Origin of the sequence: Fibrobacter sp. UWH1 (assembly GCF_002210365.1) — a bacterium.
Lineage (GTDB): Bacteria > Fibrobacterota > Fibrobacteria > Fibrobacterales > Fibrobacteraceae > Fibrobacter.
The window spans coordinates 1-55236 of record NZ_MWQG01000008.1; the positions used below are offsets into that span (position 1 = coordinate 1).

Genomic DNA, 55236 nt, shown 5'->3' on the forward strand with positions numbered 1-55236 from the left:
CTGGTACCATCCAGCTGCCGGAAGGTGTCGAAATGGTGACCCCGGGTGACACCGTGACCATCCACACCACTCTCATTGCCCCCGTTGCAATGGAAAAGCAGCTCCGCTTCGCAATCCGCGAAGGTGGCCGTACCGTTGGTGCTGGTTCTGTAACCGAAATCATCAAGTAAGGAATTTACAATGGCTGGTGAACGCATTCGTATTCGCTTGAAGAGCTTCGATCATCGCATGATCGACCGCTCTGCTCAGGACATCGTGAATACAGCTAAGAACACTGGTGCCCGCATTGCTGGCCCCATCCCTCTCCCGACGAAGATTCAGAAGTATACGGTGCTCCGCTCTCCGCATATTGACAAGACTTCTCGTGAACAGTTCGAATCCCGTACGCACAAGCGTCTTATCGACATCCTTGATGCTACTCCGCAGACTGTAGATTCCCTCATGAAACTTGACTTGCCCGCAGGCGTTGAAGTCGAAATTAAGGTTTAATAACAATGAACGGTATTCTCGCAAAGAAATTGGGAATGACCCAGGTATTCACGGAACAGGGCGAATGCGTTCCTGTTACGGTTCTCGAAGCCGGTCCGTGCGTGGTCGTTTCCCACAAGACAGAAGAGAAGGATGGCTATACTGCTGTCCAGATCGGCTTTGGTCTCAAGAAGGAACAGCGTGCCAATAAGGCAGAAATCGGCCATTTCAAGAAGGCTGACGTTGCTGTTCGTGAACACCTCGCTGAATTTGATGTCGCTGATCTCGAATCCTGGCCGGTTGGCAAGGAATTTGGTGCTGCTGATTTCGCTGACGTTAAGGTTGTCAACGTTTCCGGCATCTCTAAGGGTCACGGCTTCTCTGGTACCATCAAGCGCCACAACTTCCACAGCGGTCCTCGTTCCCACGGTACTCACAATATGCGTGAACCGGGTGGTACTTCCGCTCACTCCTATCCGGGCCGTGTTTTCCCGGGTAAGCGCATGGCTGGTCAGTTCGGTAACAAGAAGGTTACCGTTAAGCACCTCCAGGTCGTTAAGGTTGATGGCGACCGCAACCTGATCTTCGTCCGTGGCGCAGTCCCCGGTGCTAAGAACAGCATTATCGTGGTGAGGAAAGACTAATGGCTAATGCAAAGCTCTTCGCCGCTACTGGCGATTTTAAGAATGATATTCAGCTCCCGGCAATGTTCGACGTGGAAGTCAACAAGGTTTGCATGTACTTGCATATCAAGGCTATCCTGAACAACAACCGTCAGGGCACTGCTCAGACCAAGAACAAGTCCGCCGTTAGCGGTGGTGGTCAGAAGCCGTGGAAGCAGAAGGGTACCGGCCGCGCTCGTTCCGGTCAGAACACCTCTGCAGTTTGGGTTCGTGGTGCTAAGGCTCACGGTCCGAAGTCTCACGACTACTTCGAAAAGGTCAACAAGAAGGTTAAGAAGATCGCTTTCCACTCTGCTCTCTCTGCTAAGGCAGCTGAAGGCAAGGTGATGGTGTTCGAAGCTCTCAGCTTCGCAGCTCCCAAGACCAAGGATCTCCTCTCCGTTCTCGCTAAGGCTGGTCTGGAACAGCGTAACGCTCTCTTCCTGGTTAGCGAAAAGGATCAGAACCTTTACCTGTCCTCCAACAATATCCCTTGGTGCCGTTGCGCTCGCGTAGCCGACGTTAACACCTACGATATCGTTCGTGCCAACAACGTTGTTATCTCTCAGGCTGCACTCGCAGAACTTGAAGGAGGCCGCTAATGGCTGAAATTCACGAAATCCTCGTTGCTCCGCACATTACCGAAGACGCTGCCAAGGTTATGGCTGCATCCAAGGATGTGAAGAAGTACGTTTTCAAGGTTGCCAAGTCTGCCACCAAGACCGAAATCAAGGAAGCTATCGAAAAGCGTTTCAACGTTTCTGTTGACTCCGTCAACACCTTGATCAACCGTGGTAAGATGAAGCGTGTCCGTATGGGCATGGTTGCTGGCAAGAAGTCCAACTGGAAGAAGGCCTACATTACTTTGAAGGCCGGTCAGTCCATCGCTGAGTTCGAAGGAGTATAATCATGGGTTTGAAGTCTTATCGCCCGCTTACCCCGACGCTTCGTTACAAGCAGATTGGTGACCGCAAGGAAATCACTGCTGACAAGCCGTACAAGCCGCTTACCAAGGGTATCAAGCGTAGCTCTGGCCGTAACAACGCCGGTGAAATCACTTCCCGCCGTCGCGGTGGTGGTCACAAGAAACTGTATCGTCTCATCGATTTCAAGCGTCAGTTCGCAGGTGTCTCCTGCGTCGTCGAAACTATCGAATACGATCCGAACCGCACTGCTCGCATCGCTCTCGTCAAGTACGAAAACGGCAAGCGCTGCTACATCATCGCACCTGCAGACGTTAAGGTCGGTGACGTTCTGAATTCTGGCGAAGGTGCCGAATTCCGCGTTGGTAATGCTCTTCCCATCCGCGAAATTCCGCTGAACACCATTATCCACAACATCGAAATGAAGCCGGGCAAGGGTGCCCAGATTGCTCGTTCCGCTGGTGCCGGTGCAGAACTGGTTGCTAAGGATGGCAAGCTGTGCCAGGTCCGTCTGCCGAGTGGCGAAGTTCGCTACATTCCGGAAGACTGCCTCGCTACCGTTGGTCAGGTTTCCAATATCGATCACATGAATGAATCCTCGGGTTCTGCAGGCCGCTCTCGCTGGCTCGGCATTCGCCCGTCTGTCCGCGGTGTCGTTATGAACCCGGTCGATCACCCCCTTGGTGGTGGTGAAGGTCGTACCTCTGGTGGTCGTCATCCCTGCTCTCCTTGGGGTAAGAACTCTAAGGGTGCAAAAACTCGTAACAATAAGCGTACCGATCGTTTCATCGTTCGTCGTCGTCAGAAGAGGGCCTAATTCATGTCTAGATCCCTTAAGAAAGGTGCGTTCGTGGATTCCCACGTTCTCGTCAAAGCTCAGGCCATGGCCGGTTCCGACAAGAAACAGGCTATCAAGACCTGGTCCCGTCGTTCTACCATCATCCCCGATATGGTCGGACTTACTTTCTCCGTGTACAACGGTAAGCAGTTCATTCCTGTCTATGTAACCGAAAACATGGTCGGTCACAAGCTGGGTGAATTCTCCCTGACCCGTACTTTCAAGGGTCACCGCAAGACTGAAACTGTCGGAGGCAAGAAATAATGCAAGCTGTAGCTAAAGTGAAAAACGTCCGTTACGGTGTCCGCAAGCTGCGTCGCGTTGTCGACCTGGTTCGTGGCAAGTCCGTTGCAGAAGCATTCGCAATGCTCTCTATCCTCCACACGCAGACCAAGGGCGCTCCCCTGGTTGAAAATGCACTGAAGTCCGCTGTTGCTAACTTCAAGCAGAAGTCCGCTTCCGCTGTTGCAGCAGAAGAACTGGTCATCAAGACCATCACTGCTGACGGTGCAACCATCATGAAGCGCATCCATCCGCGTTCCCAGGGCCGTGCTTTCCGTATCGAAAAGCCGCTCTCTCACATCACAGTCGTTGTGGCCAACAAGGAGTAATTAAAATGGGTCAGAAAACTCATCCGAATGGTCTTCGTCTTGGCGTCATCCGCGGCTGGGAATCCAAGTGGTATGCCGAAGACAAGTTTGCAGATCTTCTTTATGAAGATATCATGCTCCGTCGCTACTTGATGAAGCGCTTCGAACATGCTTCCCTGTCCAAGGTTGGCATCGAACGTACCGTCAAGAAGGTGAATGTTAACCTCTTTACTGCCCGTCCGGGTATCGTGATCGGCCGTAAGGGCGAAGAATTGGAGAAGCTGAAGGGCGAACTCCAGTTGATCACCGGTAAAGAAATCTATATTAACGTCCAGGAAATCAAGCGTCCGGAAACTGACGCTAAGCTGGTTGCCGAAAATATCGCTCGTCAGCTCGAAAAGCGTATTTCCTTCCGCCGCGCTATGAAGCGCGCCATCCAGTCCGCTATGCGTATGGGTGTGGAAGGTATCAAGGTGCAGTGCGGTGGCCGTCTCGGCGGTGCTGAAATTGCTCGCGTTGAAAAGTATGCTGAAGGTCGCGTGCCTCTGCACACTCTGCGCGCTGACATCGATTACGCAACTGCGATTGCCAAGACCGTTTATGGTGCCATCGGTATTAAGGTGTGGATCATGCACGGTGAAAAGATTGGTAAGGACGTCATGTCTGACAACAAGAGAGAGAAGTAATTATGCTGAGTCCTAAAAGAACATTACATCGTAAGCAGATGAAAGGCCGTATGAAGGGTATCGCTTCTCGCGGTAACTCCATCGCCTTCGGCGAATTCGGCATTCAGGCTCTCGAAAAGTGCTGGCTGACTGCTCGCCAAATCGAAGCTGCTCGTATCGCCATGACCCGTAAGATCAAGCGCGGTGGCCGCGTTTGGATCCGCGTCTTCCCCGACAAGCCGATCACCCGCCATCCTGCAGAAGCTCGTATGGGTAAGGGTAAGGGCGCTGTCGAATTCTGGGCAGCCGTGATCCTCCCGGGCCGCATCATTTTCGAAATGGGTGGCGTCGAACGCGAACTGGCACTGGAAGCTCTCCACGTGGCAGCTCAGAAGCTCCCCCTCAAGTGCAAAATCATCGAAGAATCGGAGATCTAATGAAGGCACGTGAATTAAAGGAACTGGGTGTTGACCAGCTCAAGGAAAAGCTCGCTCAGTTGAATCTCGATTTGTTCAACTACCGCATGGCTGCAAAGCTTGGTAGCTTGGAAAAACCCTCTTTGATTCAGGCAACCCGCAAGGATATTGCTCGAGTCAAGACCATCCTCACCGAAAAGGCCAAGGCTTAAGCCAGGCAGGAGCAGGAAATGGATAGAAACCTTCGTAAGGTTAAGCAGGGCGTTGTCTCTTCCGACAAGATGGATAAGACCATCACGGTTGTGGTTGAAAACCGCAAGCGTCACCCGATGTACAACAAGATCATGACCACTACCAAGAAGCTCAAGGCTCACGATGAAAACAACGAAGCCCAGGAAGGCGACTTGGTAGAAATCATGGAAACTCGTCCCCTCTCTGCAACTAAGCGCTGGCGCTTGGTTCGCATTGTGGAAAAGAAGAAATAATCTTTTTGGAGTAAGGCGAATATGATTCAAGAAGAAACCAGACTCGTCGTGGCCGATAACAGTGGTGCCAAGGAAGTCGCCTGCATCCGTGTTTTGGGTGGCACAAACCGTCGCTATGCTAGCATCGGTGATGTCATCAAGGTAGCCGTTAAGGACGCTATCCCCCAGAGCAAGGTGAAGAAGGGTTCCGTGGCAGACGCAGTAGTCGTCCGCACTCGTAAGGAAATCGCACGTCCGGATGGAACTTTGATCCGTTTCTCCGACAATGCAGTGGTTCTCATCAATAAGGAAGGTGAACCGCGTGGAACCCGTATTTTTGGACCGGTGGCTCGTGAGCTCCGCGACAAGAAATACATGAAGATCATCTCCCTCGCACCTGAGGTTCTCTAATGGCTAACATCAAGAAGAATGATACCGTCAAGGTGATTTCCGGTGCCAACAAGGGCAAGACCGGCACCGTGATTAGCGTCAAGGCAGGCAAGGTGACCGTTAGCGGCGTTAACGTTTGCAAGCGTCACGAAAAGCCGAGCCAGACCAACCAGACCGGTGGCATCATCGAAAAGGAACTGCCGATCGACATTTCCAACGTGATGCTTCTCGAAGGCAACACTCCGGTACGTACTCGCATCGTTCGCGAAGCTGGCAAGAAGGCTGTTCGCGTGAGCGTTAAGTCCGGTAAGGCTCTGTGAGGATTACAATGAACCAGATGAAGCAATTTTATCTCGAAAAAGTCGTCCCGGCCTTGCAGCAGAAGTTTGCCTACAAGAACGTGATGATGATTCCCCGCCTCGAAAAGATCGTGATCAACATGGGTGTTGGCGCTGCTTCCCAGAACCGTAAGGTTCTCGACGAAGCTGTGGATACCCTGACTGCAATCACTGGTCAGAAGGCTATCGTTACCAACGCTAAGAAGGCTGTTGCTAACTTCCACCTCCGTGAAGGCATCGGTATCGGCGCTAAGGTCACTCTCCATGGCGAAAACATGTGGGACTTCCTCTACCGCTTTATCAACGTGAACCTGCCTCGTGTTCGTGACTTCCGTGGTCTCGCACGTCGTGGTTTCGATGGTATGGGTAACTTTACCCTCGGTATCAAGGAACAGACCATCTTTGTTGAAATCGACATCGACAAGATCTCTCGTACCTTCGGTATGGACATCTCCTTCGTTACCTCTGCAAAGACTGACGACGAAGGCCGTGCTCTCCTCGAAGAACTTGGACTCCCCTTCCGTAAGTAAGGTAATACCATGGCTAGCACAAGAATGATTGAAAAATGCAAGCGTACTCCGAAGTATACCGTTCGTGGGTACAACCGTTGCAAGCGTTGCGGTAGGCCGCACGCCTTTATGCGCCGCTTTGGCCTTTGCCGTATTTGCTTCCGCGAAATGGCCCTGGCCGGCGAAATCCCCGGTATCACTAAGTCGTCTTGGTAAGGAGAGTATACTCATGGCAATGACAGATCCTATCGCCGATATGCTCACCCGTATCCGCAATGCCTCTACGGCAAAGCTCCCCGTGGTGGACATTCCTGCCAGCAACCTGAAGCGTGAAATCGCTCGCGTTCTGCAGGAAAAAGGTTTCATTAAGAAGTTCGTCGTAGTTGAAGACGGTAAGCAGGGCATCCTCAAGGTCCTCCTCCGCTACACTAACGGTGAATCCGCAATCCAGGGCATCCAGCGCGTGTCTACCCCGGGTCTTCGTCACTACGTTGACGCAGCCAAGCTTCCGCGCGTTCGCAATGGCCTCGGCTTTGCTATCATCTCCACCTCTAAAGGCGTCATGACTGACCACGAAGCTCGCAAGGAAAATGTGGGCGGCGAAGTCATCGCAAAGGTTTGGTAAAGATGTCCCGTATCGGTAAAGCTATTATCAACGTCCCGGCAAACGTTAAGGTTGCCATCAATGGTCAGAACATCAAGGTTGAAGGTCCCCTCGGCAAGCTCGAAGCTGACGTTCACGAACTGATTGCTATCAAGTTCGAAAACAACCAGCTGTCCTTCACCCGTCCTGACGACCAGAAGTTCACCCGTGCAATTCACGGCACCACTCGCGCTCTCGTTGCCAACATGGTTGAAGGCGTGACCAAGGGTTTCGAAAAGGTTCTCGAAATCGTTGGCGTTGGCTATCGTGTTGAACAGAAGGGCAAGGACTTGAACCTCGTTCTCGGTTTCTCTCATCCGGTTATCTTCCAGGCACCGGAAGGCGTGGAACTGAAGGCTGTTGATCCCCTGAAGATTTCCATCAAGGGTATCGACAAGCAGAAGGTTGGCCAGGCTGCTGCTGAAATTCGCAAGTACCGCCGTCCTGAACCGTATAAGGGCAAGGGCATTAAGTACGCTGGCGAAATTGTCCGTCGCAAGCAGGGTAAGAAGACAGGTAAATAAGGGTAAACTATGACTGCAATTGCTAAGAAAAGAATCCAGTCCAGAATCGCACGCCACGCTCGCGTACGTAAGTCTGTTGTCGGAACTGCAGAATGCCCTCGTTTGGCTGTTCGCCGTTCTTTGTCTCACATGGTCGCCCAGATTATCGATGACGCAAACAACAAGTCTATTGCTCAGCTCACCACTACTTCCAAGGATTTCCAGGGCAAGTTCGGTGAAATGACAAAGACTGAACAGAGCAAGCAGCTCGGTCTTTTGATTGCTGAAATCGCCAAGTCCAAGGGCATTGAATCCGTGGTCTTTGACCGCGGCGGTTACATCTATCATGGTCGCGTTCAGGCCCTTGCAGAAGGTGCTCGTGAAGGCGGCCTGAAGTTCTAATGAGGTACACTTTGGAACGCGAAGCTCAAGTTTCTGAATTTGAAGACAAGGTTGTACACATCAACCGTTGCGCCAAGACCGTTAAGGGCGGTCGTCGTATGTCTTTCTCCGCTCTCGTTGTCGTTGGCAACAAGAATGGTAAGATTGGTGTAGGCCTCGGCAAGGCTAAGGAAGTTTCCGAAGCTATCCGTAAGGGTACCGAAGCTGCTAACCGTAACATCGTCGAAGTCCAGCTCCTGGACGGCACCATCCCTCATGACATCGAAGTCAAGAGCGGTGCAACCCGCATCCTCCTGATGCCGGCTGCTCCGGGTACTGGTGTTATCGCCGGTGCTGCTGCCCGTGCAGTTCTCGAACTCGCTGGCGTGCGCAACATTCTCACTAAGATTCACGGTTCTTCCAACCCCAGCACCGTCGTTCGCGCTTGCGTCGAAGGCCTCCTGGCTCAGAAGAACAAACAGGACTGCGCTGCACTGCGCGGTGCTAACGCCTAAGGGGTAATACAATGAAGAAAGTTCGTATTACTTTGATCAAGGGTATCGTCCGTCGCCTCCCGATGCATCGTGCAAACGTTGCTGCTCTCGGTCTGCGCAAGATTGGACAGTCTGTTGAACACAATTTGACCCCCTCCATCCAGGGCATGATCAATGCTGTGGCTGACATGGTAAAGGTCGAGGAGATCTAAGATGGAACTCAATACTCTCAATCCTGGCAAGGCCAAGGTCGTAAAGCGCAAGCGTATCGGCCGTGGTCCGGGTTCCGGTTGGGGCACCACTGCTGGCCGTGGTCAGAAGGGTGCTGGTGCTCGTAAGAGTGCTAAGGCCGGTCGTGTCGCTTTTGAAGGCGGCCAGATGCCTATTCACCGTCGTATCCCGAAGCGCGGCTTCAAGCACGCTGGTGTCGAATACCAGATCGTGAACCTGAAGAAGCTTGCTTCCTGCAGCGTCGTCGACTTCGATGCACAGTCTCTGTTCGATCAGGGCTTCATCCGTAACGTCGAACTGCCGGTCAAGGTCCTCGCTTTTGGTGCCATCGATAAGGCTATCAACGTAAAGGTTAACGCTATCAGCGAAAAGGCTAAGGCCCTCATTGAAGCTGCTGGCGGCAAAGTCGAGATCATCTAATGGAAGCTCTCAAGAAAGCTATTGATGCGTTCGTCAATGCCTTCAAGATTGAAGACCTGCGTAAGAAGTTGCTTTTTACGCTTGGTCTTTTGATCGTTTATCGTATTGGCGCTCACATCACCATCCCCGGAGTGAATTCTGCCGTTCTGGCGGAGTTCTTCCGTAATTCAAACAACTTGTTCGGTCTGTATGACTCCTTCACTGGCGGTGCTTTCGCTAAGGCCACAGTGTTTGCGTTGGGCATCATGCCGTACATCAGTGCGAGCATTATCATTCAGTTGATGGGCTCTGTTATTCCCGCCATCCAGATGTTACAGAAGGAAGGTCAGGAAGGACGCGCTAAGCTGAACCAGTATACTCGCTACTTCACGGTAGCCTTGGCTGCTCTGCAGGGATGGGGCATTTCTGTATGGCTTTCCTCCCTGAAGGTGACTACCGCTACTGGTGCTGGCGTGTCGGTCCTTGCGGACGACTTCGCTTCTGGCGCCGGTAACGTCGGCTTCCGTTTACTCGCTACCCTGACCTTCACTGCTGGTACGATCTTTGTGATGTACCTTGGTGAACAAATCACCTCTCATGGTGTGGGTAACGGTATTTCTCTTATTATTTTCGCCGGTATCGTCGGCGGCCTCCCGAGGGCCGTTATGGCTGAAGCGGAAATGTTGAAGGAAGGCATTCATCCCCTGGCATTCGAAGTAATGATCCTTGCCATCGTGGTCCTGATTGTCGGCTTCATCGTCTTCGTAGAACAGGCGACCCGTCGAATTCCTCTACAAAGTCCTCGCCGTACTGTCGGTAGTAAGGTCGTAGGTGGTCAGTCTAGCTATCTGCCTTTCAAGGTGAATACCGCTAACGTGATCCCCGTGATCTTCGCCTCTTGCATCATGTTCATTCCGGCAATGATTGCATCTTGGTTCCCGAACGTTACAGCGATGCAGAGCTTTGCATCTATGTTTATCCCCGGCCACATTTCTTACAGTGTGGTGGATGCACTCCTGATTATCTTCTTCACCTTCTTCTACACAGCAATTCAGTACAACCCGAATGATATTGCTGAAAATCTGAAGAGGTCTGGCGGATTTATCCCTGGTGTACGTCCGGGTAAGCAGACTGCAGAGTATATTGACCACGTTTTAACTCGAATTTCTCTGCCTGGGGCACTTTATCTCGCTTTTATTAGCGTTGTTCCCCTGCATTTGAAAAACGAACTCAATATGACTTTCTATATTGGGGGTACCTCGGTACTTATCGTGGTTGGTGTTGCACTTGATACACTTCGTCAGCTCGAAGCTCAGTTGCATACCAAAAATTATGAAGGTTTCTTGAAAAATGGCCGCATCCGCGGCAGGATGGCTAACTAGTGGCTAAAGAAGAAGGAATTCAAGTAGAAGGCGTTGTGTTGGAAGCCCTTCCCAACGCTTTCTTCCGCGTTCAACTCGGAAATGGTCACGAAATTCTGGCCCATGTTTCAGGAAAAATGCGTCGGCATTTCATTAGAATTTTGCCTGACGACAAAGTGTTGGTAGAAATTTCTCCCTACGATTTAAATCGTGGAAGAATCACTTACCGTTACAAGTAATAGGTATTTTCAAAGAAGGTCAAACCTATGAAAATCAAAGCCTCCATCAAACCCAGATGTGAAAACTGCAAGATCATCCGTCGTAAGGGTGTATTGCGCATCATCTGTTCGAAGAACCCCCGTCACAAGCAGAAGCAGGGATAAGGAGATCGTATGGCACGTATCGCTGGTGTCGATTTACCGAAAAACAAGACTGTTGAATATGGTCTGACGGCAATTTATGGTGTCGGTCTGTTCACCGCTCGTAAGGTCTGTGCTCAGTTGGGCATTGACAAAGACAAGAAGTGTGATGACCTGACTGAAGAAGAACAAGGTAAGGTTCGTCATCTCCTGGAAGACGAATACTCTGTGGAAGGTCAGCTTCGCGCAGAAGTTACCCTGAACATTAAGCGTTTGCAGGATATTGGTTGCTACCGTGGTATCCGCCACCGCAAGGGCCTCCCGGTCCGCGGTCAGCGTTCCCGCACCAATGCCCGTACTCGTAAGGGCCCGAAGAAAACTGTGGCTAACAAGAAGAAGTAAGGAGTCTCATCGTGGCTGAAGAAGTAATTAATGAAACTGCCGCCGCTGTAGAAGCTCCGGCTGCTGCTGAAGAAGTCAAGGTTAAGAAGGGTAAGAAGCGTATTGACCTCCAGGGTATCGCCTGCGTGTTCGCTTCCTTCAACAATACAATCGTTTCTATCACCGACGCTCGCGGTAACGTTGTAGCTTGGGGCTCTCCCGGTAACTCCGGCTTCAAGGGCTCTCGTAAGAGCACTCCGTTCGCTGCTCAGCTGGCTGCTGAAGTTGCTGCTCACAAGGCATTCGACCTCGGTATGCGTAAGGTGGATGTCCGCGTCAAGGGCGCAGGTGGTGGTCGTGAATCCGCTGTCCGTGCTATCAAGAATGCGGGCCTCGAAGTTCTCTCTATTCGAGACGTGACGGGCGTTCCTCACAACGGTTGCCGTCCTAAAAAGAAGAGAAGAGTCTAATCTAAAGAGGTATCGCCAATGATGTGGAAATCACTTCAGATGCCGCGCAGCTTCCAGAAAGTGGAAACCGGCGAAGACGGCCGCTACGCTAAGTTTGTCGTAGAAGCCTTGGAACGTGGCTGGGGTATCACCCTCGGTAACGCTCTCCGTCGTACGCTCCTTTCCTCTCTGCAGGGTGCGGCTATTGTCTCCGTGAAAATCGAAGGCGTTGACAAGGAATTTTCGACGATTCCGGGTGTTAAGGAAGATGTCACTGACATTATCCTGAATCTTAAGAGCATCCGCGTTAAGCTCCTTTCCGACCACGACGAAACCCTTCGCCTGGATATGTCCGGCGACGGCGAAGTCACGGCTAAGGACTTCATGGACAATCCGAATGTCGCTATCCTGACTCCGGATGTTCATATCGCAACATTGAACGGTAACGCTTCGCTGTCTCTGGAAGTTAAGATTTCCAGCGGCCGTGGCTACGTCACTGCTGACGAATTGAAGGACAAGGACGCTCCGATCGGCGTAATCGCCATGGACGCCAACTTCAATCCGGTGCAGAAAGTAGCAATGCACATCAGCGATACCCGCGTTGGCCAGAAGACGGACTACAACCGTCTGGAACTTGAGATTACGACTGACGGTTCCATCGATCCGGAAGATGCTTTGGCTTATGCTGCAAAGCTCCTGGTCGATCACCTGGAAATCTTCATCAACTTCGAAGGCGATCTCGAATCTCCCGAAGAATTGGAGATGGACGAAGAACGTCAGCGTATCGCTCAGCTCCTGCGCACCCGCGTGGACGATCTGGAACTTTCCGTTCGCTCCAGCAACTGCCTCCGTATGGCAAACATCCATACCGTTGGCGAACTTGTGCGCAACAAGGAAAACGATATGCTCAAATACAAGAACTTCGGTCGTAAGTCCTTGGTTGAACTTAATGAAGTATTGACCTCCATGGGCCTCAGCTTTGGTATGGACGTCGATGACTACTTGAAGGATTAAAAATGAGACACGGTGTAAAAAACAAGAAACTCGGCGTTAACGCCCAGCACAAGCGTGCCATCCTCCGCGCTCTTACCACTTCCATTCTTGGAAAGGGTATGGAAGCCGAACAGGGCAACCGCTACGTGCGCACCACTCTCCACAAGGCTAAGCTCGTTCGTAGCTGCGTGGATCGCATGATCACTTATGCAAAGAAGGGTGACCTTTCTGCACGTCGTGAAGCTGCTCGCTTCGTGATGGACCCGAAGGTTCTCCAGGATTTGTTCAACACTATCGGCCCGCGCTATGCTTCCCGTAACGGTGGTTATACCCGTATCCTGAAGCTCGGCCCGAACCGTGCTGGTGACGCTGCTGAAATGGCTCTCGTCGGTCTCGTCGAAGACGAAATCGTCGTTAAGGCTAAGAAGTCTGCAGAACCTGCAAAGTCTGAAACCGTTAACATGGTTGAAGGCGAAGGCAAGTCCGTCTAATCGATCTTTTGTAATCGGTTTAAAGAGCCCAGTCCTATGACTGGGCTTTTTTATTTTTACCCATAACTCCGGCTGCTTTATTTTTGTATTTTTCGTTCAACATGCCGAAAATTATTTCACTTATTTTGCTTTGCATTCTTTCTGCTTTTGCAGAGACATCAATGCTTAGTTCTTCGTTGTCCACTTCTAGTAAGGGTGCGCCTTCCCGTAGCACAGTTTCTCTTCAGCCGGCCTTTGCCGAAGTTCAGGTGGATTCTGCTTATGTTCTTGGACCGGGTGATTTTTTGGACTTGATGCTTGAAGACAAGTATCTCACCGTTCAAATTTATCCGGATGGTTCCGTGGCTATCGAGGAATGCGGTTCGGTCAATATTGGTGGAAAAACCCTGTCCGAGGCCCAGACCTTGATTCTTGATCTTGTGGCTAAACGTTATAACCGCGAATATTGTTTTGTCCAGCTTTCCGCTCTCAAGAAGTTCCGTGTGAATGTGATGGGTGCCGTAACGACAATCGGTCAGCAGGTGGTTGAACCTCAGACCAGGTTGAGCTTTTTCATTAGACAGGTTGGCGGTGTTCTTCCCAATGCCAACAAGGAAGATATCTGGGTCCTGCGTGGTAACGATACCCTGCATGTGAACTATAATGCAATGTCTTCGTCGGGTGATTTCGAACAGGATGTCATGCTGGAACAGGGGGACAAGATTTATGTTCCCTTTGTCGCTATGGGCGATAACATTGCGCTGATTTTCCCGGGGTATCGTACTAGTGTGGCCTTCCAGGAAGGAAGGACTTTGCAGGATTACTTTGAGCTTGCCGGCGGTACCCGTATGCATAACCTAGGTTACAAGGCGGTCTGTGTCCGCGAACCTGGAAAGGCTCCCCGCTGGATTACCCTTTCTGAAATGAAGCTGACCCAGATTGCGCCCAATACCGAAGTGGAATTTTCTGTACAGGAAATGCTGGTCTATGTGGGTGGTGCCGTAAATGCCATTGGCCGTTATCCGTATAATCCCAGCTGGCATGCGCTGGATTATGCCGCCGCTGCCGGTATCAACACCATTGCCGGTTCCTGGAACCAGATTAGGGTGTGGCGTGGTAACAAGCCGACGGCCCTTACCCTGAGCGTCACTGAAGATCAGATTCTTCCGGGCGACTATATCGAAATTCCTAAAAGCCATTACGAATCTTTTAAGGATTTCACCTTGTTCCTGGCCTCGCTGCTATCGGTGGTTTCGTCTACATTTATCATATACATGAGTTACAAGTAGTATGGTTACTGAAAATCAGAAAGACATGACTTTATTGGAATGTGTGCTGAAGATGGTCAATAGCTGCCTTTCGCACAAGTTCCTGTTTATGGTTACGCTTTGGCTTCCTGTGTTGGTAGCTTTTGTATTGGTGATGTGGGTTATCAAGCCTGAATATTCTGCCGAGGCTGTCGTAACTCCGCCTAACGGTTCTGGAACTTCTGCCGGAAGCCTCAGCAAGTTGCTGGATGGTGCCGGTGGTCTGTCTTCTATGTCTTCCCTGCTGGGAGGGGGTGATGACGGCAAGAACATTGTCTGGACTTATTTTAATTCGTGGGAACTGCACAACAAGGTTATCGAGAAGTTCAACCTGGCAGACCATTACGAATTTGACGGGAACTTTCATGCAGACTTGCTGAAACTTTTCCGCAAGAAGTTTTCTCTGGAAGAAAACGACGAAGAAATGTTCCACGTGACTTTTGTCGACGAGGACCATAAGCTTGCCGCAGACATTTTGAGTTTCATGCTGGCCAACGTGGACTCCATGTACAATTCCTTCAAGACGACTCAGGCCCGCCAGTCTAGGCTGTATATGAACCAGCGTCTTGAAGAAGTGATGGTCAGGTTGGATTCCCTGGAAAGGGAATTTGTGAATTTCCAGCAGAAGAACCATGTGTATGATCCTGAAGTGCAAGTTGAAGGTACAATGAAGTATCTGGCTAGCCTGCAGACTGATTACAATGTGGTGTCTCTTGCGCTTGATAAGGAACGCGTAGAGCATGGCGAAAATACCAAGCTTTACCGCGAACTGAATGAACGTGTCAAGAAGGTGGAAAACACCAGAAACCAGGCCCTCGGTGGAAGGCAGAGCAATATCGGTGTGCTTTCTCTGAGCAAGGTTCCCGGGCTGGCTGCCGAATATACCAGAATGGAAAAGGAAATCAGGATGCAGGGGGCGATTTATACTTTCTTGAAGCAGGAAAGCGAACGTCTCTATATCGAAGAGAGCAACCTGATGTCTAACCTGATTGTGTTGTTGCCGCCTTGGGATAACGACAAGAAGATTCGACCGCTGCGTGGTGTTACCCTGGTGTTCGTATTCTCTCTCAGCTTTATCCTGGCTGTTTCCCTCTGCTGCTTTATTGAATATTGCCGCAGCGTGGATCCTGAATCTAGCCTGGGCAAGGAAATCAGCAAGTTCTCTCGCAAGATTAGATTTAAGTAGTCGCGAAACGGTTTTCTGGTGGAAGCTTATTACGTTTCAATCGCCTGTGCCTTATCGGCAATTCTCTGCATTGTGTATGTGGGGGCCCTGAAAAGGGATTTTTTCCACCCGACCGTTTTCTATGTCTTTTGCCAATGCGTCACGTTGGGAATCTCGTACCTGAAGATTTCCCCGTCCATGAGCGATTTCAAGATTGTTACCTGGTTTGCCTGGCTCGGTGCCATGGCTGCGTTTATCCTTGGTTCCATGGCCTATTACTTGATAAAGCCGGAAACGGTCGAGCTGGAAAAGAGCCGGACCATGGAAGTGGGGCGGGAATACAACTGGAAATTGCACTTTGTCTTCTCGCTGATTTTTGTGGCCATTTTTGCTGTGGGTGCGTTCCTTGTATCTCGAGCTATGGGCGGAATGTACCTTATGAGCGTGGGGCAGAAAACTTTAAGGAGTAGCGTTCAGGCGTCGGCCTTTGCCAATGTCAGCTTTGCCAGTTCCCCCTTTGTGGTGGTGACGCTGATGGTCGCCTCCTTCAAGTCTATCAATCCCTATAAGTGTATCAGGATTGCTTCATTCATTCTGGCGATTTGTGTCATTATATTATCTGTATGCGTGTACCCTGGACGTAATGCCCTATTCCTGTGCCTGGGCTCTTCCTTTATTCTTTTTCACTATCTAAAGAAACGCATACCGACCAAGGCGATTATCATGGTGATCGTCCTTGCCATCTCATCTTTCGTGGCGGTAGGTCTTGTCCGTTCGCAGTATGGAAGTTCCTCGCTGGAAGGGATGGGCTTGAAGTACGTGATGACCTTGCCCTATAATTACATTGCCAATAACTATTGGAATCTTGATTATGCGGCAAATCCCCCTAACGATAGGGAAATACATCCGTATACTTACGGCCTGGACATGGCGGGTGCCCTTGTGGAATATACGGGAGCGCCGGGTGGCTTTAGGTCGTCTTACGGGTGGGATGACGTCTTCAATGACCGCATCATGAAACAGCGCGGCTACAATACTGTTAGCTACTTGTGGGAAGTCTACAAGAACTTTGGAATTGCAGGCTGTATATTCTTCCCGTTTTTCGTTTCGTTCCTGATGTCGTTCCTTTATGAACGCATGAAGGTTTGCTGTCGCCCCCAGATGTTCGTACTGATGGCCCTGTCCATCTACCATGTGGGTTGGAGTTTCTTTGTAGGTGGCTTTAAGCTGGGCCATGTCTGGCTCTGGGTCTACCTTATCGCATTTATGCATTTCGCCTGCAAGAGAAGGCGCAGGCCGGCTGTTGCACAAACGGCTGAGCTAGATTCGCTTGAGCTTGCTAAGAATTAGGTTCTTGCAGGAATGGCGTTCGTCGGCGTTAAGGCCGAATATCCATGTGGCACCGATGACTGCTGTTGCCGATATGGCAGAAAGCACGACAAAGCGTACGACGCCCTGAACGGGGATTTCTGCGCTGGCGAGGGAGATGCCGCCTGCCACTGACGAAACCAGGATGATGGGCCAGATGACCTTACCCAGATATCGTTTGAGGGGCAGGTGGATTTTGTCTTGCATGTAGGCGGCGCGCCAGAAGAGTACCACGAGGTTGATGGCGAAGCGCACCACGAAAACGTAGACCGGCGAGTAGTTCAGGTAAAGGACCAGCACACAGAGGGGAATGTTCAGGAAGGTGATTGCTGTTTCGATGATGTAGTAGTTGCGGACCTTTCCTGTGGCGAGAATGGACATCCATTGGGGACCGGCGATGGAATCGGTCAAAACAAAGAGGATCATCCACTTGACGAAGGACGTGGCGTATTCGGGCACTTCTACAAGCCAGATGCTGAAGATGAAATCGATGTTCAGCAGCAGCGGTGCCGCGAAGATGAACATCAGGAAATAGGAAAATTTCGAGACCCGTATGACCAGGGTGGAAAGGGATTCGAATTCTCCGTTTGAGTACTGCTTGACAATTTGGGGATTGCTTGCTGTCTGGAAACTGGCGACCAGCTGGTTCGTTGCCTCGGCGACACGGTTGGCGATTCCCATGGCGGCATTCAGGGTAACGCCGTGGAAAATGTTCAGGATGAAGTTGATGCCCTGGGATTTGCAGATGGAGGTGACGCCGCCAAAGGTACACCACCCGGAGAAGGAGGCCATTTCCCTGAAGAGCCGCCTGTCGCGCTCAAAGCTGTATCTGCAATGCTGGCTGAAGTTTCGCTTGCAGTAGACGGCGTAGGATAATTGCACGATGACGCAGACGGCGAAGGCCAGCGCCGCATAGGCGAGGAGCTTGTCGGCGTTGATGATGACCAGCATGTAGACGATGACCAATCTTAGCAGGGCGTTGACGATGCTGATGCCTGCGATAAAGGACATTTTCTCGTTTGCGATGATCAGCGCGTTGTAGGGGATGAAGACAATGCCCAGAAGGGTGCTGCCGATGGAAAACTGGTAGACAATGTTTGCGATTCCGATTCGGCCTTCGGGAATGTTCAAGTTATGGTTCAAGAAGTAAAGGCCCACGGTTTCTGCCAAGATCAGCAGGACCAGCGAGATTCCCACATGGATGTTCATGGCTGCCGAGAAGACTTTTGAAACCCTTTCAAGGTCTTTTTGGCCCAGGGCGAAATTCAGGTAGCGCTGGGTGGCCAGGGTCATGGAGGCAATCAGGAACGAGAAGGCGGCGGCGATGCTTCCGACAATTTCAAAGATTCCGAAGTCCGATACGCCCAGGTACTTGAGTACGATTCTTGACGTATAGAGGGAGACGACCAGGGTGAACGCCATCCTTATGTAAAGGAAGAGGGTGTTCTTGGCGATGCGTCGGTTTACTTGTGACGGCATAGGATTCTTCTCTGGATGGACAGCTTAATTTTAAAAAGGTAAAGTACCGAGAACAGCCTTGCCTGACAGAGGCTGAGTTTAAGCAGGTCCTTCTTGCTGAAACATTCTCGGTTGAATCGCCTCAGTGCCTTTTGGCAGACATCCAGGTTGATAAATTCCAGGAAGTTCTTTCGGGTGGCGAAATAGGAATCCCGATTCTGCGGGTTGATGTAATACTGGATCAGGGAGGCCCATATGATTCTCGCGAAATCCGTGTAGACCCAGGATGTGTAAGTCTCGGTGGGGATGCCGTAGGCTTCGGCGATGGGGAGTTGCTGCAGGTACAGCTCACTGTTGGCGAGAATGGATCCGAAATCCTTTCGGACGGCCTGGGAAAGGGAACTTTCCGATTCGCGATAGTGGTAGAAGGGGCGTGCCAGGTAAGATATTCTTGGACGTTTGCAAAGGGCGTTCAGGAAGAACATCCTGTCTTCGCCAAGAGAGATTCCCGACCTGAATTTTAAATCATTTTTCTTTAAAAAATCAGCTCTGTAAAATTTGCAGCAAACACCAATAATGATTCCGCAGTGGAGCGGATTTGTCTGTACCGCATTTTTGATCAGTTCGACCAGGTTCTCGCCTTCGAAATGGCCGATGTCTTTGGGGAATGCCTTGAAGTTCTGTTCCGAAGTGGCCGTGTTTCGATAGTTTTCGAAGATGGTAATGTCGGAATTTTGGGCTACGGCGTAGTTGTATAAACTTTCCAGTGTGTCGGTATCGAACCAGTCGTCGGAATCGAGGAATACGATGTAGTCGCCGGTTGCGTTCTGGATGCCGAGATTGCGGGCTTCCGAGACGCCCTTGTGGTCTTGTTTTAGAAACTTGACGCGGGTGTCGGCGGCGTAGCTGTTGCAAAGCTGGATGCAGGGGGCGACAGTTTCGTCTTTTGATGTGGAGCCGTCATCGATGATGATCAGCTCGATGTCCCTTAGCGTCTGCCCTAACAGGCTCTCGATACACTGCTTGAAAAAATCGGGAGGCGTGTTGTAGGACGGCGTGATGATACTGACTTTGGGCATGATTTTTTTTATATTCGCTAGGGTTCTCAGTAATTTAAAAAATTAATCCACCAGAAGAATAACAGGCATGGCATCCAACGAAAGAAATTACGGAATTGATTCACTGCGCATTGTTTCGATGTTCATGATTGTCATGTTGCATGTGCTGGGGGCCGGGGGCATCCTGGCCAAATCCGCCTGGGGAACCGCCCACTATTTTGCCGCCTGGGGTGTGGAAAATCTGATCCTCTGCGCGGTAAACTGCTACGCCCTCATATCGGGATTTGTCGGGGTTTATTCGAAGTTCAAGCTGAAGAATATTGTGTCGCTCTGGTTCCAGGTGGAATTCTATTCGCTGGGAATCGCGGTTGCGCTTTACTTGCTTGCTCCGGGCGTTTTCGGGACTGGCGATCTGGTAAAGTCGGCGTTGCCGGTGCTTTTTGAACGTTACTGGTATTTTTCGGCCTATTTCTGCATGTTCTTCTTTATGCCGTTCATGAACCGTTTTGTGCTGGAGGCGCCTAAGGATCTGCAGAAGAAATTCCTGGCCCTGTGCTTTGTGTTGTTGGCAGTCTTGCCCACGATTGTCGATGAGGATGTGTTCCATTCCATGAACGGTTACAGTGCGCTGTGGCTTGCCGTGATGTATATCCTGGGGGCTTATATGCGCCATCATGGGGCTTGGCTTGGCAAGAGCAAGTTGTTCTGCGTGAGTGTCTTTGCGGTTGCCGTGGGCTGCAATCTGCTGGCGAAATATGGGCTGGCCTTTTTGTCGATTCGCCTGACGGGTTCCGAGAGCATTCACACCAATGTGCTGCTGGAATACACGTCCCCTACGATTATCGTGGCTTCGGTAATGCTTTTGATCCTGTTTTCCAGAATTAAATGGGGGGCCTGCGGGGCCGCTGTCGTAAAAGTTCTTGCGCCCCTGACTTTTGGGGTTTACCTGGTTCATATGCAGCCCATGGTTTGGCAGTATCTGGGCGAGGCTCCCTTTTCCTGGATTTTGGAACAGCCGGTATACAAAGCTACCCTTTTATTTATAGGTTTGGTTGTCGGCATCTATGTATCTTGTTCTGCAATTGAATTTATTCGTAGAACGTTCTTTAAAATTTTGAGGGTTTCTACCCTAGAAAATCTGGTTTCCGAAAAGATTTCCGCCCTGTGTCGCCGATTGCTCGCCTTTTTTTAGGTCAGACGCATTTTTTCGTAGACAAAAACTCCCTTTGTAACGATAAATTGGTTGTAAAGGGTTAAGTGGTTGTTTTGATTTTTTCTAACTTTGGGTGCAAAATTGCGAGAGTGGCGGAATTGGCAGACGCGCCAGACTTAGGATCTGGTACCTCGGTGTGTGGGTTCGACTCCCACCCCTCGCACGTCTTTAACATCTAACAACCGATAAGAAATCGATTTTCGGAGTTCATAATGACAGTTGAAATCAAAGAAACCAGCGCCACCAAGCGCACCCTCGAAATTACCATTCCGCAGGCCGACCTCAAGGCTCCCTTCGAAAAGAAGGTGAATCAGTACAAGAAGCAGGTTACCCTGAAGGGTTTCCGCCAGGGCCAGGTTCCCAAGGCTATGATCCTGAAGCAGTTCGGTGAATCCATCCGCCACGAAGTTGTGGATGAAACCATCAACAAGATCGTCCAGGATGAACTGAAGAAGGCAAACATCATTCCCGTTGGCCAGATGAAGGTTGTTGATTTCAAGGATGACAAGGAAAACGACATCGCACTTAAGGTGGAAGTCGAAATGGATCCGGTCATCGACATCAAGGGCTATGCTGACACCGGCATCACCGTTCCCGCCATTGCTGTAAGCCAGGAAGAAATCGACAACGAATACAACCGTCTCATGCAGATGTGGAGCAAGGACGAACACGTCGATCGCGAAGCAAAGTCTGGTGACGTTGTCGTTGGCAACTATGTTGAAGTCATCATCGACGGCGAAAAGCAGGATCTGCCGGAAAACAAGGAATTCCGTTCTCTCCTCGGCGAATCCGCTTCTCCGGGATTCGATGCAGGTCTCGTCGGTGCCAAGGCTGGCGAAGCTAAGGAAGTCAACTTCCAGTATCCGGAAGACCACAAGGACGAACGCTATCGCGGTAAGACCGCTCAGTTCAAGGTCGAAATTACCGACGTTCGCGAAATCGTTCCTCCCACCATGGACGAAGCCTTCTTTGAACAGGTTGGCGTCAAGGACGTTGAAGACCTGAAGAAGAACCTGGCCGAAGGTATCGAAAACCAGAAGAAGGACGCTGCCAAGAACAAGGCTATCAACGAAGCTATCGACAAGATTATCGAAGCTAACCCGTTCGAAGTTCCCGAAGCTCGCGTCTACGACCTGATCCGCTGGTCCATGAACCGTAACGCCCAGAGCGAAAAGGATGTTGTGGAACCCACCGAAGAACAGATCAAGGCTCTCTCTCCGGAAGCTGTCCGCGAAATCAAGAAGCACCGCATTCTGGACTTCGTCGCTACTGCTGAAAAGATCCGCCCGGCCCAGGCTGACGTCGACGCACGTCTCCAGGTCATGGCAAACGCATATCACGTGGACTTCGAATCCCTGAAGAACCACTTCCGTCAGTCCGGCCGCATCAACGGTCTCCGCGACGAACTCCGCGTCCAGATGGCCGCTGACTTCATCGTCGGTATCCGCCCCGTTGCCGAAGAAAACAAGTAAGAGGTAAACTCATAATGATCATTCCTACCGTCATCGAGACCACCGGACGCGGTGAACGCGCCTACGATATCTATTCCCGTCTTCTTAAGGAACGCATTATCTTTTTGGGAACTCCCATTAACGATGAAGTGGCCAACAATGTGATGGCCCAGCTGATCTTCCTTGAATACGAGAATCCGGAAAAGGATATCACGCTGTACATCAACAGCCCGGGTGGTTACGTGTCGGCAGGTTTGGCCATTTATGATACCATGCAGCATGTTCGTCCGAACATCGCTACAATCTGTATTGGTAGTTGCGCCTCTATGGCTGCTGTGCTGCTGGCTGCAGGAACCAAGGGCAAGCGTTATGCTCTCCCTCATTCCCGCATCATGCTGCATCAGCCTTCTGGCGCTGCCACCGGTCAGTCTACCGATATCCAGATCACTGCCAAGGAAATTGTCCGCACTAAGGATACTCTGGCAGAAATTGTCGCCAAGCATACTGGCAAGGCTATCGACGAAGTCCGCGAAAAGACCGACCGTGACTTCTACATGAGCCCTGAAGAAGCCAAGGCATTTGGCGTTATTGACGAAATTTTTGTGCCGCGTAAAGAGGGATTTTAATGTATCGTAGCGGGAAGAACCATCCGACGGTGAATTGCAGTTTTTGTGGCAAGCCGGCGGAACAAGTCGAGAAGATGATTACAGGCGCAGGCGTCCACATTTGTAGTGACTGCGTTTCCATGTGCCATCGTATTATCGAAGAGGATCGTACCCGCAGAGCGCAGGAAACCGCAACTGCTGAACTGACTGCAAAGCCTCTTCCGCATCCGTCCGAGATCAAGGCTCACCTGGATGAGTTTGTTATTGGTCAGGACCAGGCCAAGATGGCTTTGTCTGTAGCGGTCTACAACCATTACAAGCGTTTGCGTTACAAGGCTACGAATACCGACAAGAACGCTGTAGAAGTTGAAAAGTCCAACTTGCTTCTGGTGGGCCCCACCGGTTCCGGTAAGACTTTGCTGGCCCAGACGCTGGCCCGCTTCCTGGATGTTCCCTTTACCATTGCCGACGCTACCGTGCTGACTGAAGCTGGTTACGTGGGCGAAGATGTGGAAAACATCATCGTTCGCCTTTTGCAGGCTGCCGAATATGACGTGGCCAAGGCCGAACGTGGCATTATCTTTGTGGACGAAATCGATAAGATCGCCCGCAAGTCTGCCAATCCGTCTATTACCCGCGACGTGAGCGGTGAAGGCGTGCAGCAGGGGCTTCTGAAGATTCTCGAAGGTACCGTGGCTGCTGTTCCTCCTAAAGGTGGACGTAAGCATCCCGAGCAGGCCCTGGTGCAGGTGAATACCCGCAATATCCTGTTCATTTGCGGTGGCGCCTTTGAATCTCTGGACAAGATTATCGCCCGTCGCGTAAACAAGGGTGGCATGGGTTTCGGTGCCGATATCCGCAGCTCCGAAGAAAATACCCTCAGCGAATTGTTCAAGGTGATGGAACCTGATGACTTGATCAAGTTCGGTTTGATTCCTGAAATCGTTGGACGTTTGCCCATCGCTGTCGCTCTTGAAGAACTTGATGAAGCCGCATTGCTGAACATTCTGACTGAACCCAAGAACGCCTTGGTAAAGCAGTACAAGAAGTTGTTCGCAATGGACGACATCGAGCTGGACTTTGAACCGGAAGCCCTGAAGGAAATTGTCCGCGAAACTATCGTTCGAAAGACTGGTGCCCGCGGCCTCCGTTCCGTTATGGAAAAGACCTTGCAGCGTTACATGTTTACCATGCCGGGTTCTGGCGAGAGCAAGCTTGTAGTGACTGCCGAAATGGTCCGTCAGGCTTTGGACAATGTGGTTCCTGCTGACGAAACTGCGGCGGCTCCCAAACGTACTCGTAAGAAGTCCGTATAACTCTTCGATTAATGGGTTGCACTTGATTGTGTGCGGCCCATACCCTGTGGGACTTACCCGCAAGCCTATTTTTTGGATGGTCCTTCTTCGGAATGCGACCTCCATTTTTTTATTTTTGGATGACTCAGGATTTTCGTTTCGAATTCCTGCACTGGAGATTTTAATTTGGCCACTGATTTTTCTAGAACCTATCCGCTGCTCCCCCTTAGAGATGCTATCGTATTTCCGCTGACCACCCGCCGCATTTTGGTAGGCCGCGACATTTCGCTGAAGGCCCTGGAATACGCCGAGGCTCATGACAATGTGATTATCCTGGCCGCCCAGAAAAATATCGAGCTGGAAGAACTGGAAAATCCCATGCTGGACCTTTACTCGGTGGGCGTCATGGCCCGCGTGAGCAACGTGACTCCGTTCCCCAACGGTTGCGTGAAGGTGGTGCTGGAAGGCGAAGCTGTGGTGGACCTCCGTTCCATGAACATGGAACTTGGCTTTTTGCAGGTTACGGTTTCGGCCCATACTCCGGCGGTTCTGCTGACTGACAAGAGCTCCCGTTTCGAGAACGTTCTGGTGCAGTTCCGCGAATACGCCATGCATCGCAACATTACCGAAGGCATGGTGGACGCCCTGTTTACCATGGATAGCCATCTGAACGCCTTCTACGGTATGATTCCCTTCTTGCAGGTTTCCCTGTCTGAACGTCAGCGCCTTTTGGAAGTAGGTTCCATCGACGAGTTGGCCGACAACCTGATCGAGATTATGCAGGCTTCTGCCGTCAACGACACCTTGATGGTGAAGGTGCAGCAGAATGTGCGTCAGAAGATGGCCCAGCAGCAGAAGGAATGGTTTATTTCTGAACAGATCCGCCAGTTGCAAGATGAACTGGATGGCGAAAATGGCCAGTCCGAACCGGATCAGCTGCTGAAGAAGATTAAGGAAAAGAAGTTTGCGGAACCGATCCGCGAAAAGCTGGAAGAGGAAATCGGCCGCATGAAGCTGATGCAGCCCACTTCCCCGGAATATGCCGTCAGCCGCAATTACCTGGACTGGTTCCTGACCCTTCCGTACAACGTGTACACGGAAACCAGCCTGAACATGAAGAAGGTGAAGGCCGAACTGGATTCCAAGCATTTTGGTCTGGACAAGGTGAAGGACCGTATCATGGAATACATCGCGGTCCTGAAGCTTACCGGCACCGAACGCCGCGCCCCCATCCTCTGCCTTGTTGGCCCTCCGGGTGTCGGCAAGACCACCTTGGTGGAATCTATCGCCAAGGCCATGCAGCGCAATTTCGTCCGCATCACTTTGGGTGGCGTCCGTGACGAAGCTGAAATCCGCGGTCACCGTCGCACTTACATTGGCGCCATGCCGGGTCGATTCATTCAGGCCCTGAAGCGCGCCAAGTGCATGAACCCCATTATCCTTCTGGACGAAATCGACAAGATGGCCAGCGACTTCCGCGGTGACCCCGCCAGCGCTATGCTTGAAGTTCTGGATCCGGAACAGAATCACGACTTTACCGACCACTTCATGGAAGTGGGCCTGGATCTTTCCCGCGTGCTGTTTATCGCCACCGCCAACAACGAAGGCGAAATTCCCGAACCCCTCCGCGACCGTATGGAAGTGGTGCGCCTGCCGGGTTACTTCCCCCACGAAAAGGAAAAGATTGCGGCCAACTACCTGGTGCCCCGCATCTGCGAACGCACCGGCGTTACCCTGGACAAGGACATCGCCTTTAACGAAGACGTGATCCGCCACGCCATTCGCGGCTGGACCCGTGAAGCCGGTGTCCGTGAACTGGAACGTGTGCTGGAACGCATCGTTCGCCATCGTGCCAAGGACATGGTGACGGGCAAGAAGTTCAAGGCCGAACTTTCCGAAAAGACTTTGCAGGAGTATCTGGGAGCCGCCCGCTTCCTGGATAGCCAGCTCCCCGAATCCGGTCGCCCGGGCGTTATTACCGGCCTGGCCTGGACAAGCGTGGGTGGCGAAATCCTGCCTATCGAATGTACCTTGCTGCAGGGCAAGGGCGGCCTGCTGCTGACGGGTAAGCTGGGCGACGTGATGAAGGAATCTGCTCAGATTGCCCTCTCCCTGGTTCGCGAACGTCTGCAGAATTTCGGCATCGATCCTGACGTGGTGAAGAATACCGACATCCACATTCACGTGCCCGAAGGTGCCGTTCCCAAGGATGGCCCCTCTGCCGGTATTGCACTCACCTTGTGCCTGCTTTCTGCATTTACCCGCCACCCCGTGCCCACCGACATCGCCTTTACCGGCGAAGTGAGCCTCACTGGCGCCTGCCTCCCCATTGGCGGACTCAACGAAAAAGCCCTTGCCGCTCTGCAGGCTGGCGTAAAGACCTTGCGCCTCCCGGAACAGAACAAGAAGGACGTTGACGAACTTCCCGCTCCGGCAAAGAAGGGCCTGAAGATCTTTACCCACAAGCACATTGACGAAATTATCAAGATCCTCTTCAAGGGTGTCGATAAGAGCAAGTGCTTTAAGGTGGTGACGAAGGAAGGTTCCGCAGACGGTAAAAAGAACTAAGGGTCGGTTTCGTCCCTAGACTCTGGAAATTTCCGCACTGGACTTTAGACGGTCTGGTGCGGATTTTCTATTTCCCTTTTATAGTTAGCAATTCTATTTTGCGGACTTACATATATTACTTTGTTTAAAAGAGCCGGTTGCATAATGAACGGCTGAAAGGCCGCTCCCTTGTTTCGGTATAGTGGCAAGTGTATATTTGGGCCATGAAGAATTTGAATCTCGTTGGCACGACCTGGATCGGGAACAGTTCCCTTTTGGACGAAGAACTTGTGGGCGTCTTTGCTTCGGACCGGAGCGATATTCTGATGCCTCGCCGGCGTGACCATTGGGCGGCTGATGCAGGTTTGGAAGGTTGCAAGGTGGTTGGCTCCTTCCGCAATCTAAGCGAAAGGAATATCCTGGAAATTCTTTTAAGGTATGGGGGACACGCCGTATGGATTGTAGACCGCAAACTTCCCACCATTTACAGTAGCACCTGTTGCCAGGCGTTTGCAGAAGGCCGTCTTTTGGTGGTTTCCTGTTTTTGGAACGATGAGAGTCTGTTCAGTACAAGGCAATATTGTGCCGACTTTGTGCAGCGCCTTGCCTCCCGATTGATACTGTGGGCTCCTTCAAGCGGAGGTCTGATGCAACGGGTGGCTTCCTGCGCGTACCGCAATGGAAAACTGGTAGAAGTCCACTGAAGCAGTTCAGTGTAAAAAGCTATCTTTGCTCCCATGCCTATCTTATCAGCACAGAACATTCTTTTGCGTCTTGGCGGAACCGCTCCGCTGTTGGATAACGTTTCCTTTGATGTTGAACCTGGCGACCGCATTTGCTTGGTGGGCCGCAATGGCGAAGGAAAGTCTACGCTTCTGAAGGTTCTCACTGGCGAGATGGAGTATAACTCCGGCGATATCGTGAAGAAGACTGGCCTTCGGGTCAGCCGCATGATCCAGGAAATTCCCGCCCACATCGACGGTACCGTCCGCGACATTGTGATGGGGAAGGTGGCGGCAGGCAGTTCCGCCGGCTGGACGGGCGTAAAGGATGGTTCCAACGAAGATGGACATCACGATTCTGCAGCAGAGGCGATTCTTGGAAAGACGGGCATCGATGCGGACCTGCCTTACGATAGCTTGAGCGGTGGTCAGAAGCGTAGGGTGCTTTTTGCCCGCGCCGTGGCCGAGGATCCGGATTTGCTTTTGCTGGACGAACCTACCAATCATCTGGACATTCCCGCCATCCAGTGGCTTGAAGGCATCGTGACCCGCCTGAATTGCGCCGTGATGTTTGTTAGCCATGACCGAGCTTTTGTCCGCCGCGTGGCTACCCGAATTTTTGAACTGGACCGCGGTCGCGTCCGCAGCTGGAATTTCCCCTACGACAAGTTCGTGCAGTTCCGCGATCAGGCCCTGGCCGAAGAAGAAAAGGCCAACGCCCTTTTTGACAAGCGCCTGGCCGAAGAAGAAGTCTGGATCCGCAAGGGCATCCAGGCCCGCCGTACCCGCAACGAGGGCCGTGTCCGCGCCTTGATCAAGATGCGTCAGGAACGTGCCGAACGCCGCGTGCGCACGGGTAACGTGAATATGCAGATTACTGAAGCGGAACGTTCCGGCCGTATGGTGGCCCGCCTCACCGACATCAGTTATGCCTATGCTGACGAAACGACGGGCGGCGTCTCGCTTCCTCTCATCAAGAATTTTTCTACCGAAGTTTCCCGCGGTGACCGCATCGGCATTGTAGGCCCCAACGGTAGCGGCAAAACCACTCTCCTGAAGTTGATCCTGGGCGAGTTGCAGCCGGACCAGGGCGAAGTTCGCCTGGGCAGCAATCTTGAAATCGCCTACTTCGACCAGATGCGTACCCGCCTCCGCGAAGACAAGAGCCTTATCGAAAACATTGGCGATGGTCAGGCCTACATTACCTTGAACGGCGTCAAGCGCCATGTGCTCAGCTACCTGCAGGACTTCCTCTTTAGCGCGGATCGTGCCCGCGGTCCCATTAGCGCCTTGAGCGGTGGTGAACGTAATCGCTTGCTTTTGGCCTGCCTCTTTAGCCACCCCAGCAATGTGCTGGTTCTTGACGAACCTACCAACGACCTGGATATGGAAACCTTGGACTTGCTGGCGGAACTTCTGGCGGAGTACAAGGGAACTGTCCTTACCGTGAGCCATGACCGCGCCTTTTTGGATTCCGTGGCCACAGGCATTTTGGCCATCGAAGAAGACGGAAACATTTTCGAGGCCGTGGGCGGTTACAGCGATTACGAAGCTAACAAGAAAATCCGTGATAAGGAAGCCGCAGCGGCTGCCCGCGTCGCCGCCGAGAAGGAAGCTTCTCGCAGCTCCGCAGCCAGTAACGCAAACGGCGGGGAAGGCGTGAGCTCCGCTCCCGCCAAGAAGAAAAAGCGCAGCTATAACGAGGAACGCGAATACAATTCCCTTCCCGAAAAGATCGAGAAGCTGGAAGCCGAAATCGCGGAACGCCAGGAAGAACTTTGCAAGCCCGAGGTCTGTACCAACGCCGCCCGCATCGTGGAACTGCAGAAGGAAATCACGGAACGGGAATCGGCCCTGGAAAAAGCCTACGAACGCTACGAGGAACTGGACGCGCTGGGATAGGCGGCAGGTTTCAGGCAATAGGCGCGAGCAATGAGCCGTGAGCAATGAGTTGTGAGCAATGAGCGGTGAGCAATGAGCGGTGAGCAATGAGCCGTGAGGTCGGCCTGCGGCCTTTTAGGTATTGGGTCGCACCTGCGGTGCTTTTAGGCGCTTAGAAATGAATGAGCAATTTCGTTGCTTTTATAACCGGCGCGAAAATTAGTTACGAATTAAAAAGCCAGGCTCCTCCTGCGCGATTATCAGCCTGAAAGGAGCCGCAGGCTCCGCCCTCATCCCTGCACTGAAACTTTTCGTTCCGGTATTAAATTCCCTTTTTTTCATTAAAAATTAGCGGTACCCTTATGACGGGATACCATTTTTTTTAGATGTGAAAAATGTTTAACCTTTTGACTATCATAAGTATTTTGAGTTTTGTAATCTTTTTATTATAATTATATGACGTATAGGATTTTGGAAAGAGAGGTCATTTATGATCAAGAAGATTGGAATTTTGACGGCAGGTCTTTTGGCTGGTTATGCCGCCGCAGCAACTGCTGTCGTTTTTTCGGATGAAGATGGCGTTACTGCCGGTAAGCCCTACGCCCAGAGCTACATCTACGATTATGGTTCCGGTGCATCCATTGACACAACGAATGTGAATGGTGCCCGTGTTCTGGACTTTACTGCACCCACGACTACCGATGGCAAGTCCGGTGCCGGTTTCGGTTTTAGCTGGGCCATTGACGCAAGCTACAAGCCCAAGGTGACTTCAATTGCGACTTATAAGGGAGTTTGCCTGGCTTATGAGGCTGACGCTCCCTTCCGTGTAGATTTCAAGCAGTCTACCATTACCGATGACAACTATTACGGCATGGAAATGGCTGCCACCAAGGGTTCTTTAAAAAGGTCCTACATCGCATTCTCTGCCCTTACCCAGAGCTGGAAGTCTACCAAGACCGTAGCCTGGAATTCCGGATCTCAGCTGGGCGTTCAGTTCAGCTTCAAGGACTCCCACGCCAAGGCTGCCAAGAGTGGTTCTAACACGGTCACCCTGCATAGTTTTACCTTGGGGGATGAATGCGTCACTGCCGCTCCTAATGTAACCGAAGGTTTTGCTGGCTATAACGGCGGTTCCATCGACCTTGCCGAAGGCGCCGTTCATACCATGAATATGGCCGAGGTTTTTGAAGATGCCGACGGAGACGATCTGACCATTACCGTGAAGATCGTAAGCGAAAACAATTCTGTCAAGCTGGTGGATTCTACCAAGTACGACCAGAATAGCATCATCAAGTTCACGACCACCCCGAATCCCGATGGTCCCGCCAAGGTAACTCTGACCGCAACGGATCCCACCAAGAAGACCGCCACCTTCTCCTTCACCATCAATACCGAAGATACGGAAAACCTGCCGGTGGCCCAGAACATGGAATTCGAGGTCAAGGAAGATTCCTCTTACAAGAGCACTCTCCTCGTGAACAACCTGACCAAGATTTGCTCCGATGCCGATGGCGATGCTGTTGAATGGGTGCAGCTCAGTGAACCCGAACATGGTGAACTGAAGATTGCTGCCCTGACTGGCATATTCACATATACTCCTGCAGCAAATTTCTATGGTAAGGATTCCTTCACCTACAAGTGCGTCGAAAAGAATAACACCGACAGGGAAAGTGAAATTGGCGTTGCAACTATTACCGTAACAAACGTGAATGATGCTCCGGTGGTTAAGATCCTGACCAAGACTTTCTTGAATGAAGATGGTGATGAAAAATCCTTTGGCGATACCCTGGTAGTCGATGAAGATTTCGATGACTTTGTCCTGGTGTTCCCCAAGGAAAACATTTCTATTACGGATGTAGATGGCGATGACGATTATACTGTTACTGGAAAGGCAAGTGGTGTCGTTACCGTGAGCGTCTCTGCAACAGACGATAATTATCTGATTGATGTGTCGGCGATTAAGGATGCCAACGGTGTTGCCAAGGTTAGCCTCGTGGTTACCGACCCTGCTATTTCTATTCCCAATGTGATGTTCTATGTAAAGGTAAATCCTGTTGCCGATGCTCCCATTGCCAAGGATGATACCTATGAAGTTCTGCAGGGCAAGAACGAAATTACTGCCAAGAAGGGTGTCCTTGCCAATGATGAGGATCCCGATGGTGATTCTACCTTGATTGCCGTTCTGGATGTTGAACCTTCCGAAGGTACTGTGGTCCTTGCCGAGGACGGCTCCTTCGTCTACACCACCACCGATGAAGATTACGAAGGTCCGGATGCTTTTGCCTATCACATTGAAAACTCCGCAGGTCTTAAGTCCGAAATGGCTGTTGTCATGCTGGATGTGAAGTACAGGAACAAGTCTCCCATTATGACTGTTGACGCCATTGACACCACAGTGATGGAAGATGCTGCAGCTATTGTCTATAAGAAGGCTATTGTGACTTCCTGGGCAACGGATGTTGAAAAGGAAGCTTTGACTTACAGCTTTGAAAGCAAAGATGGCAAGACTCTGGTGAGCTACACTTCTGGCATTTTGACTATTACGCCGGTTCGCAATGCCTTCGGTGAAGCTATTGTGGTCGGTACTGTTACCGATGGTAAGAGCACTCCTACTGAATTTAACATCACTGTCAATATCACTCCTGTAGATGATGCTCCGGTGGTTATTTGGAGAGGTACAGCTACAATTGATGGCAAGAAGTTTGTTGGTGAAGTTCCCATGGATTCCATCTTCACTGACGTTGATGGTGATGAACTGGGTTACATCATCGGAAGCCATTCGAAGCAGCTGGATGTTGAAATTGTGGATGGTGTCCTGAAGGTTTCCTTGGCATCCGATACAGTTGAACTGTTCAAGGATGTGGCTTACCGCGTATCCCTTTCCGCTTACGATGCCAACGACACTACTAAGACTGTAGGCGTTGTGTTCTACCTGGAAGGTTCTTCTACTACGGGTATTACTCCCGTGGTGGCTTCTGCCAAGTTGAACTGGCAGGGGGCTATTCAGGCTAATCGCGGTACCGTCTCCATGATGGATATGCAGGGCCGCGTCATGTGGACCCGCCGTCTGCCGGTAAGCGAATCTGAAGTTCGTGCCGCTGCAGCAACGGTTCAGGGCCGCAAGATCCTGAAGGTAAATCAGCAGACCTGGACCATCAAGTAGTTTTTCCTTGTAAGCGGCGTGATGCCGCTCGCCGTGAGGTTCGCTCGCAAGCCTCGCTAGAGGCTTGAGGTCGCGACTTCGTCGCTAGAGGTTAAATTCACTCGGCTTCGCCGAAATACAAAAAAGACTCCCGTGAGGGAGTCTCTTTTTTTTGTGTCGTCAGGCACCATTATTTTACCAGAAAGCGAGCTGCGCTTGCGCCCCCAACTACCTAAAAGGGAGCGCGAAGCGCTACCGACCTGATTACTTCACCAGTTCGCACTTCGTGCGCTTGGTCGAAGCTCGGTCATAGCAAACGTTGATGTTTGCTGCGACTCTCGCTATTTGCACATATCGTGTGCAGTAGTTTGCGGCTCGGAAATGCTGATGCAAGCATCAGCGCTTCGCTCGCCTTGCGACTACTTTACCAGTTCCTCGGTATCGAGGGCGATGAGCAGTTCTTCGTTGGTTGCCACCACCATTGCCTTGGGGGTGCCTTCCTTGTTGATCATGTGGCCAGATTCCTTGCCTGCCTTGTTGTTGCGGTCTTCGTCGATCTGGTAACCGAGAAGTGCCAGGTTTTCCATGACGGTCTTGCGGACCAGCATGCTGTTTTCGCCGATGCCGCCGGTAAAGACGAGGGCGTCGATACGGGGCAGAGCCATGGCGATACCGCCGATTTCGCGGGCCAGCTTGTAGCAGAAGGTTTCGAGGGCGATCTGTGCGCCAACGTGACCTTCGCTTGCTGCCTGGGTCAGGGTACGCATGTCGTTGCTTAAGCCGGAGAGGCCAAGGAGGCCGGATTCCTTGTTCACCATCTTGTCCAGGCGGTCGATGTCATAACCGTACTTCTTGCTGATGTAGAAGAGAACTGCCGGGTCGACGCTACCGGAGCGGGTGCCCATGATGAGGCCATCCAGCGGGGTGAAGCCCATGGTGGTGTCTGCGCACTTGCCGTTGAGAATGGCGGAGCAGCTGGAACCGTTACCGAGATGTGCGGTGATGAAACAGCAGTCTTCCGGCTTCTTGCCGAGGATGGCTGCGGCTTCGGCTGTGACGAAGCGGTGGCTGGTGCCGTGGAAACCATAACGGCGGATGGCGTCGGATTCGTAGAACTTGTAGGGGATGCCGTAAAGGAATGCCTTACGGGGCATGGTCTGGTGGAAGGCTGTGTCGAACACGGCAACCTGCTTGTCCTTGAGGCTCGGGAAGAACTTCATGGCGCATTCCATACCGGTGGCGTGTGCGGGTTCATGGAGCGGGGCGAACAGCACGATGCTGCGGATGTAGTCGATCACATCCTGGGTCACCTTTTCGCTCTTGATGTACTTACCGCCATGCACTACGCGGTGACCGATGGCTTCGATGGTATCGGTGAGCTTCTGTTCGTCCAAGAACTTCTTTACCTGGTCCACAGCTTCGGCGTGGGTGGGACAGTCAAAGTTAAAGTCAATCTTGCCGACCGGGCCCTTGGCCTTGGTGTGGCCGTTAACGCCGATGTTTTCCACGAGACCGCTGGCAATGGATTCCTTGGTCTTGGTATCAATAACAGCGAACTTCACGGAGGAGCTGCCGCAGTTAAGCACGAGTACACGCATTTTTTAACCTCTGTTTTTTTTGAAAGAATTTTGAGAAGTAGGAAGTGGGCAAGGCGGTTGGCTTCGGCTTATCCGAAAGTACTCGTGTTGGGCAGGTCCTGCTTCAACGTTAATATGTTAAAAGTAGGAAATTGAATCAGAAAAAATTTTTAAATTTGGCGCAATGTTTAAGAGAATCCAAAAATTTGACGAAGGCGTATCACTCTATTGGTATTGGAACAATAGGCATTTTTCCGAAAAGACCAAGAGGTTTCTTCGCTCTTACGTACGCCTGGGTGATGGCTACGTCTGGATTCTTTTTGCCATTGTGCTTTTTATCCATATCGGTTGGCGAGCCTTTATTCCTGTAGCTATGGAAGCTGCCATTGTTACGGGCATTTCCCTGGGACTCTACGAACTGATCAAGCTTACGGTGAAGCGTCCCCGCCCCTTCGTGGTTCTTGATTCTATCAAGCCCCAGGTGCCTCCCATGGACGAATACAGCTTCCCCAGCGGTCATACCATGAACAACTTCGCTGTTGCCATGACTATGACTGCCGCCATGCCCTACTATGGCTGGGTGATGCTTCTGTTCCCCATGAGCTGGGGTCTTCTGCGAGTGTACTTTGGCGTTCACTGGTTTACCGACATCATTTGCGGCTTCTTGCTGGGTGTCGTCTGCTTTGGTCTGACTCACGGCATCTGGTATTTCCTGTCGCCGGTTCTTGCTGACTTGCTTCCCATGTTGACTTTCTAATGTCATCGATGATTGAATTTGTTAGTGCCGCAGATTTTTTTAAGACTGTTGGAAATGACGAACGTGTGTACTTCCTGGTTCGTCACGGTGAGCGGGACCATATAAAACCTAACGACCCTGATCATGGCGCCTTTGTCGGTTTGACGGACCGTGGTCGCGAACAAGCCCTTAAACTAGGCAAGTCCATTGCCGCTTCCTGCACCAGCGGAGTTTCTGCCGATTGCATGTTCTTTAGCAGTCCCGTAGGCCGTTGTATGCAGACCGCCGAATATATCGGCCTTGGTCTTGGGATAGATGCTCCCGATGTAATGCCGCAGCAACCCCTTGCGGAATTCTTTGTGAAGAATTACGATGCCTACATGGAAACTCACGTGACTGGATTTTACCAGGGGATTTGTCGTTGGTTGGATGGAACTGCCGCCGATTCCCGCTATGTGGACCCGGCTTATTTCCCCTTGGCAGCCCGCTCCCAGGAGATGGTCCAGTTCATGCTTTCTCACGGGAAGGCCCCTATCAATATCTTCTGTTCCCATGATGCCTGGATCGTACCCTGCCTGAATCATTTTTGCGGATTGCAATTCTCTCCCAGCCGCTGGATGAACTTCCTGACGGGTTTGGCCGTGGTCATCGGTAAGGACCAGGAATCCGGGGATGTTGGTGCCGTGAGACGATTTGTCCCCGTGACCGGCCTTGATACGGGTTGGATGCTTTTTTAGACGTTTCATTGTAAACTTTTTTAAATTTCTTCAAATAAAGTCTGCCTTTTTTGATTACATTCACTACCATGAGTGTTTCGAAAAACGCATATCGTCGAATTATCGTGCTTGGGTCGGGCTTCAGTAAGTCCTTTTGTCCCCAGATGCCGACCCTTCGGGACCTGAATAATCTGGTTCCTGCAGGGATTCCCGACGAATTCCCTCATTTTCGCGATTATTGCAGGAAGTTTCTGGATTTGTGCAATGGTTGCAAGGATTATCTGGATATCGAGACCTTGGCCACGTCCATTCTGTCTGCCCAGATTTTCCCGGGGGAGCGGGAGCGCCTGTATCATGCGTCCCTGCGTTTTGAACTGCTTCGCTTTATTGCCAATGCTATCAGTCGCGAAGAATCGCTGGATGCCAGTTCGGCGAAGGTCTTGCGGACGTTCCTCAGACGTTGCGTCAACTGTTCTGGCGCCGGTGCCCGCGATACATTGCTTCTCAGTTTCAACTACGATACCCTGATTGAAAAGGCAATCTATTCCGACGAAGAACTGTCCTGGCAGGTGGCCGTAGATTATGGTGTCCGTATTGAGCCGGCTGACCGTACTGCCCGACGCGCCAACACCGGCCGTACCGTCGACTTGATCAAACTTCACGGTTCCCTGAACTGGTATGCCCTCAAGGGGGTGACCGACACGCTGGATCTCAATAGTGTGTGCCAGGTGGAGCCGGGGGATCGCAGTTTTCCCATCTATTGCGAAGATACGCCCATCTATATTCCCATGGCCCACGCCAAGGAAAGCTTCTTGCGCGGAAGTCTCTTTAACTTGCTCTGGAGCAAGGCCGATTACTACCTGAAGCAGGCGGAGGATATTTTCTTCGTGGGTTACGGTTTCCCCAAGAGCGACATTAACAATTTGGAATTTTTATTGCGGCACCGCGAACGGTTCAAGCGCGTGATTGTTTATGAACAGCAGGGGCATCCAGACTTGGAACGTCTGCAGTCGCTGTTAGGAAAGAAGATGGTGATCTGCGAAGATGCCAAGGCCTTCCTGTCTAAGCTGTGTTAAATAGAATCAGCAGTTGTTGTAATTAGCAACAACGGAAACGCCTAAAAAATAGTCCATGTTGGACTAGAAAAATGTATTTATAGATTCAGAGAGTTATGCCTTTTTAGGCGGAGATGTGTTATGAATCTATCAAGGAAATATTTTGTTGCTGCAACTGTGATCGGCAGCCTTTTTGCTTCTGTACAGGCTCAGGAAATTGCAACCTGGGCAGGTTTCCGTCAGGGTGCGGCAAGCTTTACTTTTGATGATGGTGCTCCCAGTCATGTGACTGACGCCGCCCCGGTATTTGACAAGTACGGCTATAAGGGTACTTTTAACCTTGTGACGACTTGGAATCCTAACTGGAGTGGCTTCCAGGGTATGGCTGATAATGGCCACGAAATTGCAAGCCATAGCGATAATCATGGAAACCCCATGCCTGATAACGAATCGGCTTCCTCAAGAAATACCATCAATGGCAAGATTTCCCAGAATTATGGCGTTGTCACGTTGGCTTATCCTAACTGTAAGTCCCCCAGTGCATCCTCTGTGAGCCAGAACTACGTTGTTGGCCGTATCTGTAATGGTTCCTGGCAGGGTGTGCCCGATATCTCGGGCAAGGACGGTCCCAGCGACTGGACCAAGGTTCCCGCCACCATGACTGGCTCCGAGGGAGACATCAAGAGCACTAATGACTTTACTGGCCAAATGCAAAAGGCTGTCCAGCAGGGTGGCTGGGTTTCGTTCCTGACTCATGGTTTCCAGGGCAAGAGCAATGGTTACGCTACCTATTCTCCCACGGACCTTAGCGCCATCGACGGCGCTCTCAGTTGGGCAAAGCAGAACGATTCCAAGATCTGGGTTGCTCCCATGGGACATGTTGCCATGTACATCAAGGAACGCAAGGCTGCGAAGATTACTGAAAAGTCTTCTTCCGCCACCAGCATGAGCTATACCCTTACCCATAGCATCGCCGACAACATTTCCAAGTACAACTATCCTTTGTCCATTCGCGTCAAGAGTAGCTGGACCAAGGTTTCCGCAACCCAGGATGGCAAGGCCATTGAAGCCTCCATCAAGGATGGCTACATCTACTTTGATGCTGTTCCCAATGGTGGCGACATTGTGCTCTCTTCTGATGGCGCCGCTGTGGTGGACCCGGGTTCCAGCACTTCTACTGAACCTTCTTCCAGTGCTTCTGCCGAAGGCAATCCCTTTAGGGGCGCTATCGAAATTCCGGGTACTGTGGAAGCAGAAAATTACGACGTGAATGCCTATTCCCACAGCCAGGCCAAAAATGATGGAACCGCTTATCGTACAGATGATGCTGGCGTCGTTGTGGCCGGTGCAGGCTATGCCGCTGGTTATACCACTGCTGGCGACTACTACGAATACACCATCGATGTGAAGGCTGCTGGCAAGTACAAGGTGACCGTGAATGGCGCTACTGGTAATGGTGCCGATGGTTCTGTAACTGTTTCTGTGGGTACCGCCACTCTGGATGCCGCAATCAAGAACATGGGTGACTGGAATACTTATACCGAAGTCGAAGCGGGTGAATTGGAACTGGCTGCCGGAAAGCAGATTCTGCGCCTGACCATCAATGACAACAATTTGAATGTGGACTGGATCAAGTTTGAAGGCAATGGTGAACTGGTCAAGATTGCCAACACTATCCTGATGGATGCAGGCGCAGGATTGATCAAGTGCCAGATTTTCGATATGAACGGTCAGCTGGTCAAGTCTGCAAACGTCTTTGCCGGTTCCGCTCAGGAAGCATGGAAGGGCATTAACGGAACGCTGCGCAATGGCGCCTATGTTATGCGCTACGGTGTTGCTGGTAAGGCTACCCAGACCATTCGCGTCCGCAAGTAATTAAATCTCTCTCTTATTCTCCTAAAAACCGCCTCTTTGCAGATTATTCTGCGGAGAGGCATTTTTGTTTGAAATAATTCCTACCTTCAAGAAATAAAAAAACTCGGTGCCGTAAAGCGACCGAGTTTTTTTGCTTGCCGCGGAACTGCCGCGACGCACCTTCTGCGATTAGCCGAAATTAACCGAGAATGTACTTCTCGCCAGATTCAACACTCTGGTAGATGAGGGTGTTGATGGTCATGGGGCCAACGCCGCCCGGAACCGGGGTGTATGCGCTGGAAACTTCTTCCATACCCTTTTCGCAGTCGCCGACGCCACCCGGATGGTAACCGGCGTCAACAACCACAGCGCCCTGCTTGATCCATTCCTTCTTGATGAATTCAGGCTTGCCTACAGCGCCAACGACGATGTCTGCCTGCTTCACCAGCTCCGGAACGTTGGGTGTCTTGGAGTGGCAAATGGTAACGGTGCAGTTTGCGTTCAACAGCATCATGGCCATGGGCTTGCCGAGAATTGCGGAACGGCCAACAACAACAGCGTGCTTGCCGGAGAGTTCCACGTTGTAGGCCTTCAGAAGGCGCATGATACCCTGGGGAGTAGCGCAGCCATAGGCCTTTTCGCCCATGGACATACGGCCGAAGCCCAGGCAGGTCACACCGTCAACGTCCTTACGGGCGTCGATTGCTTCGAAAGCGGCGCGTTCGTCAATCTGACGGGGAACCGGGTGCTGCAGCAAAATGCCGTGGACGTCCGGATTGTTGTTCAGTTCCTGGATCTTGGCCAGGAGCTGTTCGGTAGTGGTGTCCTGGGGCATGATGACCTTGATGCTGTCCATGCCCACGCGAGCGCAGGCATTACCCTTCATCTTCACATAGGTTGCGGAAGCGGGATCGTCGCCGACGAGGATGGTGGCGAGGATCGGGGTCTTACCGGTCTTTTCCTTGAGCTTTGCGACGCGTGCGCTGAGTTCTTCTTCAGTGGTCTTGGCAAGAGCCTTGCCGTCCAAAACGAGAGCTGCCATATTGGTCTCCAGGTTTAATTTTCTTATGGTTCAAATTTAAAAATAAGGTATGATGTTTTAAATATGCGGAAATAAAAAAATAAGAGCATAAAAAAACACCGCTGTTTAAACAGGCGGCGTTTTTCATAAAATGAAATACAAGATAGGGATATCTATTAGAAAATTTCCTTCAGGGCCGGAGCGATACTGCAAATCAGTACCCAGGGGTAGGAAAGGCTGCCCTTGAGCCAGCCGGTCTTTGCGGGCTGAACCGTAAAGGTGGAGGTTTTGCCCTGGATAGACGACTGGAGGGAGGCCTTGATACCTTCAAGGTCACGTTCGAAGTTTTTCTTGCTTGCAGAAGCCGATTCAATGTAATTTTCAAAGCGGTAATTCATACAATTTCCTTACACTCTCTTTCTTGGCGTTGTAAGTTAGTAATTTTCTTGTACCTTTCAAAGGGTTTTTGTTTACGCAAGTTTACGGTTTGGGGCGGTTCTAAATGGGTTTCCCGAATGTAGTTTTGGATAAAAGTGGCGTTTTTCTATTCAAAAACGGCGATTTCTGCCAAAAATGGATGCCCTGGGGGATTCTTTTTCGCTATTTTTTAGCCGCTAAAAAGTGTTCACGGCGTGTTCCCCGACACACTTTTTTGTAAATTGATGTGCAGTAAGTCACTGATTATAAAGGAATTAACATGAGTTTTGTCCGTCTTTTTTCTGCAATTTCCGTTTGCGCAGCCATGGTTGCATGTGGTGGTTCTCAAAAACCCGCTGTGGATCCCGCTGCCCCAGCTGCTGGTTCCGCCCCTGCCGATTCCGCAGCCGTTTCTGCCGAAGCCAGTGGTGCCAAGGCTTCTGTGGCTGTTCCCGGTGCCGGTTTTGCAAACAAGACTGACCGTTACAGCTATGCCCTGGGTATGGACCTGGGTAAGGCTATTGCCAATGTGAATGCTCCCGTGAACATGATGCTCTTGATGAGCGCCATCCAGGATGTGGTGGATTCCAACCGTAAGGTCCTGATGGATGATTCTACGGCAGAAAGTGCCCTTCAGGACTTGCTCCTGCTGATGCAGCAGAACAAGGAAGCCGATGCAAAGGCCGCTGCCCAGAAGGCTCTGGATGAACAGAACAAGTTCCTGGAAAAGAACAAGCAGGATCCTACCGTGAAGCTGACTCCCAAGGGTGTACAGTACAAGGTGATTACCGAAGGTACCGGCATTTCTCCCAAGGCTAGCGACAAGGTCCAGGTGCATTATGTGGGTGCCCTGCTGGATGGTACTGAATTTGACAATAGCGTAAAGCGCGGAGAACCGCTGGAATTCCCGGTGAATGCGGTCATTGCCGGTTGGCAGGACCTGCTGCAGGTTCTCAAGGAGGGTTCCAAGGTGAAGGCCTGGATTCCTAGCGACCTGGCTTATGGTGAAGCTGGCGTACCTCCCATGATTCCTGCCAATGCCATGCTGGTGTTCGAAGTGGAATTGCTGAAGGTCTTCGCAGAAGTTCCGCCTGCCGAGGAAGGCGTTGCAGCACCGGCTGCTGAAGCCGTTCCCGCCGCAACGGATGGTGCCGCCGCGCAGCCTGCAGAAACTGCCCCCGCCGCCGAAGCCAAGCCTGCCAAGTAAGAGTTTTCTTTCTCTCTCAAGAAAGGCCGCGGTTAACTTCCCGCGGTTTTTCTTTTCGTTATGCCATTTTGTTTCTGAACCAATTTTTTTATTATTGAGTTTATGAATCCAAATGACTTTACTTCCCAGCATTTTGAAGTGGCAGGTTTCATTCGTGAAGTGTTCGGCTATATGGAACGCTTCAAGGGTCAGCTGTTTGTCTTGAAGATCGAGGACGACCTTATGAGCCATCCGCTGTTTCCTGTGCTCATGCGAGATATCGGGCTTTTGCACAAGTCCGGGATTAAGATCATTATCGTGCCCGGCACCCGCAATTCCATCGACGCCCAGCTGAAGGCCTGGGGTGTGGAATCCAAGTTCCATAACGGTGTGCGTCTCACTTGCGAGGATGCCTTGCCCCATGTGGAACAGGCTTCCCTGGGTGCTGCTCAGCATATCATGAGCCACTTGACTGCAAGCGGCCTCCGTGGTATTCAGGGTAACTGGATTTTGGCCCGTAGCATGGGTGTGGTGAACGGTGTGGACTACATGCGCACCGGCCGCATCGAACGTATCCAGAAGGACATTTTGGAACAGTTGCTGGACGAGAATTTTGTGCCTATTATTCCGCCCATTGGCTGGAACAAGATCGGTCACGCCTACAATATCAGCTCCACGGAACTGGCCACCGAACTCTGCAAGTACATGAAGGTGGGCAAGTTGTTCTTCATCGGAAACCAGGACGGTATCAAGCTCCAGGGTCTTGTGACCGGCAGGAACACCAAGTATCTTGAACCTACCGACAACGGCCTGATTTCCGCTATGGATGTGGACCAGGCCCAGGAACTTCTGGAACTGAATTCCGACACGCTGAACTTTGCCCAGATGGACTACCTGATGAACGCCATTCACGCCTGCAAGGCAGGTGCCAACCGTGTGCATTTGCTCAGCGGTGAATTCCAGGGCAGCTTGCTTCAGGAAGTGTTCTCCGCCCGCGGTGACGGTACCATGGTGTACGCCAACCAGTACTCCAGTATCAGGCCCGCCAACATGGAAGACATTCCTGATATCTTGCGCATCATGCAGGATTACATCGACCAGGGATTCCTTGTGCCCCGTACCCAGGAAAGTATTTCCGAAAAGCTCAAAGACTATGTGGTGTACAGCATCGATAACAGCATTCATGGCTGCGGCGCCCTTCACGAATTCGAGGATGGCATGGCCGAAATTGCGGGTATCGCCGTGGGCGCCAATTACCGTAAGTCCGGTATCGGCGACGCTATCGTCCGTCACCTGATTTCCGTAGGCCGCATGAAGGGCTACAAGACTTTGTTCCTGTTGACCACGCAGGCTCTGGACTGGTTCTACCACTTCGGCTTTGTGGATGGTACTGTGGAGGAACTCCCCAAGACCAAGCGCGATCACTACAATCAGAAGCGGAAGTCTCGTATCTTGATGCTCCCGCTGGAGAAGTGACGCACCGCAGGTGCGTCATCCTGAACGAAGTGAAGGATCCAGTCCCGCGAGCTGTACGAAACTAGGAACTTTAGTTCCTTAGCTGAATTAGGTTCGAAGGTGCAGGATTAAAAAAAATTGATTGAAGAGTAACTGATATGAATTTAAAAATGATGGAAGATGGCTTCAAGATGATTCTTGAAGGTATGGGTGAAGATGTTAATCGCGAAGGCTTGCTGGAAACTCCCAAGCGCGTGGCCAAGATGTATGCCGAGGTCATGAGCAGCCTGACTGGAGAATTGAAGGCCGAAGATATCCTCAAGACCCGCTTCCACGAAAAGTATGACGAGATGATCGTTGTGCCCAACATTCCCTTCGCCAGCATGTGTGAACATCACTTCTTGCCTTTTACCGGTAAGGCCCATATCGCCTACATTCCCGGTGATTGCGTTGTTGGGCTTTCCAAGATTCCCCGCGTGGTGGAATTCTATGCCCGCTTCCCCCAGATTCAGGAACGCATGACTCGCCAGATTGCGGAACTGATCCAGAGGGAATTGCAGCCTAAGGGCGTTGCCGTTGTTCTGGAAGCAAGCCACATGTGCATGACCATGCGCGGTATCAAGAAACCCGGTGCTACCATGGTGACTACACAGCTTCTTGGCCGATTCAAGACCGACGAAAAGACCCGCGCAGAATTTATGGCTACTATTAACGACCGCCTTCGCTAAGGGTGCGGTCGCTGGCGCGAAAATTAATTTGTAAAAAATAAAAGTCTGATTTTTATCCACGATTGATATGTGTCAATCGTGGATTTTTATGTATAAATTAATGTAAAAATTTTTCTCGTTGACAAATTGTCCATGTTGACATTTTATCCAAGGAATCTCTTTTTGAACCTTATTTTTTTTGCCTGGTTCTAGGTACTTTTATTCTCGGTGATGGAATAAAAGGAGTTAAAAATGAAAAAGAATTTTATTCGGGTGGTCAAGCTGGCATTTGTTACTGCAAGTGCATTGGCATTCATGAACTGTGGTGATTCTGTAGCAGATGCTGTAGACGGCGCCCTTGGTGGTCTATCTTCCAGCTCTGTGGTTGGCGAACCGGTAATCGATCCGGTAACTGGCGAACCCATGGTTGACCCGGTTACGGGTGAAATTATCTATACTAATCCGGAATCTTCTGCCGCTATGGATCCTACTGACGATCCGATTACCGGTGAAGAAAATGGTGACGTTGGTGGAGAAGGTGAAGTTGTTCCCCCCACTGGTGATACTCCCGCCGAAGGTGGCGACACCCCCGCAGAAGGCGGTGATGTTCCTGCTGAAGGTGACGTTCCTACCGATAACAATCCTTCCGATGTCGTGACAAGTTCCGATTCTGAGGGCGGCGTAACTGAACCGGCTTCCAGCACAAGCGAATCCGCTCCGGAAAGCTCTAGCGCTGTGGTCCAGGAAGCTCCCAAGGGAATCTTCCTTGCAACCGATACCGACGAAAACAAGAACTACATGGAGGTGGAATACTTCACAAACACCGGTGATAACGGCGGAGCCATTCTTGCTTATCCCAAGCGACTTTCCGAAACCCAGAAACATGGCGTTGTGCTGTGGGGCCCAGGTGGCGGTTCTAGCCCCTCACAATACGAAGGCATTATCCGTCGCCTTGCTTCCCACGGTTTCGTTGTAATCGCCACTAGCGAATCTCCGGATGGTACTGGCCGCGGCAAGCCCGCTCTCGACTGGCTCGAAAAGAAGAACAATACTCCGGGCGACCCCCTGTACCAGAAATTGGATATGACTAAGGTGGGTGCATCCGGTCACTCCATGGGTGGTCTCCAGTCCGAAGAAATGCTTATCAATGACGATCGCGTGATTACTGCAGTCTTGAACAACAGTGGCGACATGGCTCATGTGGATGGCACTAAGGTTCCTGCAACCAAGACTTTCGCCATCGTTTATGGCGAAGGTGGTATGGAACGCCCCAATGCAGAAGCTGACTACGGTAATCCGGGTGTCAAGGCTCCCGCTTGCCTTATCAAGATGACTGGTGGTGCGGTCGGTGAAAATCCTGAATGCCAGAACGGCGAATGCGGCTGGGGCCACGGTTCCGGTCCCTGGGGCGGCATGGCTGCTACCGTTGCCTGGATGCGTTGGCACCTGGGTGGCGAAGAATTCCGCAAGGCTGACTTCGTCGGTACCAGTGGCGCCTACATCAACGGCCCCATCGTTGGTGGCCCGGGTAACTGGAAGGGTCAGTGCAAGAACTTCTAGCCTGATAAAAAGTATCTCTACATAACACACTCCAAGGATTCCCCGGCGCAAGTCGGGGAATCTTTTTTTTAGTTAGCGTTTTTGGCCTAAGGAAATAGATGTATATTTAGTGCAAATGGCGGATTTTTCCGCCACTGGAGACATTTATGAACGCAGCTATCCTTACTAATGAATTCCCGCCGGAAATCTATGGCGGTGCCGGTATCCACGTCAAGTTCCTGACCCAGGAATTGGCCAAGCTTTGCCATGTGGAAGCCCGCTGCTTTGGCGTGCAGAACGATGACGCCGACAATATCCGTGCTATCGGTTTTAGCCGTAAGTTGGGCCTGAATCCCAAGGATGACCGTTTCCAGAAGATTTTCAAGCCCCTGGATATTAACCTGCAGTGGGCAGCTACCATGGATGACATCGATGTCATTCATTGCCATACCTGGTACAGCCATTTCGGTGGCGTCCTGGCTTCCCGCCTTTTGCAGTGCCCCCTGATTTTGACCACCCACTCCCTGGAACCTCACCGCCCGTGGAAGGCTGAACAGCTGGGCGACGGTGGCTATGCCATGAGCTGCTGGATCGAAAAGACCGCCTACGAAGCCGCCGACGGTGTCATCGCCGTTAGCCAGGGCATGAAGCGCGACGTGATGAAGCTTTATGGCGTTCCCGAAGACCGTGTGAAGGTGATTTACAACGGTATCGATCCCGACTTCTACAAGCCCACCTTCAGCGAAGGCATCCTGGAAAAGTGGGGTGTAGACCCGAAGAAGCCTTTCGTGCTGTTTGTGGGCCGCATTACCCGTCAGAAGGGTATCAGCCAGCTGATCCAAGCTATCCCCCAGATCGACAAGAACGCCCAGGTGGTTCTCTGCGCTGGCGCCCCCGACACTCAGGAACTGGCCGACGAATGCAAGGCTCTCATTGAAGAAGTCCAGAAGACCCGCGAAGGTGTTGTATGGATCCAGGAACCGGTTCCTCATGAAGAACTCCGTGTGCTCTATAGCCACGCTACTGTCTTTGCAACTCCGTCCCTTTACGAACCTTTCGGCATCATCAATCTGGAAGCTATGAGCTGCGGTACTCCTGTGGTGGGTAGCGCCGTGGGCGGCATTCCCGAAATTATCGTGGATGGCGAAACTGGCTTCCTGGTTCCCCTGAAGGCTGTTTCCGAGACCAACTTCGAACCCGCCGACCCCAAGGCATTCCAGACCGATTTCGCAAACAAGCTGAACACCATTCTGGCCAACCCCGAAATGGCAAAGAAGATGGGCGAAGTGAGCCGCAAGCGCGCTATCGACGTCTTCAGCTGGAAGGCCATCGCTCAGCAGACCTATGAATTCTACCAGGAATGTATTGAGAGATATAAGAAGGAAGGCAAGCGCTAATTTTTAATGGGATCCCCGACAATGTCGGGGATTACTTATAGAAATCGCAAAAAGCCCGCGGGATTTAAACCGCGGGCTTTTCTTATACGGAAAAAGGACTTTACTTGCCAGTAATCTTTTCGACGATGGCACCTGTGGTCAGCAGTTCCGGGAAGACAATCTGCTTGCTTGCATCGCCCTTGGGGTATACTGCATAAGCGGGTACGCCAGATTTTCCAAGACTGCGGAGCAATGCATTCACTTCCGGAGTTTCGCGGGTCCAGTCCGCCTTGACGCGGGCCACGTTCAGCTTGTTCATTGCGTCGGTAAATTCTTCGCGGTTAAGGACGGCGGCTTCGTTTGCCTTGCAGGTAATGCACCAGTCGGCGGAAACGTCGATGAATACGGTGCGCCCGGCGGCCTTGAATTCTTCTATGAGGGCGGGGCTGTAACGGAACCAGCCGTCTTCTGTCATCTGTTCTGCCATGCGGGCGTTGAAACGTTCGACGACTACGTTTTCGTAGCGGGGTGCGAGAACGCCGAACCAGAGACCGGCAAGAATCACAATGGCGCCTGCGAATCCGACCACTTCACGGCTGAAGGCTACACCCGGCGGGGCGATTTTCCCGATGAGGGCGCTGGCCACTGCAGATACTACAGCGATAACTGCGAAGATTCCTACGCCTGCAGAACCTGCCTGCTCGTTCACGACCCAGAGAAGCCAGCAGACGGTGGCCAGAAGTAAAACACCCATGACCTTCTGCAGGTAGGTCATCCAGATTCCCGGCTTGGGCAAGTGTTTCTGAACGGCGGGGAAGAAACTGACCAGGAGATAGGGGAGGGCAAGTCCGATGCCTGCTGCCGTAAAGAATAGGAACAGTACCGGCAGGCTTGCGGTAAAGGCGAATCCCATGGCGGTTCCCAGGAAGGGTGCGGAACAGGGGGTGCTGAGCAAAACAAGCAGCGCTCCCGTAAAGAAGGCGCCTGCCAGGCCGCCCTTGCTGCCGGCGGCATCCATCTTGGTGGTGGCACCCCAGGGGAGCCACACTTCAAACAGTCCGAAGAAACTCATGGCGAAGGCGGTGAGGATTACCACCATGAAGGCGATAAAGCCTGCGCTCTGGAACTGCATTCCCCAGCCGGCATTTCCGCCGCCAATCTTGATGACGCTGATGATGGCTGCCAGCACCCAGAAACTGCAGAGGATGCCTGCGGTGGTGCTGAGTCCCGATGCCAGCAGGCGGCTGCGGGATTCCCCGGCCTGCTTGACGAGGCTGAAAATTTTCAACGAAAGCACCGGCAAAACACAGGGCATCAGATTCAGGATGATGCCACCGATGAAGGCGAAGAACAGGAGGGCTAGGGTGCCGGCGAAACCTGCGGCGGAGTCTGCGGCACTTTCTCCAACGGCGGCGACTTCAGCGGCGCTTTCTTCTGCGGCGGTCTGCGGTTCGCTTGCGGTGCTTTCGTTTGCTGTGGCTTCACTTGCAACGGTTTTGGCGTCTGTTCCAGCGGTTTCTTCCTGCTGGAATTCCATGATGATGTCGAATTTTTCTTCCGTAGCGTTTACTTGCTGCGGCTCATCCCCGTCTTTACCATTTTTTTTTAGGTTAGCGTCCCCGTTGCCTGCGTTCCCCTTTCCAAAAGTATTCCCGTCCAGCGATATGGTCTTTTGGGCGGGTGCCAGGCAGATGGAATTGTCGCATGCCTGGTAGTGGAAGGTGATGGTGGTGGAGAGGCTGTCGAAGTTCTTTTCTACGCTGTCGATGGGGAGGATGACCTGGAACTCGCCGCGGAATACCAGGTTTTCAAGGTCCAGAGCCTCGCTGTATTCCTTGATGGGGGCGGGCCAGACGGGTTCGCCAAAGAAAATTCCTTGGGCGGAGACGTCAATGGACGAGGGTTTCAGGAATTCGTCGGCGGCAATGTTGGCGTTTACGTGCCAGTTGTCGGGAATGGTGATTTTGACGGTAAGTTTTGATCCTGCAGCCAGTTCCCCTGCCGAATAGGTCATGCTCATGTCCGGAGGGGGCATGTTGTTCATGTTGAATTCTTCGGCGAAGCTTGTCAAGGGTAAAGTCAGTAGCAAAATGCAAAATGAAGCATTTTGCAAACAGTTGTTGACAAAATAATCAAGAATCGGTTTTTTACGCATAGGGTTTCCTAGATTTGACATCAACTGAAAACACTCTGTCAAAATTCCCGTTCTGACTATGGAAAATACGCGAATTTTTTCAGAAGAAGTATCCATTCGGCTAGAGAATATCTGGCGCAAGAATGCCCCACAAATTTACAAACTATGTTGCAAGCGGAGTAGTACAAAAGAGGCCGCAGACGATCTTTTTCAGGAGGTTGCGCTGAAGTTTTGCAAATATGCGAAAAATCTTAATTTGGATACCGCACTTTGGCCCTGGTTTTATAGGGTAACGTTGTGTACCCACTTCGATCTTTACCGTCGGGAGAAAATGGTTCTGCCCTTTTCTGTGCTGAGGGAAAATCAGGCGGCGTACGATGTTTATCCCGAACAGTCTTCGGTCCATTTTCGTAATGAATCCCGCGAGAACAAGGCTGCCGCGCTGCTCAAGACTTTTATGCAGGTGCTCAATCCAGAAGAAGCCCTCGTTACGGAACTGACGTATCTTGGAGGTTTTCTTTTGAAGGATGCGGCCCGGATTCTGACGAGAAATAGGGGGTACCTAAGCAAGCTTCGCTGCAGGGCTGTAAATAAAATGCGCAAAGAAAAGCGGCAAAGGGATGCCATCCTTGAAAAGATTGATGCTCCAATGGTTCTTTTGGAGGATTTGCTTACGAGGAACAATGAAATTTCGTAATTTTGTAATGTGAAGTTCTATACCTTACTACTGATTGTCTTTCTGACTGTTGCCCAGGCTTTTGCCGCGGAGAGCTGGCTTACTTTTTCTAAGCCCTTTCCTGTTAGAAGTTGCATCCCCTATGGTGGGGGTATTCTTTTGGCGACTGACGGAGGTATCCGTTACCGCGCCATAGACGGTGATCGCGTATTTCATTCTGAAGACGGATTGGAAGAGGCCATATTCCACGCCATTGTCGGCTATGAAGAACGGATTTATGCCATTTCCAAGTTCGGTCTGATTGCCGCATTGGACGCCCAAAGAAATGTTTGGGGAGTACTGAATAGGTCTTACGTCGCCAATAAGTCTAGAGTGCTGCCTGATGGAGCCGCTCTTGCCGATTCCATCATTGTTATTGCATTTGAAGACCGTCTGGCCTTTTTTGACTTGATTACGAAAACCTCTATTGCGACAATCGACAGAATTGGTGAATACAATCTGTCTGCAGATAATATCCAGAAACTTGTGGTTCACGGAGATTCTCTTTACGTGAATGTTGGCGAACAGTCCTATGTTCGCGAAATGGACTGGTATGATGTGGGCGGGGATGCTAAACTTTTTGATCCTTTGTCATGGAGCAAGGTTAAAGATCCGTCTCTGGTGAATGGATTGGTCGAAAAGGACTCCAACCTTATAAATATCGAAGGGGATATCATTGATGACCCCAGCTATACAATTAGTGCGACTCCCATTGACACTATCGAGGTTGCGGGAAACCAGGAGATTATTTACGATACCACCGTCGTCAGAAAGACTCGATGGATCGAGAAGGCCCAAGACAAGTATTTCCTGGTTGGCGATGAGGCTGTCTTCCTTTATGACCCTAGCCTTAACTCCCTAACAGACCTGTCACTGTTCAATGATTTCCCGCTGGGGGAACCCTATGAAGTTCATGCCGTGCCTACCGGTGGTGTCGTTGTTGGTACTACGGAAGGCGGGATTAGCTATGGGGGTGTTGCACCGTGGAGCGACCTGTCTTATCCTCTGCCTGGGATCGGTAGTCAATCTGCTGCATTTGATGCCCGCATCAAGTCCATATCGGTGCTGCCCGATGGCCATACCTTTTTCCACATCTGGGGTTTCGGCTTCTTCATGTTCATAAATTGGGGGCTGGATCAGCAGTTCTCCGTTGGGCTGAATAGCGGCGCCTGCCTGGATAACTACTTTGAAGGCCGTTATGATGACCTCGGAAATCCCTTGCAGTATGTTATTTCTGTCGGGTCGACACCTGCGCCGGACAGTTCCGGTTTCTTGACGACGACCTCCAACGGAAAGAAGTACAGCATAAACTATTTCAAGACCAATGGCGAAGTTTATTGTGCAAGCCAGGTGGGGCAAACTTCAATGGCTGGCCCTCTCTACGCAACGATCGATGAAGATGGTTCATGGCTTCTGTATGTGGGTTCAAGACAGGGCACGGCGATCGCTGCCGATGGCGGGCTTGACATCATTCGAATTCCTTCTCCCAAGAACAATGGGGGTGAACTGTCCGGTGCTACCATAGAAACATCTATCCCCCTGGAATCTACTCCCGTGGATATGGTTTACGACTCTATTGGGGATCGCCTGTGGGTGATTACGAAATCATCGCTCTACTATCTGGACAAGAATGAAAAAGACAAGGATACGCTTGTGTCGCCCAAGTCGACGAACGGTCTGCGTGCTTCCGAATATTCTGCCATTGACGTGGATATTCATGGCAACCTGTGGTTAGGTACGACAGACCAGGGCGCCTATCGTCTGTCCCTGAAAAACAAGTCTCCCGACACGCTGACGGTCAAGTCCTACAATGTAAAGAGCGGTATGTTGTCCAATGACGTAACGGACCTTTCCATTGACCATACCCTTGGGGTGGTCTGGTTTACTCATGCCAGTGGCGTCAGCCGTTATTACAACAAGAATCTCAAGTACTCCTCGAAGAACATGACCGATTCGGCAAAGGCCGACGTTTATGCCTATCCCGTTCCCTTCAGGCCTGCTGTCCATAACCGATTCGTTATTGCGAATATTGCAGAAGGCGCATCTGTTAGCATCTATAACCGTGGCGGTTCCCTGATTCGTTCCTTCCGAAAAGATGATACACTGGGGGGCAGCGTTGAATGGGATGGTCGCGGATTAGACGGAAATCTGGTGGCACCTGGCGTGTATTATTATGTTGTAAAAAATTCTTCAAAGGTGAAGAAGGGCAAGTTCATTATTATCCATTAGAGGGTTTGCTGGATGGTACGTCTGATTTTTTTGTTGTTCGTGATAAGTGTACTGCTGAATGCTTGCGCAGGGGAACGTCAAGGTCTCGTGTGCGAAGAAATGGAATATCGTCTGAATACCATGGCCTATTCTCCTGACCAGCGAGCTTACGCAGAAGAAGAACTTCGTGTCTGCCGTGAAGAGGAAGCCTTGAAAAAGGCAGATGGAGCCGCATCTCGTAAAAGCATTTATGACCGCTTTGCCGCAACGGATTCGACAAAGTCTGCTGAGTCTAGAACTGCCGCGGCTGACGAATCCCCTCGTGAAATTTCTGTTTCAGATGCATTGGGTGATTCGTCAGGGCAGGAAACGGTGAGCATCTATGACCGCTACGGAAGCAAGACTGTTCCGTCCGAAAGTGCAGGAACCGCTCCGTCTGCGGATGAGGTACCTGCCGATACTTCTGCAAGTGATGTTTCCAACTTCCAGTAGGGTGATTCATGGCCACAGTGCAAACTCTTTCGGGTGAAACTTTTGAACCGGGCCTGCCCCAGCGTTTATTGAAAATTGCGGGCGAAATTCGCGAGGCCGGTGGTCGTGCCTACTTGGTGGGCGGTTGGGTCCGCGATGCCATGCTGGGCGGTAACTGCCGTGACTACGACATCGAAGTGTATGACATGGAGCAGGATGACTTGATTGCCATTCTGTCCAAGTTTGGTCGTTGCAATTTGATTGGCAAGGCTTTTGGTGTCATCCATCTCGCCATGAAAGGGGAGTCTCTCGATTTCTCTTTCCCCCGTACCGAAAGCAAGGTGGGTTACGGACATCGCGGTTTTGTGGTCAAGACCGATGCCCGTCTGACTTTCAAGGAAGCCGCCCTCCGTCGCGACTTTACCATCAACGCCATGGGCATGGAACTGCCGGATCTGACTCTTTGCGATCCTTATAATGGTGTGGAAGATCTTAAGGCCGGCCTTCTTCGTCATGTGGGGCCCGCCTTTGCCGAAGATTCCTTGCGTATTCTTCGCGGAGTGCAGTTTGCTAGCCGCTTCAAGCTTAAGCTAGCTCCCGAAACGGTTGAAATGTGCCGCACCCTTTCGCTTGATGACTTGTCCATCGAACGTCTTTTCGAAGAATTCAAGAAGTGGTTGCTGAAACCCGGTAAGCCCTCTCTCGGCCTTCGCGCTTTCCTCGACATTAAGCTGGATGAATACTTCCCCGAAATTCGTCCCCTGTCCTTGAATGGCGCTGCAGATGATTCTAGCTGGGAAACTCTTGGCGAATTCCTTAACAATCTTTCCGCCGTCCAGGATCTTTCCGACGAAGAACGGATGGTCCTGATGTTTGCCGGTTTGCTTGCCGGTAATGCGTCCGCTGCTTCTGATGAGAAGTCCTGCGAAGAAGCGGTTCTTAAGTTCCTGGCTCGCATTACCAACGAAATCAAATTGGTTCGCGGTGTTCCCCTGCTGTTAAAAAATGCCTTCAGGTATGAGCCTGGCGAAAGCATTCCCCGGGATTCCGAAATCCGTCGTCTGTCGGTGGAACTTTCCGGACTCCGCCTGTATATCGCTTTCTTGCAGAGTAATACCCTGTACGCCGAAGAAACTCGGAACACCTACGCACAGGCCTTCAGGGTCCGCGCCGAAGAACTGGGTGTCTACGAAAAGGCGCCTACGGCCTATCTCACTGGCAAGATGCTGATGGATCTGGGTGTAAAGCCCGGCAAGCAAATGGGCGAGCTGATCAAGAAAAGTTTTGAACTGCAGTTGGATGGCGAAATCGCCGATGCCGATGCCGCCCAGTCCTGGGCCCGCGAGCGGTTGCAATAAACATTTGGTCCCGCGAACAACTGACGTAAAACTGCGAGCAGTTTTACCTCTAGGGATTTATTTCCACCTGAATAGTCCGGTAATTCCTGCCGGCACGCAGAACACGATCATAGGAATCTGGATCAGTTCCGTGGGGATAAACGCAAGCATCTTGCGCTTGCTATGCAACTTCCAGGATGCAATTCCCAGGAAGATAAAGTCGATGACAATCTTCGGCAAGATGCTGAACACGCACCACTGCCAGGGGCAATCGAAGAACACCACGCACCAGGGGCTGATAAACATCCAGATGTAATAGGTGTAAATCAAGGTCAGCATCAAAATGTACGGCTTGCTTTCGTAGCTGGTGCCGTTGCTGCTCCAGCGGGCGCGCTGGTTAAAGAGCTCCTTCCACGTGTGAACCGGTTCCGTCTCGATAACCGCTTCCCTGTCCAGGTTGTAGCAGACCTTGGTTCCCGGAATTTTCATCATCTTGTGGATGAGCATGTCATCGTCACCGCTGCTCAAATTAATCAGGTCGCCGAATCCGCCCACTTCAAAGAACAGGTCCTTCTTGTAGGCCAGGCAGGCAGCACTTGCCACGATGGGGTGTCCCCAGCTGAAACCGGCGGCTTCCATGGCGGTGTAGCCCAGGGTTTCCAGTTTCTGGAAAAGGTGGGGCATGGTGCGGGTGCCGTTATTCTGTTTCGGACCTTGGACAATGCAGATTCCGTCTACGAAGCGGCCCGCCATGGCGGTAATCCAGCTCTTGCGGGGAATGCAGTCGGCATCCATGGTCAAGAGCACTTCGTACTTTGCAATCTTGAAGGCGCTTTCCAGGGCTCGCTTCTTGGGGCTTGCGATTTGGGGCAGGTTCGGGTCCAGCGAAAGCACACGGAATCGCGGATGGTCTGCGGCAAACTTCTCGAGAATCTCCCTGGTAGAATCCGTAGAACGGTCGTCTACGCAGATTACTTCCCATTCCCCCACATAATCCTGGACCGCCAGGGCCTCCAGGGTGCGCAGGGCAAATTCCTCTTCATTACGCATGGGGACCACCACAGAAACGGTGGGAGTGGCCTTCACACCCTTGTAACGATGCGTCTTCAACAGCCCTATTACAAAGAATAGGAACAGGAGCACATAGAGTGCAGTGAGGCTGCCGATAATTACACTACCCATGGTGTTCGCAAATTTAGGAAATTTCTACTTTTTTGCCATGATTCACGTTTCCGCATTTGTCCATCCTTCTGTAAAAATCCCCGATTCTGCTGTTGTTGGGCCCTGGTGCCTGGTAGATGAAGGGGCTGAAATCGGAGAAGGCGTGGTCCTGGAATCCAGGGTACATGTGTATGGCGGAGTGAACATCAAACCTGAAACCCATGTGTATGATGGTGCCGTTCTGGGGGCGCCCCCACAAGACCTGAAGTACGCCGGGGAAGAAACCCGCCTAGAAATCGGCGCCCACTGCACCATCCGCGAATACTGTACGTTAAACCGCGGAACCGTCCAGGGGGGAGGTTGCACCCGCGTCGGCGACCAGGTTCTGATCATGGCCTATTCCCACATCGGTCACGACTGCCAGATTGGCCGCGGTGCCGTTATCGCCAATGGTTGCCAGTTTGGCGGTCATGTTCACATCGGTGAGTTCGCTACCATCGGTGGCGTTACTGCCATCCAGCAGCGCAACCAGGTGGGTGCATACGCTTTCGTGGGCGGAACCTATAAGGTGGACCGCGACGTCCCTCCGTGTACCAAGGCATCGGGAACCCCTATCCGTTATTGTGGTCTTAATCTCCATGCTCTCCGCCTCCATCCCGAAGAATTCCCCGAAGAACGTATCCGCAACCTGGAACAGGCCTACCGTATGCTGTACCGTAGCGGCCGCCCCGCCTCCGAAGTCATCGAGGAATTGAAAAAAGGCCCGGAACATCTGTTCCAAGCCTTCTTTGACGATCATTGGGCCGGTTCTATCGTTCGACCGTAGATTATTACATATTCTTCTGAAGAACTTCCAGAATCTTGGGGTACCATTCGCCGGCACCCTTGTCGTAGATGTCGAACTGAACTCCGGTAAAGCCCCAGATGGCCCAGGTATAGCCCAGCTGGTTGGCGACTTCCACGATAGCCTTGATATAATAGGATCTGTTTTCGTCGTCTACGCCTTCGGCTTCGCAGGCGGAAGAGGCGCCAAATTCACCGATGTACAGGGGGGCGTAGGTTCCGTTCTTGCCGGGGAAGGTTTTCTTTGCCAGCTGGACGTAATTCTTCAAGTCGGCGACGATGGAGAGAGCTGCGGTCTGGTCGATGGGCTTCCAGAGGGAGCCGCAAGCGCCGTTGTGTCCCTGGTGGCTGTAGCTATAAGGTTCATAGTAGTGACCGTCGATAATGATGTTGCTGTCCTTGATATCGGCGAAATCGCCCATCAGATCGAACTTACCGTAGTTACCCGGGTCAATCATGATGGTTCTGCCCGGATTGGTCTTGCGGATGATCTTGATGGCGCTGTCAGTCATCTGGGCCAGGATTTTATCCGACTTTCCGCGAGATTCGTTCAGGACTTCGAAAACCAGGGAGTCGTTGCTGTAATCCT

General features: G+C 51.5%; 62 protein-coding genes, 1 tRNA gene and 1 pseudogene (1 of these 64 only partly in view). 55 read left to right on the forward strand and 9 right to left on the reverse strand.

Annotation, left to right across the window (positions count from 1 at the left end; all coding sequences use genetic code 11):
* The 29 genes and pseudogenes from tuf to rplQ all read left to right on the forward strand — a co-directional run.
* A pseudogene (tuf, locus tag B7992_RS05170) lies at window positions 1–170 on the forward strand (elongation factor Tu); the annotation flags it as partial.
* Window positions 171–180: 10 nt separating this feature from the next.
* A complete protein-coding gene (gene rpsJ / locus B7992_RS05175; protein WP_014546117.1) occupies window positions 181–489 on the forward strand; it encodes a 30S ribosomal protein S10 in 309 nt (102 codons plus the stop codon).
* A gap of 5 nt (window positions 490–494) precedes the next feature.
* Window positions 495–1112 carry a 50S ribosomal protein L3 gene (gene rplC / locus B7992_RS05180; RefSeq protein ID WP_073159181.1) on the forward strand — a complete coding sequence of 206 codons (618 nt, stop codon included), beginning with the start codon at window positions 495–497 and terminating at the stop codon, window positions 1110–1112.
* Window positions 1112–1732, forward strand: coding sequence for a 50S ribosomal protein L4 (gene rplD, locus B7992_RS05185; protein WP_073159179.1), 621 nt, complete (start codon window positions 1112–1114; stop codon window positions 1730–1732). The genes rplC and rplD overlap by 1 nt, the downstream gene beginning before the upstream one ends.
* Window positions 1732–2037 (forward strand): 50S ribosomal protein L23, encoded by a 306-nt coding sequence (gene rplW / locus B7992_RS05190; RefSeq protein WP_073159177.1) that lies wholly within the window; start codon window positions 1732–1734, stop codon window positions 2035–2037. Before rplD ends, rplW begins: the two co-directional genes overlap by 1 nt.
* Window positions 2038–2039: 2 nt before the next feature.
* Window positions 2040–2870, forward strand: a complete 831-nt coding sequence (gene rplB, locus B7992_RS05195; RefSeq protein ID WP_073159175.1) for a 50S ribosomal protein L2 — start codon at window positions 2040–2042, stop codon at window positions 2868–2870.
* Between the two features lie 3 nt (window positions 2871–2873).
* Window positions 2874–3155 carry a 30S ribosomal protein S19 gene (gene rpsS, locus B7992_RS05200; protein ID WP_073159173.1) on the forward strand — a complete coding sequence of 94 codons (282 nt, stop codon included), beginning with the start codon at window positions 2874–2876 and terminating at the stop codon, window positions 3153–3155.
* A complete protein-coding gene (rplV, locus tag B7992_RS05205) occupies window positions 3155–3502 on the forward strand; it encodes a 50S ribosomal protein L22 (protein WP_073159171.1) in 348 nt (115 codons plus the stop codon). The genes rpsS and rplV overlap by 1 nt, the downstream gene beginning before the upstream one ends.
* A gap of 5 nt (window positions 3503–3507) precedes the next feature.
* A complete protein-coding gene (rpsC, locus tag B7992_RS05210; protein ID WP_073159169.1) occupies window positions 3508–4167 on the forward strand; it encodes a 30S ribosomal protein S3 in 660 nt (219 codons plus the stop codon).
* Between the two features lie 2 nt (window positions 4168–4169).
* The gene (gene rplP, locus B7992_RS05215) at window positions 4170–4583 is read left to right on the forward strand and encodes a 50S ribosomal protein L16 (protein ID WP_073159167.1); all 414 of its coding nucleotides are present in this window, start codon (window positions 4170–4172) and stop codon (window positions 4581–4583) included.
* Window positions 4583–4774 carry a 50S ribosomal protein L29 gene (rpmC, locus tag B7992_RS05220; protein ID WP_073159165.1) on the forward strand — a complete coding sequence of 64 codons (192 nt, stop codon included), beginning with the start codon at window positions 4583–4585 and terminating at the stop codon, window positions 4772–4774. Before rplP ends, rpmC begins: the two co-directional genes overlap by 1 nt.
* A gap of 18 nt (window positions 4775–4792) precedes the next feature.
* A complete protein-coding gene (gene rpsQ, locus B7992_RS05225) occupies window positions 4793–5047 on the forward strand; it encodes a 30S ribosomal protein S17 (protein WP_073159163.1) in 255 nt (84 codons plus the stop codon).
* 21 nt (window positions 5048–5068) lie between these two features.
* Window positions 5069–5437, forward strand: coding sequence for a 50S ribosomal protein L14 (gene rplN / locus B7992_RS05230; RefSeq protein ID WP_073159161.1), 369 nt, complete (start codon window positions 5069–5071; stop codon window positions 5435–5437).
* A complete protein-coding gene (gene rplX, locus B7992_RS05235) occupies window positions 5437–5736 on the forward strand; it encodes a 50S ribosomal protein L24 (protein WP_073159159.1) in 300 nt (99 codons plus the stop codon). Before rplN ends, rplX begins: the two co-directional genes overlap by 1 nt.
* A gap of 8 nt (window positions 5737–5744) precedes the next feature.
* Window positions 5745–6284, forward strand: coding sequence for a 50S ribosomal protein L5 (gene rplE, locus B7992_RS05240; RefSeq protein ID WP_073159157.1), 540 nt, complete (start codon window positions 5745–5747; stop codon window positions 6282–6284).
* A 9-nt stretch (window positions 6285–6293) separates the two neighbouring features.
* On the forward strand, window positions 6294–6479 hold the full coding sequence (locus B7992_RS05245) for a type Z 30S ribosomal protein S14 (RefSeq protein WP_072799949.1): 186 nt from the start codon (window positions 6294–6296) through the stop codon (window positions 6477–6479).
* A 13-nt stretch (window positions 6480–6492) separates the two neighbouring features.
* A complete protein-coding gene (gene rpsH, locus B7992_RS05250) occupies window positions 6493–6888 on the forward strand; it encodes a 30S ribosomal protein S8 (protein WP_073159155.1) in 396 nt (131 codons plus the stop codon).
* A gap of 2 nt (window positions 6889–6890) precedes the next feature.
* A complete protein-coding gene (gene rplF / locus B7992_RS05255; RefSeq protein WP_073159153.1) occupies window positions 6891–7430 on the forward strand; it encodes a 50S ribosomal protein L6 in 540 nt (179 codons plus the stop codon).
* A gap of 9 nt (window positions 7431–7439) precedes the next feature.
* The gene (rplR, locus tag B7992_RS05260; protein WP_073159151.1) at window positions 7440–7811 is read left to right on the forward strand and encodes a 50S ribosomal protein L18; all 372 of its coding nucleotides are present in this window, start codon (window positions 7440–7442) and stop codon (window positions 7809–7811) included.
* Window positions 7811–8305: a 30S ribosomal protein S5 gene (gene rpsE, locus B7992_RS05265; protein ID WP_073159149.1), complete on the forward strand. Its 495-nt coding sequence runs from the start codon at window positions 7811–7813 to the stop codon at window positions 8303–8305. Before rplR ends, rpsE begins: the two co-directional genes overlap by 1 nt.
* Before the next feature lie 11 nt (window positions 8306–8316).
* Window positions 8317–8496 carry a 50S ribosomal protein L30 gene (rpmD, locus tag B7992_RS05270; RefSeq protein WP_073159148.1) on the forward strand — a complete coding sequence of 60 codons (180 nt, stop codon included), beginning with the start codon at window positions 8317–8319 and terminating at the stop codon, window positions 8494–8496.
* 1 nt (window position 8497) lies between these two features.
* The gene (gene rplO / locus B7992_RS05275) at window positions 8498–8935 is read left to right on the forward strand and encodes a 50S ribosomal protein L15 (RefSeq protein WP_073159146.1); all 438 of its coding nucleotides are present in this window, start codon (window positions 8498–8500) and stop codon (window positions 8933–8935) included.
* A complete protein-coding gene (gene secY, locus B7992_RS05280; RefSeq protein ID WP_073159144.1) occupies window positions 8935–10296 on the forward strand; it encodes a preprotein translocase subunit SecY in 1362 nt (453 codons plus the stop codon). The genes rplO and secY overlap by 1 nt, the downstream gene beginning before the upstream one ends.
* Complete coding sequence (gene infA / locus B7992_RS05285) at window positions 10296–10514, forward strand: translation initiation factor IF-1 (RefSeq protein ID WP_014546098.1); 219 nt, start codon at window positions 10296–10298, stop codon at window positions 10512–10514. The genes secY and infA overlap by 1 nt, the downstream gene beginning before the upstream one ends.
* Before the next feature lie 27 nt (window positions 10515–10541).
* The gene (gene rpmJ / locus B7992_RS05290) at window positions 10542–10658 is read left to right on the forward strand and encodes a 50S ribosomal protein L36 (protein WP_014546097.1); all 117 of its coding nucleotides are present in this window, start codon (window positions 10542–10544) and stop codon (window positions 10656–10658) included.
* A 9-nt stretch (window positions 10659–10667) separates the two neighbouring features.
* Complete coding sequence (rpsM, locus tag B7992_RS05295) at window positions 10668–11036, forward strand: 30S ribosomal protein S13 (protein ID WP_073159142.1); 369 nt, start codon at window positions 10668–10670, stop codon at window positions 11034–11036.
* A gap of 26 nt (window positions 11037–11062) precedes the next feature.
* Window positions 11063–11485, forward strand: coding sequence for a 30S ribosomal protein S11 (rpsK, locus tag B7992_RS05300; protein ID WP_073287138.1), 423 nt, complete (start codon window positions 11063–11065; stop codon window positions 11483–11485).
* A gap of 18 nt (window positions 11486–11503) precedes the next feature.
* Window positions 11504–12478 carry a DNA-directed RNA polymerase subunit alpha gene (locus tag B7992_RS05305; protein ID WP_073159140.1) on the forward strand — a complete coding sequence of 325 codons (975 nt, stop codon included), beginning with the start codon at window positions 11504–11506 and terminating at the stop codon, window positions 12476–12478.
* A 2-nt stretch (window positions 12479–12480) separates the two neighbouring features.
* Complete coding sequence (gene rplQ / locus B7992_RS05310; protein WP_073159138.1) at window positions 12481–12948, forward strand: 50S ribosomal protein L17; 468 nt, start codon at window positions 12481–12483, stop codon at window positions 12946–12948.
* A gap of 34 nt (window positions 12949–12982) precedes the next feature.
* Here rplQ and B7992_RS17110 read toward each other — a convergent pair whose 3' ends face one another.
* The gene (locus B7992_RS17110; RefSeq protein ID WP_249269449.1) at window positions 12983–13132 is read right to left on the reverse strand and encodes a hypothetical protein; all 150 of its coding nucleotides are present in this window, start codon (window positions 13130–13132) and stop codon (window positions 12983–12985) included.
* On the opposite strand from B7992_RS17110, the gene B7992_RS05315 reads away from it, so the two are divergent.
* Genes B7992_RS05315 through B7992_RS05325 form a run of 3 tightly spaced genes read left to right on the forward strand, consistent with a single transcriptional unit; the run spans window position 13110 to window position 16749 of the window.
* Window positions 13110–14216 carry a polysaccharide biosynthesis/export family protein gene (locus tag B7992_RS05315; protein ID WP_249269450.1) on the forward strand — a complete coding sequence of 369 codons (1107 nt, stop codon included), beginning with the start codon at window positions 13110–13112 and terminating at the stop codon, window positions 14214–14216. The two genes, B7992_RS17110 and B7992_RS05315, sit on opposite strands and share 23 nt — an antisense overlap.
* Before the next feature lies 1 nt (window position 14217).
* The gene (locus tag B7992_RS05320) at window positions 14218–15420 is read left to right on the forward strand and encodes a hypothetical protein (protein WP_073159134.1); all 1203 of its coding nucleotides are present in this window, start codon (window positions 14218–14220) and stop codon (window positions 15418–15420) included.
* Window positions 15421–15438: 18 nt separating this feature from the next.
* Window positions 15439–16749, forward strand: a complete 1311-nt coding sequence (locus B7992_RS05325) for an O-antigen polymerase (protein WP_073159132.1) — start codon at window positions 15439–15441, stop codon at window positions 16747–16749.
* On the opposite strand, the gene B7992_RS05330 is transcribed toward B7992_RS05325, so the two are convergent.
* Both B7992_RS05330 and B7992_RS05335 read right to left on the reverse strand, forming a co-directional pair.
* Window positions 16720–18246, reverse strand: coding sequence for a lipopolysaccharide biosynthesis protein (locus tag B7992_RS05330; protein ID WP_073159130.1), 1527 nt, complete (start codon window positions 18244–18246; stop codon window positions 16720–16722). The genes B7992_RS05325 and B7992_RS05330 overlap by 30 nt on opposite strands.
* Window positions 18231–19304, reverse strand: coding sequence for a glycosyltransferase (locus B7992_RS05335; RefSeq protein WP_073159128.1), 1074 nt, complete (start codon window positions 19302–19304; stop codon window positions 18231–18233). The genes B7992_RS05330 and B7992_RS05335 overlap by 16 nt, the downstream gene beginning before the upstream one ends.
* A 67-nt stretch (window positions 19305–19371) precedes the next feature.
* Between B7992_RS05335 and B7992_RS05340 the strand changes: the two genes are divergently transcribed.
* From B7992_RS05340 to B7992_RS05380, 9 genes are all read left to right on the forward strand, one after another.
* Window positions 19372–20475, forward strand: a complete 1104-nt coding sequence (locus tag B7992_RS05340) for an acyltransferase (protein ID WP_088665731.1) — start codon at window positions 19372–19374, stop codon at window positions 20473–20475.
* Window positions 20476–20579: 104 nt separating this feature from the next.
* Window positions 20580–20659: transfer RNA gene (locus B7992_RS05345), tRNA-Leu, on the forward strand.
* Between the two features lie 49 nt (window positions 20660–20708).
* Entirely contained in the window at window positions 20709–21968 is a 1260-nt protein-coding gene (gene tig / locus B7992_RS05350) for a trigger factor (protein WP_088665732.1), read from the forward strand.
* A gap of 14 nt (window positions 21969–21982) precedes the next feature.
* Window positions 21983–22573: an ATP-dependent Clp protease proteolytic subunit gene (locus B7992_RS05355; RefSeq protein ID WP_073159122.1), complete on the forward strand. Its 591-nt coding sequence runs from the start codon at window positions 21983–21985 to the stop codon at window positions 22571–22573.
* Window positions 22573–23868: an ATP-dependent Clp protease ATP-binding subunit ClpX gene (clpX, locus tag B7992_RS05360; protein ID WP_073159120.1), complete on the forward strand. Its 1296-nt coding sequence runs from the start codon at window positions 22573–22575 to the stop codon at window positions 23866–23868. The genes B7992_RS05355 and clpX overlap by 1 nt, the downstream gene beginning before the upstream one ends.
* A gap of 165 nt (window positions 23869–24033) precedes the next feature.
* A complete protein-coding gene (lon, locus tag B7992_RS05365; RefSeq protein ID WP_073159118.1) occupies window positions 24034–26415 on the forward strand; it encodes an endopeptidase La in 2382 nt (793 codons plus the stop codon).
* Window positions 26416–26618: 203 nt separating this feature from the next.
* Window positions 26619–27098 (forward strand): hypothetical protein, encoded by a 480-nt coding sequence (locus tag B7992_RS05370; RefSeq protein ID WP_101480032.1) that lies wholly within the window; start codon window positions 26619–26621, stop codon window positions 27096–27098.
* A gap of 33 nt (window positions 27099–27131) precedes the next feature.
* The gene (locus tag B7992_RS05375; RefSeq protein ID WP_088665733.1) at window positions 27132–29018 is read left to right on the forward strand and encodes an ATP-binding cassette domain-containing protein; all 1887 of its coding nucleotides are present in this window, start codon (window positions 27132–27134) and stop codon (window positions 29016–29018) included.
* A gap of 469 nt (window positions 29019–29487) precedes the next feature.
* Window positions 29488–32160, forward strand: a complete 2673-nt coding sequence (locus B7992_RS05380; protein ID WP_088665734.1) for a tandem-95 repeat protein — start codon at window positions 29488–29490, stop codon at window positions 32158–32160.
* A 398-nt stretch (window positions 32161–32558) separates the two neighbouring features.
* On the opposite strand, the gene B7992_RS05385 is transcribed toward B7992_RS05380, so the two are convergent.
* Complete coding sequence (locus B7992_RS05385; RefSeq protein ID WP_088665735.1) at window positions 32559–33737, reverse strand: acetate/propionate family kinase; 1179 nt, start codon at window positions 33735–33737, stop codon at window positions 32559–32561.
* Window positions 33738–33900: 163 nt separating this feature from the next.
* Between B7992_RS05385 and B7992_RS05390 the strand changes: the two genes are divergently transcribed.
* From B7992_RS05390 to B7992_RS16575, 4 genes are all read left to right on the forward strand, one after another.
* The gene (locus B7992_RS05390; protein WP_073159108.1) at window positions 33901–34473 is read left to right on the forward strand and encodes a phosphatase PAP2 family protein; all 573 of its coding nucleotides are present in this window, start codon (window positions 33901–33903) and stop codon (window positions 34471–34473) included.
* 8 nt (window positions 34474–34481) lie between these two features.
* On the forward strand, window positions 34482–35189 hold the full coding sequence (locus tag B7992_RS05395) for a histidine phosphatase family protein (RefSeq protein WP_073287128.1): 708 nt from the start codon (window positions 34482–34484) through the stop codon (window positions 35187–35189).
* Between the two features lie 68 nt (window positions 35190–35257).
* Window positions 35258–36244, forward strand: coding sequence for an SIR2 family protein (locus tag B7992_RS05400; protein WP_073159105.1), 987 nt, complete (start codon window positions 35258–35260; stop codon window positions 36242–36244).
* 120 nt (window positions 36245–36364) lie between these two features.
* Window positions 36365–38098 (forward strand): carbohydrate-binding protein, encoded by a 1734-nt coding sequence (locus tag B7992_RS16575; protein ID WP_101480029.1) that lies wholly within the window; start codon window positions 36365–36367, stop codon window positions 38096–38098.
* Window positions 38099–38276: 178 nt separating this feature from the next.
* Here B7992_RS16575 and folD read toward each other — a convergent pair whose 3' ends face one another.
* Window positions 38277–39119 carry a bifunctional methylenetetrahydrofolate dehydrogenase/methenyltetrahydrofolate cyclohydrolase FolD gene (gene folD, locus B7992_RS05410; protein ID WP_073159101.1) on the reverse strand — a complete coding sequence of 281 codons (843 nt, stop codon included), beginning with the start codon at window positions 39117–39119 and terminating at the stop codon, window positions 38277–38279.
* 155 nt (window positions 39120–39274) lie between these two features.
* On the reverse strand, window positions 39275–39496 hold the full coding sequence (locus B7992_RS05415; RefSeq protein WP_073159099.1) for a hypothetical protein: 222 nt from the start codon (window positions 39494–39496) through the stop codon (window positions 39275–39277).
* 299 nt (window positions 39497–39795) lie between these two features.
* Between B7992_RS05415 and B7992_RS05420 the strand changes: the two genes are divergently transcribed.
* From B7992_RS05420 to glgA, 5 genes are all read left to right on the forward strand, one after another.
* A complete protein-coding gene (locus B7992_RS05420) occupies window positions 39796–40722 on the forward strand; it encodes an FKBP-type peptidyl-prolyl cis-trans isomerase (protein WP_254917627.1) in 927 nt (308 codons plus the stop codon).
* A gap of 102 nt (window positions 40723–40824) precedes the next feature.
* The gene (argA, locus tag B7992_RS05425; protein WP_088665736.1) at window positions 40825–42177 is read left to right on the forward strand and encodes an amino-acid N-acetyltransferase; all 1353 of its coding nucleotides are present in this window, start codon (window positions 40825–40827) and stop codon (window positions 42175–42177) included.
* 137 nt (window positions 42178–42314) lie between these two features.
* A complete protein-coding gene (gene folE, locus B7992_RS05430) occupies window positions 42315–42884 on the forward strand; it encodes a GTP cyclohydrolase I FolE (RefSeq protein WP_073159093.1) in 570 nt (189 codons plus the stop codon).
* A gap of 231 nt (window positions 42885–43115) precedes the next feature.
* Window positions 43116–44423: an esterase gene (locus tag B7992_RS05435; RefSeq protein ID WP_088665737.1), complete on the forward strand. Its 1308-nt coding sequence runs from the start codon at window positions 43116–43118 to the stop codon at window positions 44421–44423.
* Between the two features lie 146 nt (window positions 44424–44569).
* Window positions 44570–45799, forward strand: a complete 1230-nt coding sequence (glgA, locus tag B7992_RS05440) for a glycogen synthase (protein WP_073159089.1) — start codon at window positions 44570–44572, stop codon at window positions 45797–45799.
* 100 nt (window positions 45800–45899) lie between these two features.
* Here glgA and B7992_RS05445 read toward each other — a convergent pair whose 3' ends face one another.
* Complete coding sequence (locus tag B7992_RS05445; protein WP_088665765.1) at window positions 45900–47822, reverse strand: thioredoxin family protein; 1923 nt, start codon at window positions 47820–47822, stop codon at window positions 45900–45902.
* A 169-nt stretch (window positions 47823–47991) separates the two neighbouring features.
* On the opposite strand from B7992_RS05445, the gene B7992_RS05450 reads away from it, so the two are divergent.
* From B7992_RS05450 to B7992_RS05465, 4 genes are read left to right on the forward strand one after another with little or no spacing between them, the layout of a single operon-like run.
* Window positions 47992–48609 (forward strand): sigma-70 family RNA polymerase sigma factor, encoded by a 618-nt coding sequence (locus B7992_RS05450; RefSeq protein WP_073159087.1) that lies wholly within the window; start codon window positions 47992–47994, stop codon window positions 48607–48609.
* A 9-nt stretch (window positions 48610–48618) separates the two neighbouring features.
* Window positions 48619–50856, forward strand: a complete 2238-nt coding sequence (locus B7992_RS05455; protein WP_073235770.1) for a gliding motility-associated C-terminal domain-containing protein — start codon at window positions 48619–48621, stop codon at window positions 50854–50856.
* Window positions 50857–50868: 12 nt separating this feature from the next.
* Window positions 50869–51327 (forward strand): hypothetical protein, encoded by a 459-nt coding sequence (locus B7992_RS05460; protein ID WP_073159083.1) that lies wholly within the window; start codon window positions 50869–50871, stop codon window positions 51325–51327.
* Between the two features lie 8 nt (window positions 51328–51335).
* Window positions 51336–52664, forward strand: a complete 1329-nt coding sequence (locus B7992_RS05465) for a CCA tRNA nucleotidyltransferase (protein WP_073235776.1) — start codon at window positions 51336–51338, stop codon at window positions 52662–52664.
* A 57-nt stretch (window positions 52665–52721) separates the two neighbouring features.
* Here the strand turns inward: B7992_RS05465 and B7992_RS05470 are convergent, their stop codons facing one another.
* On the reverse strand, window positions 52722–53825 hold the full coding sequence (locus B7992_RS05470; protein WP_088665738.1) for a glycosyltransferase: 1104 nt from the start codon (window positions 53823–53825) through the stop codon (window positions 52722–52724).
* On the opposite strand from B7992_RS05470, the gene lpxA reads away from it, so the two are divergent.
* The gene (gene lpxA / locus B7992_RS05475; RefSeq protein ID WP_254917628.1) at window positions 53824–54630 is read left to right on the forward strand and encodes an acyl-ACP--UDP-N-acetylglucosamine O-acyltransferase; all 807 of its coding nucleotides are present in this window, start codon (window positions 53824–53826) and stop codon (window positions 54628–54630) included. The genes B7992_RS05470 and lpxA overlap by 2 nt on opposite strands.
* Before the next feature lie 4 nt (window positions 54631–54634).
* Here lpxA and B7992_RS05480 read toward each other — a convergent pair whose 3' ends face one another.
* Window positions 54635–55236 carry the 3' portion of a glycoside hydrolase family 5 protein gene (locus tag B7992_RS05480; protein WP_176421859.1) on the reverse strand. It continues 613 nt past the right edge of the window, so 602 of the gene's 1215 nt are visible here — the last part of the coding sequence; its start codon lies beyond the right edge, outside the window — the gene reads right to left on this strand; its stop codon occupies window positions 54635–54637.

Excerpts from the sequence above, each read along its gene's own strand:
- rpsJ (WP_014546117.1), top strand. The coding sequence starts at position 181 with ATGGCTGGTGAACGCATTCGTATTCGCTTGAAGAGCTTCGATCATCGC.
- rplC (WP_073159181.1), top strand. The coding sequence starts at position 495 with ATGAACGGTATTCTCGCAAAGAAATTGGGAATGACCCAGGTATTCACG.
- rplD (WP_073159179.1), top strand. The coding sequence starts at position 1,112 with ATGGCTAATGCAAAGCTCTTCGCCGCTACTGGCGATTTTAAGAATGAT.
- rplW (WP_073159177.1), top strand. The coding sequence starts at position 1,732 with ATGGCTGAAATTCACGAAATCCTCGTTGCTCCGCACATTACCGAAGAC.
- rplB (WP_073159175.1), top strand. The coding sequence starts at position 2,040 with ATGGGTTTGAAGTCTTATCGCCCGCTTACCCCGACGCTTCGTTACAAG.
- rpsS (WP_073159173.1), top strand. The coding sequence starts at position 2,874 with ATGTCTAGATCCCTTAAGAAAGGTGCGTTCGTGGATTCCCACGTTCTC.
- rplV (WP_073159171.1), top strand. The coding sequence starts at position 3,155 with ATGCAAGCTGTAGCTAAAGTGAAAAACGTCCGTTACGGTGTCCGCAAG.
- rpsC (WP_073159169.1), top strand. The coding sequence starts at position 3,508 with ATGGGTCAGAAAACTCATCCGAATGGTCTTCGTCTTGGCGTCATCCGC.
- rplP (WP_073159167.1), top strand. The coding sequence starts at position 4,170 with ATGCTGAGTCCTAAAAGAACATTACATCGTAAGCAGATGAAAGGCCGT.
- rpmC (WP_073159165.1), top strand. The coding sequence starts at position 4,583 with ATGAAGGCACGTGAATTAAAGGAACTGGGTGTTGACCAGCTCAAGGAA.
- rpsQ (WP_073159163.1), top strand. The coding sequence starts at position 4,793 with ATGGATAGAAACCTTCGTAAGGTTAAGCAGGGCGTTGTCTCTTCCGAC.
- rplN (WP_073159161.1), top strand. The coding sequence starts at position 5,069 with ATGATTCAAGAAGAAACCAGACTCGTCGTGGCCGATAACAGTGGTGCC.
- rplX (WP_073159159.1), top strand. The coding sequence starts at position 5,437 with ATGGCTAACATCAAGAAGAATGATACCGTCAAGGTGATTTCCGGTGCC.
- rplE (WP_073159157.1), top strand. The coding sequence starts at position 5,745 with ATGAACCAGATGAAGCAATTTTATCTCGAAAAAGTCGTCCCGGCCTTG.
- B7992_RS05245 (WP_072799949.1), top strand. The coding sequence starts at position 6,294 with ATGGCTAGCACAAGAATGATTGAAAAATGCAAGCGTACTCCGAAGTAT.
- rpsH (WP_073159155.1), top strand. The coding sequence starts at position 6,493 with ATGGCAATGACAGATCCTATCGCCGATATGCTCACCCGTATCCGCAAT.
- rplF (WP_073159153.1), top strand. The coding sequence starts at position 6,891 with ATGTCCCGTATCGGTAAAGCTATTATCAACGTCCCGGCAAACGTTAAG.
- rplR (WP_073159151.1), top strand. The coding sequence starts at position 7,440 with ATGACTGCAATTGCTAAGAAAAGAATCCAGTCCAGAATCGCACGCCAC.
- rpsE (WP_073159149.1), top strand. The coding sequence starts at position 7,811 with ATGAGGTACACTTTGGAACGCGAAGCTCAAGTTTCTGAATTTGAAGAC.
- rpmD (WP_073159148.1), top strand. The coding sequence starts at position 8,317 with ATGAAGAAAGTTCGTATTACTTTGATCAAGGGTATCGTCCGTCGCCTC.
- rplO (WP_073159146.1), top strand. The coding sequence starts at position 8,498 with ATGGAACTCAATACTCTCAATCCTGGCAAGGCCAAGGTCGTAAAGCGC.
- secY (WP_073159144.1), top strand. The coding sequence starts at position 8,935 with ATGGAAGCTCTCAAGAAAGCTATTGATGCGTTCGTCAATGCCTTCAAG.
- rpmJ (WP_014546097.1), top strand. The coding sequence starts at position 10,542 with ATGAAAATCAAAGCCTCCATCAAACCCAGATGTGAAAACTGCAAGATC.
- rpsM (WP_073159142.1), top strand. The coding sequence starts at position 10,668 with ATGGCACGTATCGCTGGTGTCGATTTACCGAAAAACAAGACTGTTGAA.
- B7992_RS05305 (WP_073159140.1), top strand. The coding sequence starts at position 11,504 with ATGATGTGGAAATCACTTCAGATGCCGCGCAGCTTCCAGAAAGTGGAA.
- rplQ (WP_073159138.1), top strand. The coding sequence starts at position 12,481 with ATGAGACACGGTGTAAAAAACAAGAAACTCGGCGTTAACGCCCAGCAC.
- B7992_RS05315 (WP_249269450.1), top strand. The coding sequence starts at position 13,110 with ATGCTTAGTTCTTCGTTGTCCACTTCTAGTAAGGGTGCGCCTTCCCGT.
- B7992_RS05320 (WP_073159134.1), top strand. The coding sequence starts at position 14,218 with ATGGTTACTGAAAATCAGAAAGACATGACTTTATTGGAATGTGTGCTG.
- B7992_RS05330 (WP_073159130.1), bottom strand. The coding sequence starts at position 18,246 with ATGCCGTCACAAGTAAACCGACGCATCGCCAAGAACACCCTCTTCCTT.
- B7992_RS05335 (WP_073159128.1), bottom strand. The coding sequence starts at position 19,304 with ATGCCCAAAGTCAGTATCATCACGCCGTCCTACAACACGCCTCCCGAT.
- B7992_RS05340 (WP_088665731.1), top strand. The coding sequence starts at position 19,372 with ATGGCATCCAACGAAAGAAATTACGGAATTGATTCACTGCGCATTGTT.
- tig (WP_088665732.1), top strand. The coding sequence starts at position 20,709 with ATGACAGTTGAAATCAAAGAAACCAGCGCCACCAAGCGCACCCTCGAA.
- B7992_RS05355 (WP_073159122.1), top strand. The coding sequence starts at position 21,983 with ATGATCATTCCTACCGTCATCGAGACCACCGGACGCGGTGAACGCGCC.
- clpX (WP_073159120.1), top strand. The coding sequence starts at position 22,573 with ATGTATCGTAGCGGGAAGAACCATCCGACGGTGAATTGCAGTTTTTGT.
- B7992_RS05370 (WP_101480032.1), top strand. The coding sequence starts at position 26,619 with ATGAAGAATTTGAATCTCGTTGGCACGACCTGGATCGGGAACAGTTCC.
- B7992_RS05375 (WP_088665733.1), top strand. The coding sequence starts at position 27,132 with ATGCCTATCTTATCAGCACAGAACATTCTTTTGCGTCTTGGCGGAACC.
- B7992_RS05380 (WP_088665734.1), top strand. The coding sequence starts at position 29,488 with ATGATCAAGAAGATTGGAATTTTGACGGCAGGTCTTTTGGCTGGTTAT.
- B7992_RS05385 (WP_088665735.1), bottom strand. The coding sequence starts at position 33,737 with ATGCGTGTACTCGTGCTTAACTGCGGCAGCTCCTCCGTGAAGTTCGCT.
- B7992_RS05390 (WP_073159108.1), top strand. The coding sequence starts at position 33,901 with ATGTTTAAGAGAATCCAAAAATTTGACGAAGGCGTATCACTCTATTGG.
- B7992_RS05395 (WP_073287128.1), top strand. The coding sequence starts at position 34,482 with ATGATTGAATTTGTTAGTGCCGCAGATTTTTTTAAGACTGTTGGAAAT.
- B7992_RS05400 (WP_073159105.1), top strand. The coding sequence starts at position 35,258 with ATGAGTGTTTCGAAAAACGCATATCGTCGAATTATCGTGCTTGGGTCG.
- B7992_RS16575 (WP_101480029.1), top strand. The coding sequence starts at position 36,365 with ATGAATCTATCAAGGAAATATTTTGTTGCTGCAACTGTGATCGGCAGC.
- folD (WP_073159101.1), bottom strand. The coding sequence starts at position 39,119 with ATGGCAGCTCTCGTTTTGGACGGCAAGGCTCTTGCCAAGACCACTGAA.
- B7992_RS05415 (WP_073159099.1), bottom strand. The coding sequence starts at position 39,496 with ATGAATTACCGCTTTGAAAATTACATTGAATCGGCTTCTGCAAGCAAG.
- B7992_RS05420 (WP_254917627.1), top strand. The coding sequence starts at position 39,796 with ATGAGTTTTGTCCGTCTTTTTTCTGCAATTTCCGTTTGCGCAGCCATG.
- argA (WP_088665736.1), top strand. The coding sequence starts at position 40,825 with ATGAATCCAAATGACTTTACTTCCCAGCATTTTGAAGTGGCAGGTTTC.
- folE (WP_073159093.1), top strand. The coding sequence starts at position 42,315 with ATGAATTTAAAAATGATGGAAGATGGCTTCAAGATGATTCTTGAAGGT.
- B7992_RS05435 (WP_088665737.1), top strand. The coding sequence starts at position 43,116 with ATGAAAAAGAATTTTATTCGGGTGGTCAAGCTGGCATTTGTTACTGCA.
- glgA (WP_073159089.1), top strand. The coding sequence starts at position 44,570 with ATGAACGCAGCTATCCTTACTAATGAATTCCCGCCGGAAATCTATGGC.
- B7992_RS05445 (WP_088665765.1), bottom strand. The coding sequence starts at position 47,822 with ATGAACAACATGCCCCCTCCGGACATGAGCATGACCTATTCGGCAGGG.
- B7992_RS05450 (WP_073159087.1), top strand. The coding sequence starts at position 47,992 with ATGGAAAATACGCGAATTTTTTCAGAAGAAGTATCCATTCGGCTAGAG.
- B7992_RS05460 (WP_073159083.1), top strand. The coding sequence starts at position 50,869 with ATGGTACGTCTGATTTTTTTGTTGTTCGTGATAAGTGTACTGCTGAAT.
- B7992_RS05465 (WP_073235776.1), top strand. The coding sequence starts at position 51,336 with ATGGCCACAGTGCAAACTCTTTCGGGTGAAACTTTTGAACCGGGCCTG.
- lpxA (WP_254917628.1), top strand. The coding sequence starts at position 53,824 with ATGGTGTTCGCAAATTTAGGAAATTTCTACTTTTTTGCCATGATTCAC.
- B7992_RS05470 (WP_088665738.1), bottom strand. The coding sequence starts at position 53,825 with ATGGGTAGTGTAATTATCGGCAGCCTCACTGCACTCTATGTGCTCCTG.